Source organism: Acidicapsa ligni (assembly GCF_025685655.1).
GTDB lineage: Bacteria > Acidobacteriota > Terriglobia > Terriglobales > Acidobacteriaceae > Acidicapsa > Acidicapsa ligni.
Map to the genome: position 1 here is coordinate 807,402 of NZ_JAGSYG010000001.1, position 57,671 is coordinate 865,072.

At 52.9% G+C, this 57,671-nt stretch carries 50 protein-coding genes, 1 tRNA gene and 1 pseudogene (3 of these 52 running past the window's edge); 24 read left to right on the forward strand and 28 right to left on the reverse strand.

The genetic code is table 11. The annotated features are described in order from the left end of the window. Positions 1-9, reverse strand: the 5' portion of a protein-coding gene (locus OHL19_RS03150) for a hypothetical protein (RefSeq protein ID WP_263356130.1). Its footprint begins 1,050 nt before the window's first position; only the first 9 of its 1,059 coding nucleotides appear in the window; it begins with the start codon at positions 7-9; its stop codon lies beyond the left edge, outside the window. Here OHL19_RS03150 and OHL19_RS03155 point away from each other — a divergent pair. Both OHL19_RS03155 and OHL19_RS03160 read left to right on the forward strand, forming a co-directional pair. Continuing rightward, a protein-coding gene (locus OHL19_RS03155) for a hypothetical protein (RefSeq protein ID WP_263356131.1) crosses the window boundary here: on the forward strand, positions 1-896 show its 3' portion. Its footprint begins 25 nt before the window's first position; 896 of the gene's 921 nt are visible here — the last part of the coding sequence; its start codon lies off the left edge, out of view; the stop codon is at positions 894-896. The two genes, OHL19_RS03150 and OHL19_RS03155, sit on opposite strands and share 34 nt — an antisense overlap. After that, complete coding sequence (locus OHL19_RS03160; protein WP_263356132.1) at positions 893-1,192, forward strand: hypothetical protein; 300 nt, start codon at positions 893-895, stop codon at positions 1,190-1,192. Before OHL19_RS03155 ends, OHL19_RS03160 begins: the two co-directional genes overlap by 4 nt. Positions 1,193-1,369: 177 nt before the next feature. On the opposite strand, the gene OHL19_RS22985 is transcribed toward OHL19_RS03160, so the two are convergent. Further along, complete coding sequence (locus OHL19_RS22985) at positions 1,370-1,588, reverse strand: helix-turn-helix domain-containing protein (protein WP_396126619.1); 219 nt, start codon at positions 1,586-1,588, stop codon at positions 1,370-1,372. A gap of 398 nt (positions 1,589-1,986) precedes the next feature. Here OHL19_RS22985 and OHL19_RS03165 point away from each other — a divergent pair. Beyond that, positions 1,987-2,061, forward strand: a tRNA-Phe gene (locus OHL19_RS03165). A 71-nt stretch (positions 2,062-2,132) separates the two neighbouring features. Here OHL19_RS03165 and OHL19_RS03170 read toward each other — a convergent pair. The 10 genes from OHL19_RS03170 to OHL19_RS03215 all read right to left on the reverse strand — a co-directional run bounded on the left by OHL19_RS03170 (position 2,133) and on the right by OHL19_RS03215 (position 8,905). After that, positions 2,133-3,254 (reverse strand): tyrosine-type recombinase/integrase, encoded by a 1,122-nt coding sequence (locus OHL19_RS03170; protein WP_263356133.1) that lies wholly within the window; start codon positions 3,252-3,254, stop codon positions 2,133-2,135. Between the two features lie 14 nt (positions 3,255-3,268). Beyond that, the gene (locus tag OHL19_RS03175) at positions 3,269-3,469 is read right to left on the reverse strand and encodes a helix-turn-helix domain-containing protein (RefSeq protein ID WP_263356134.1); all 201 of its coding nucleotides are present in this window, start codon (positions 3,467-3,469) and stop codon (positions 3,269-3,271) included. Positions 3,470-3,519: 50 nt separating this feature from the next. Continuing rightward, positions 3,520-4,479, reverse strand: a complete 960-nt coding sequence (locus OHL19_RS03180) for a DUF3991 and TOPRIM domain-containing protein (protein WP_263356135.1) — start codon at positions 4,477-4,479, stop codon at positions 3,520-3,522. Between the two features lie 67 nt (positions 4,480-4,546). After that, positions 4,547-5,335: a hypothetical protein gene (locus OHL19_RS03185; RefSeq protein WP_263356136.1), complete on the reverse strand. Its 789-nt coding sequence runs from the start codon at positions 5,333-5,335 to the stop codon at positions 4,547-4,549. 29 nt (positions 5,336-5,364) lie between these two features. Next, complete coding sequence (locus OHL19_RS03190; RefSeq protein ID WP_263356137.1) at positions 5,365-6,204, reverse strand: hypothetical protein; 840 nt, start codon at positions 6,202-6,204, stop codon at positions 5,365-5,367. 3 nt (positions 6,205-6,207) lie between these two features. Next, positions 6,208-6,408, reverse strand: coding sequence for a hypothetical protein (locus tag OHL19_RS03195; RefSeq protein ID WP_263356138.1), 201 nt, complete (start codon positions 6,406-6,408; stop codon positions 6,208-6,210). 11 nt (positions 6,409-6,419) lie between these two features. Then, positions 6,420-7,961 (reverse strand): type IV secretory system conjugative DNA transfer family protein, encoded by a 1,542-nt coding sequence (locus OHL19_RS03200; RefSeq protein WP_263356139.1) that lies wholly within the window; start codon positions 7,959-7,961, stop codon positions 6,420-6,422. Positions 7,962-7,971: 10 nt separating this feature from the next. Continuing rightward, on the reverse strand, positions 7,972-8,232 hold the full coding sequence (locus OHL19_RS03205; protein ID WP_263356140.1) for a hypothetical protein: 261 nt from the start codon (positions 8,230-8,232) through the stop codon (positions 7,972-7,974). Further along, positions 8,222-8,398 carry a hypothetical protein gene (locus tag OHL19_RS03210; RefSeq protein WP_263356141.1) on the reverse strand — a complete coding sequence of 59 codons (177 nt, stop codon included), beginning with the start codon at positions 8,396-8,398 and terminating at the stop codon, positions 8,222-8,224. The genes OHL19_RS03205 and OHL19_RS03210 overlap by 11 nt, the downstream gene beginning before the upstream one ends. A 3-nt stretch (positions 8,399-8,401) precedes the next feature. Next, on the reverse strand, positions 8,402-8,905 hold the full coding sequence (locus OHL19_RS03215) for a hypothetical protein (protein ID WP_263356142.1): 504 nt from the start codon (positions 8,903-8,905) through the stop codon (positions 8,402-8,404). A 158-nt stretch (positions 8,906-9,063) separates the two neighbouring features. Here OHL19_RS03215 and OHL19_RS03220 point away from each other — a divergent pair, with 158 nt between their 5' ends. The 11 genes and pseudogenes from OHL19_RS03220 (at position 9,064) to OHL19_RS03265 (ending at position 23,924) form a co-directional block, all read left to right on the forward strand. Further along, positions 9,064-10,116, forward strand: coding sequence for a sugar-binding domain-containing protein (locus OHL19_RS03220; RefSeq protein ID WP_263356143.1), 1,053 nt, complete (start codon positions 9,064-9,066; stop codon positions 10,114-10,116). A gap of 416 nt (positions 10,117-10,532) precedes the next feature. Continuing rightward, positions 10,533-10,937 carry a plasmid mobilization protein gene (locus tag OHL19_RS03225; RefSeq protein ID WP_263356144.1) on the forward strand — a complete coding sequence of 135 codons (405 nt, stop codon included), beginning with the start codon at positions 10,533-10,535 and terminating at the stop codon, positions 10,935-10,937. Further along, positions 10,934-12,742 carry a relaxase/mobilization nuclease domain-containing protein gene (locus tag OHL19_RS03230; protein WP_263356145.1) on the forward strand — a complete coding sequence of 603 codons (1,809 nt, stop codon included), beginning with the start codon at positions 10,934-10,936 and terminating at the stop codon, positions 12,740-12,742. The genes OHL19_RS03225 and OHL19_RS03230 overlap by 4 nt, the downstream gene beginning before the upstream one ends. 58 nt (positions 12,743-12,800) lie before the next feature. Beyond that, the gene (locus OHL19_RS03235; RefSeq protein ID WP_263356146.1) at positions 12,801-13,109 is read left to right on the forward strand and encodes a hypothetical protein; all 309 of its coding nucleotides are present in this window, start codon (positions 12,801-12,803) and stop codon (positions 13,107-13,109) included. Positions 13,110-13,193: 84 nt separating this feature from the next. Next, positions 13,194-13,364 (forward strand): hypothetical protein, encoded by a 171-nt coding sequence (locus tag OHL19_RS03240; RefSeq protein WP_263356147.1) that lies wholly within the window; start codon positions 13,194-13,196, stop codon positions 13,362-13,364. A gap of 166 nt (positions 13,365-13,530) precedes the next feature. Beyond that, positions 13,531-14,109, forward strand: a complete 579-nt coding sequence (locus OHL19_RS03245; RefSeq protein WP_263356148.1) for a hypothetical protein — start codon at positions 13,531-13,533, stop codon at positions 14,107-14,109. 36 nt (positions 14,110-14,145) lie between these two features. Then, positions 14,146-18,822: a beta strand repeat-containing protein gene (locus tag OHL19_RS03250; RefSeq protein WP_263356149.1), complete on the forward strand. Its 4,677-nt coding sequence runs from the start codon at positions 14,146-14,148 to the stop codon at positions 18,820-18,822. A 42-nt stretch (positions 18,823-18,864) separates the two neighbouring features. Next, positions 18,865-20,268 (forward strand): TolC family outer membrane protein, encoded by a 1,404-nt coding sequence (locus OHL19_RS03255; protein ID WP_263356150.1) that lies wholly within the window; start codon positions 18,865-18,867, stop codon positions 20,266-20,268. Between the two features lie 5 nt (positions 20,269-20,273). Beyond that, positions 20,274-20,660 (forward strand): annotated as a pseudogene (locus OHL19_RS22990) (cysteine peptidase family C39 domain-containing protein); the annotation flags it as partial. Between the two features lie 50 nt (positions 20,661-20,710). Next, positions 20,711-22,441 (forward strand): type I secretion system permease/ATPase, encoded by a 1,731-nt coding sequence (locus tag OHL19_RS03260; RefSeq protein WP_317890536.1) that lies wholly within the window; start codon positions 20,711-20,713, stop codon positions 22,439-22,441. After that, a complete protein-coding gene (locus OHL19_RS03265; protein WP_263356151.1) occupies positions 22,416-23,924 on the forward strand; it encodes an HlyD family type I secretion periplasmic adaptor subunit in 1,509 nt (502 codons plus the stop codon). Before OHL19_RS03260 ends, OHL19_RS03265 begins: the two co-directional genes overlap by 26 nt. 8 nt (positions 23,925-23,932) lie before the next feature. Here OHL19_RS03265 and OHL19_RS03270 read toward each other — a convergent pair whose 3' ends face one another. From OHL19_RS03270 to OHL19_RS22995, 4 genes are all read right to left on the reverse strand, one after another. Continuing rightward, positions 23,933-24,295 carry a hypothetical protein gene (locus OHL19_RS03270; RefSeq protein ID WP_263356152.1) on the reverse strand — a complete coding sequence of 121 codons (363 nt, stop codon included), beginning with the start codon at positions 24,293-24,295 and terminating at the stop codon, positions 23,933-23,935. Positions 24,296-24,577: 282 nt separating this feature from the next. After that, positions 24,578-26,659 (reverse strand): hypothetical protein, encoded by a 2,082-nt coding sequence (locus OHL19_RS03275; protein WP_263356153.1) that lies wholly within the window; start codon positions 26,657-26,659, stop codon positions 24,578-24,580. Positions 26,660-26,661: 2 nt separating this feature from the next. Next, positions 26,662-28,053 carry a ThiF family adenylyltransferase gene (locus tag OHL19_RS03280; RefSeq protein ID WP_263356154.1) on the reverse strand — a complete coding sequence of 464 codons (1,392 nt, stop codon included), beginning with the start codon at positions 28,051-28,053 and terminating at the stop codon, positions 26,662-26,664. A gap of 8 nt (positions 28,054-28,061) precedes the next feature. Beyond that, on the reverse strand, positions 28,062-28,352 hold the full coding sequence (locus tag OHL19_RS22995) for an E2/UBC family protein (protein ID WP_396126656.1): 291 nt from the start codon (positions 28,350-28,352) through the stop codon (positions 28,062-28,064). On the opposite strand from OHL19_RS22995, the gene OHL19_RS03285 reads away from it, so the two are divergent. Beyond that, positions 28,239-28,604 carry a hypothetical protein gene (locus tag OHL19_RS03285; protein ID WP_263356155.1) on the forward strand — a complete coding sequence of 122 codons (366 nt, stop codon included), beginning with the start codon at positions 28,239-28,241 and terminating at the stop codon, positions 28,602-28,604. The genes OHL19_RS22995 and OHL19_RS03285 overlap by 114 nt on opposite strands. 222 nt (positions 28,605-28,826) lie before the next feature. On the opposite strand, the gene OHL19_RS03290 is transcribed toward OHL19_RS03285, so the two are convergent. Genes OHL19_RS03290 through OHL19_RS03315 form a run of 6 tightly spaced genes read right to left on the reverse strand, consistent with a single transcriptional unit; the run spans position 28,827 to position 40,924 of the window. Further along, positions 28,827-32,426, reverse strand: a complete 3,600-nt coding sequence (locus tag OHL19_RS03290) for an AAA family ATPase (RefSeq protein WP_263356156.1) — start codon at positions 32,424-32,426, stop codon at positions 28,827-28,829. Between the two features lie 54 nt (positions 32,427-32,480). After that, positions 32,481-35,888, reverse strand: coding sequence for a type I restriction endonuclease subunit R (locus OHL19_RS03295; protein ID WP_263356157.1), 3,408 nt, complete (start codon positions 35,886-35,888; stop codon positions 32,481-32,483). Between the two features lie 16 nt (positions 35,889-35,904). After that, positions 35,905-37,140 (reverse strand): restriction endonuclease subunit S, encoded by a 1,236-nt coding sequence (locus OHL19_RS03300; protein WP_263356158.1) that lies wholly within the window; start codon positions 37,138-37,140, stop codon positions 35,905-35,907. Further along, complete coding sequence (locus OHL19_RS03305) at positions 37,137-39,293, reverse strand: type I restriction-modification system subunit M (RefSeq protein ID WP_263356159.1); 2,157 nt, start codon at positions 39,291-39,293, stop codon at positions 37,137-37,139. Before OHL19_RS03305 ends, OHL19_RS03300 begins: the two co-directional genes overlap by 4 nt. Continuing rightward, positions 39,294-40,319, reverse strand: a complete 1,026-nt coding sequence (locus OHL19_RS03310) for a nucleotidyl transferase AbiEii/AbiGii toxin family protein (protein ID WP_263356160.1) — start codon at positions 40,317-40,319, stop codon at positions 39,294-39,296. Further along, positions 40,316-40,924: a DUF6088 family protein gene (locus tag OHL19_RS03315; RefSeq protein WP_263356161.1), complete on the reverse strand. Its 609-nt coding sequence runs from the start codon at positions 40,922-40,924 to the stop codon at positions 40,316-40,318. The genes OHL19_RS03310 and OHL19_RS03315 overlap by 4 nt, the downstream gene beginning before the upstream one ends. 197 nt (positions 40,925-41,121) lie before the next feature. On the opposite strand from OHL19_RS03315, the gene OHL19_RS03320 reads away from it, so the two are divergent. Next, on the forward strand, positions 41,122-41,442 hold the full coding sequence (locus OHL19_RS03320) for a helix-turn-helix domain-containing protein (RefSeq protein WP_263356162.1): 321 nt from the start codon (positions 41,122-41,124) through the stop codon (positions 41,440-41,442). A 237-nt stretch (positions 41,443-41,679) separates the two neighbouring features. Beyond that, the gene (locus OHL19_RS03325; protein ID WP_263356163.1) at positions 41,680-42,048 is read left to right on the forward strand and encodes a DUF6876 family protein; all 369 of its coding nucleotides are present in this window, start codon (positions 41,680-41,682) and stop codon (positions 42,046-42,048) included. Between the two features lie 60 nt (positions 42,049-42,108). On the opposite strand, the gene OHL19_RS03330 is transcribed toward OHL19_RS03325, so the two are convergent. The 5 genes from OHL19_RS03330 to OHL19_RS03350 all read right to left on the reverse strand — a co-directional run bounded on the left by OHL19_RS03330 (position 42,109) and on the right by OHL19_RS03350 (position 45,704). Further along, a complete protein-coding gene (locus OHL19_RS03330) occupies positions 42,109-43,188 on the reverse strand; it encodes a hypothetical protein (RefSeq protein WP_263356164.1) in 1,080 nt (359 codons plus the stop codon). Positions 43,189-43,222: 34 nt separating this feature from the next. Beyond that, positions 43,223-43,555 carry a hypothetical protein gene (locus OHL19_RS03335; RefSeq protein ID WP_263356165.1) on the reverse strand — a complete coding sequence of 111 codons (333 nt, stop codon included), beginning with the start codon at positions 43,553-43,555 and terminating at the stop codon, positions 43,223-43,225. Next, entirely contained in the window at positions 43,552-43,995 is a 444-nt protein-coding gene (locus OHL19_RS03340) for a P-loop NTPase family protein (RefSeq protein WP_263356166.1), read from the reverse strand. Before OHL19_RS03340 ends, OHL19_RS03335 begins: the two co-directional genes overlap by 4 nt. Next, the gene (locus tag OHL19_RS03345; protein ID WP_263356167.1) at positions 43,992-44,264 is read right to left on the reverse strand and encodes a nucleotide-binding protein; all 273 of its coding nucleotides are present in this window, start codon (positions 44,262-44,264) and stop codon (positions 43,992-43,994) included. Before OHL19_RS03345 ends, OHL19_RS03340 begins: the two co-directional genes overlap by 4 nt. 318 nt (positions 44,265-44,582) lie before the next feature. Next, positions 44,583-45,704 carry a replication initiator protein A gene (locus OHL19_RS03350; RefSeq protein WP_263356168.1) on the reverse strand — a complete coding sequence of 374 codons (1,122 nt, stop codon included), beginning with the start codon at positions 45,702-45,704 and terminating at the stop codon, positions 44,583-44,585. 550 nt (positions 45,705-46,254) lie between these two features. On the opposite strand from OHL19_RS03350, the gene OHL19_RS03355 reads away from it, so the two are divergent. Further along, entirely contained in the window at positions 46,255-47,943 is a 1,689-nt protein-coding gene (locus OHL19_RS03355; RefSeq protein ID WP_263356169.1) for an LVIVD repeat-containing protein, read from the forward strand. A gap of 2,064 nt (positions 47,944-50,007) precedes the next feature. Then, positions 50,008-50,307, forward strand: coding sequence for a hypothetical protein (locus OHL19_RS03360; RefSeq protein WP_263356170.1), 300 nt, complete (start codon positions 50,008-50,010; stop codon positions 50,305-50,307). 441 nt (positions 50,308-50,748) lie between these two features. Here the strand turns inward: OHL19_RS03360 and OHL19_RS03365 are convergent, their stop codons facing one another. Further along, a complete protein-coding gene (locus tag OHL19_RS03365) occupies positions 50,749-51,792 on the reverse strand; it encodes an aldo/keto reductase (RefSeq protein ID WP_263356171.1) in 1,044 nt (347 codons plus the stop codon). A 168-nt stretch (positions 51,793-51,960) separates the two neighbouring features. Here OHL19_RS03365 and OHL19_RS03370 point away from each other — a divergent pair, with 168 nt between their 5' ends. The 5 genes from OHL19_RS03370 to OHL19_RS03390 all read left to right on the forward strand — a co-directional run. Then, on the forward strand, positions 51,961-52,584 hold the full coding sequence (locus OHL19_RS03370) for a TetR/AcrR family transcriptional regulator (protein ID WP_263356172.1): 624 nt from the start codon (positions 51,961-51,963) through the stop codon (positions 52,582-52,584). A gap of 10 nt (positions 52,585-52,594) precedes the next feature. Then, a complete protein-coding gene (locus OHL19_RS03375) occupies positions 52,595-52,924 on the forward strand; it encodes a metallophosphoesterase family protein (protein WP_263356173.1) in 330 nt (109 codons plus the stop codon). 5 nt (positions 52,925-52,929) lie between these two features. Then, on the forward strand, positions 52,930-53,340 hold the full coding sequence (locus OHL19_RS03380; RefSeq protein WP_263356174.1) for a metallophosphoesterase family protein: 411 nt from the start codon (positions 52,930-52,932) through the stop codon (positions 53,338-53,340). A 252-nt stretch (positions 53,341-53,592) separates the two neighbouring features. Further along, positions 53,593-54,777, forward strand: a complete 1,185-nt coding sequence (locus OHL19_RS03385; RefSeq protein ID WP_263356175.1) for a dipeptidase — start codon at positions 53,593-53,595, stop codon at positions 54,775-54,777. Between the two features lie 425 nt (positions 54,778-55,202). Continuing rightward, on the forward strand, positions 55,203-57,671 hold the 5' end (the start) of the coding sequence (locus OHL19_RS03390; RefSeq protein ID WP_263356176.1) for a beta strand repeat-containing protein. The gene runs 2,517 nt beyond the window's last position; the window shows 2,469 of its 4,986 coding nt (coding positions 1-2,469); its start codon is at positions 55,203-55,205; its stop codon lies off the right edge, out of view.

Below are 57,671 nucleotides of genomic sequence, written 5' to 3' on the forward strand. Positions count from 1 at the left end.
GTTATTCACGGAGAAATTGTACTCCAAAAAATATTGACAACTCCCAGTTAATGTATTACATTAAATACATGGCAAACGTACTCAACATGGATAAGCAAATCATGATTATCTCGGCGCTGGCCGAGGGTTCCAGCATCCGTTCGATTGAGCGGATGACAGGAGTCCACCGCGATACGATCATGCGTTTGGGCGTGAAAGTGGGTAAAGGATGTACGGCCATGATGGATGAGCAGATGCGCAATCTGTCTTGCAACCGTCTTGAGATGGATGAAATCTGGGGCTTTGTTGGTAAGAAAGAGCGTCACGTTCGTCCAGAAGATCCAGAGGATGTTGGCAGTGTCTGGACATTTTGTGCCATTGATGCCGAAACCAAATTGGTTCCTGCATTCAAAGTTGGCAATCGGGATTCTGCTACCGCCGATGCCTTTGTGCAGGATGTGGCCAAGCGGATGCGCAATCGACTTCAAATCTCTACCGATGGCCTCAATGCATATGTTGAAGCGATAGAGCGGGCCTTTGGCGGGGACGTAGAATACGGCCAGATCATCAAGGTCTACGGTATAGAAGAGTCCATTACCCCGCAACGCCGGTATAGCGCCCCAGCGATTCAATCTGTCGAAAAGAAAGCCATCATTGGCAGACCTGATTTTCGGCTCATTTCCACCAGTTACGTTGAACGACTGAATGCTACTACGCGGCTTCATATGAAACGGTTAGCTCGGCTTACTCATGCATTCAGCAAGAAGCGAGAGAACTTTGAGGCAGCGGTAGGACTGCACTTCGCCTATTACAACTTTGTGCGCCGCCACAACACATTGCGATGTACCCCCGCAATGGCTGCTGGCGTCTCTCGGGAATTCTGGAGTGTGGGAGACTTGGTAGAGGCGAGTGCATGAGCCATATTGACGATCTACGAGAAGTGATACACAAACTACATGGAGTGAAAGCTACTCACGTCGAAAGCGTCCCCGTAAAAGAAACATTTCAAGGGAAGACGATCTGGGATGGAATTGTAGAGGTCTTTGATCTGCATAACCATCCCGACACTCATAGGGTGTATGCGTGGTCCCATAGTACCGATAGCGACGACACACGACACGTCACCGTCCTACACATCCCCCCAGCCATATCGCCCGAAACAGCGGTAAGAGCGGCCATCATCCAGGAGTTTAGAAATGCCCAATCAGCCTAAGCCGCAACCGAAGAAACTCGGACGCCCAGTTCTACCCAAGCACGAGGCTAAAGGGAAGATCGTTCCTGTTCGGTTTAGGGCTGAGGATCTGGAGAAGATGACTGAGGCAGCAAAGAAAAATGGCCAGACTGTTTCAGAATGGATTCGCACCACTTTAGATGCATCACTCCAGAATTCCTAATTTATTCCAGCTACCAGTTTTTCGAGGCTGACTTCCAGACTTTGCGCAAGCAAATATAGGTTTCTTAGCCCTATTTCTTTCTTTCCTAATTCAACATCCGAAATGTAGTTCCGGCCCACTCCCGCATGGACTGACAGGTAGGTCTGCGTCCAGCCCCTCATCTGCCTTAATTTTCGTATTCTCTGGCCCACTAAGACACAAATATCGGTTGCCATCCATCAAGTCTGTATGTACTCTATGGAAGACATTCCCCCTATAGAGGACAATTGCTGATTGAGCAGGAAAGAAAGTATGGGATTTTTAGAGTTGCTGCTGAGCGTTTTCGGTATCACTATCTCGCCAATAAAAAACTGCTCCCTGTGTCAGAAACGCAGGAAAGTAGCCGATATGGTCTTTATCCCAGGCTACGGCTGGTTCTGCAATCAAGATGAGGCTGAGGAGTACTGGACCCACGGACAATGGTGAGGCAATTCAAATTAGGACACTACCGAGAACAGGGTCAGTTTGGCGGCAAGGGGCGCTCTTGCTATACTTGAAAAGTTGTTGCAGAAGCGCAGTCTTACCACCTACCGGTTGATTCCCGCGCAAGCCTATTTCCCTGCAATTACACTGAGGCCAGATAGCTCAGTGGTAGAGCGCGGCCCTGAAAAGGCCGGCGTCGGCGGTTCGATCCCGTCTCTGGCCACCACATTACAAAGCACTTAGCGGCAACCAAAGAGCTAACAGTTTATGTCAACGTACAAATAACGTACATGGCCGCTAGGCCGTGAGCGCTTGTTGTACTTCCGTCTGCGAGTAGTCACTTCCGAGCAACCCCAGAATGGCTTTTGCTGTGACACCCGTCTTTGCAATATGCGCACGCCCGAGCTTCGCGTAACGCTCCGTCATCTTGATGTTCGCGTGCCCGAGGATCTTCGCCAGCTCATAGAGATCGCCGCCGATCATCATGTACCAGGACGCAAAAGTGTGGCGCAGATCGTGAAAGCGGAAATGCCTGATCCGTGCCCTTGAAAGCAGGTCATCGAAACTTCCTTCGAGCCTCTGCCTTCCACTTTTGCTCTGACCCCGTGTCGGCGGAAAGATACGATCTTCATCCTCAACAAGAGGAAGACTGCGAAGCTCTTCGGCGAGTTGCGGAGCCATCGGTACGTAACGCACCTTGCCCTTTTTGAGCCTGGCACGCACGGCGATTAGCCCCTCACCGAACATCACATCCGACCAACAGAGACGATGAATTTCCGTCGAGCGCATACCCGTTGCGAGCGCGGTTAGGACGATGAGACGCATCCGGAGATTAGTCCGGTTGAAATCCTTCGTGCCTTTCCTGAGCAGCCTTTCATCAAGAGCCCCTTTGAGCCGTTCAAGCTCTTCCTTTGAGAGGAAGCGCTCACGCGTATCATCGGGCCGGAGAACCTCGACCATATCTGCTGGATTTTTATCGATGCCGGTATCCTTCGACCAGATCGTCGCAGCCTTCTCCATCATGTGGTGCATGACGTTGTAGTGCCGGACAGCCGTGTTAGCTGCGAGTCCACGCTTGCCGGTGAGATTTTCATACCAGCGTTGCATGACCGCACCATCGGCTTCGCGGACGAACAGGCGACCGAGTTCCGCCCGGATGCCTTCCACGATTGAAATCTCACGATCCGCCGAGGCTTTTTTCTTGCCGAAGATGTCCCAGTAACGATCAATCAAATCCGACATGCGGAAGTTGACCTCTTTCTTGATGTCGAGATGACGGTTTTCATCGCGAGCGGACATTTTCTTCCGCTCGACCTCTTTTGCGAGTTCGAGCCCACCCGTAATTTGCAGGCTCCGGTTTCTTCCTCCCTCACGCCAGCGGACCTCATAGAGCCCGTCAGCTTTCTTCCTGATGGACATACATGCTTCTCCCTTCAGTCAATGGTTTCGATTGTGTGTTGCTCGATGTAGCGCTCAAGCGCCTTCACATCGAACCGCAACGCACGACCGACCTTGACGCAGGGGACTTCCCGCAACCGCGATTTCTTGTAGACCGTGTCCACTTCGAGACCGAGGTAAAGGGCAGCCTCCCTGACATTCAGGAGCCGCCTACCGATATGACCATTAGAATCCATTTCGACCGCGTTTTTGCGAAACATCTGTGTTTCACCTCGAACGGCAGAATTCAGGCGACGGAAGGGATCTCCGGGCGGAAGAGGAGGGAGGGTTGAGGTTTCTGGCGCAGCTGATCGTTCCAGTCCTTCACGCCAAACGGTTCCTGCACAGAGAACTTCAGATCGAGGCGGCCTGTCAGAGCAACAGCCTTTTTCACCACTCCTGATAATTCGGCACCGGCAGCATCGTTATCCATGCCAGCAACGATTTCACTGTCCACCGGCATTCGCACAATAGCTGCTCGAATAAGTTCCGGCTGTTGAAGACCGGGCTTGCCGCCGATTGATGCATACCTCGCATGGCTGTCAGGAAACAGGACCGCATGGCTTAGAGCGTCGATTGCAGATTCGCAAAAGATCAGCCGCTGATCGCCCGGTAATTCGTGCGAAAGCCAGAGGGCTTTATTTCCACCGGATGCAAAGCCGGTAAACTCGACATTCTTGAGTTCATAGCCGCTCAGACCTTCGGCATCGAAATGCGGAAATACCGCATTGCCTTTGCTATCGATGCGGACACGGTCAGCGAACCGATCAAGAGCGAGGAGCGAAGCGGGCAGGGCACGTTCTCGTTCGAGATAAGGATGACCGCCGCCTGCATCTTTCATGCGGGACCAGGCCTCAACCACCTTCATCCTGTCCTTGCTTGTTTTGTGCAGGGCAGGAAAAGTAGGCACGGGAATAGGTGGTTGCCCGATCCAGGGTCGAAGCTCTTTGCGAATAGCCCCCAGGCTCAGATCCATTCGGTTTTTCACAAAATCAATAATTGAGCCTTTATCACTTTCGTCGCGGTACGACTTATAAACGTAATGGTCGTCGCTATCGAGCGTGATGTATACCTTATCTCCGTTCGGATGCCGCATGACGCTCGTTCCCTTCCAGGACTGCTTGCGGTCAAGTTGATAACCTTGCGCGGCAGCATAGTCCTGAATGTCGATTTTCGTCTTGAAGCTTTCCAACTCGGGATCAAACATTTTTTCTCCTACCGCCCACCTTCGATTTTTTTTAGAACGTCGATAGTAGTGCGCCTGAATCAACGCATCAACCTTTTCGAGAGCCGCTATTCCCAAGCATTAGCCGCAATTGGCCCTGTAAATTGCGGGCTTCCCTCGTCCAGGCTACCGGCAACTCTTTGATACTTTCGAGGCCTCCTGCGGAGAAGACCGCAACATTGGACAGAAGCTCACGAAGAACCCTGCCGCTGTTCGGCTTGAATTCGACATAAACTCCGCCGCTCAGTTCCGCCAGTGTTTTGAACATAGGCTTGCTTTTACGCGCTTCTTTGTCGCCATCCCTGCATTCGTGGAAGATGAATATCGGTACTGACTTATTGCCAAGTTCCTTCGCTAACCCAGGAAGAGCATCGAGTTCGTCGTGGCAGTGATCGCCGACAAAGACCAGAGCTGAGAGCTTCTCGGTTTCGGTAAGTGCGAGGCGCAATATCCTTCCAATCTGCGTGCAGCCGCTCTCGCAGCCGAGGTTGCGTATCGACTGGCATAGAAACTCGGAGCCATCGTGCCACCGACCTACCTTGCATTCATCTTCTCCGCGATACCAGGCGAGTTTCACTTTGATGTTTCCGATAGCGGCGACCGCCTTAAACATCGAAGCTGTGGCGATCCGGGCCTGTTCAAGACTTTCTTCCCGGCTTGCCGTCAGATCGAGGCCGAATAGAAGGCGACCGCGAGGGCGTGCATATACCGAATGACTTTCGGCAATACCGAAACGTGCCAGAGCGTCATTCATTTGCTGGCGCTGCATCCCGAGATCGACGGTTGAAACAGCCCCGATTTCATTGGGTTTCTTCGCGATGTTCAGTGTTGAGTTCATGTCTCATGCCTCCCTTGAACGTTTCAGCGTTATTCATCCACCAGTCGCTTCCGCAACTCGCCGAACAGAAAGACGGAGAATTCCCACAATATTGCTGTCCACTGAATGAGCCTGTCCTTCAGCCACAAAAGCACCTTCGCTCCGCAGATGATGTCGATGACGGAAGCAAGCACGATAAGCGCGGAAGTCACCCTGTCCCCCGCTGCTCCGAAGCCGACAGCGCTCCACCAGTGAAGCGGTGCCGCTATCACCCCGATGCGGAACCCATCCCAGTGAAAGCCGCCGTCCTGAAACGCATGGATAGCGATGAGAGCAAACCAGGAACCGCCCCACGCAGGCCAGCCGAACGCAAGACGCTTAGACCCTTCGCATTTGAAGACGGCGAGACTCCATAGCAGGAACAGCGCGGCGCAGATCGTGTGCGCCCATTGAATGAGGAGGAAAGTGTCCCGCTCCGGCAGCTCCCAGAAGGGCAGCAACAAAAGCCATTCCATAGCCACTGCGATCCCAAGCGCGAAGAGCAGGGGCTTCGGTTGCACGAACCAGGCAGGCGGCCATTCTGATGCAGACCTCATCAGTCGCAGGCGATCTATTTCCTGAAGCAACCGGCTGTTCTCTCCATTTAGCCGGGAAGCGACAGATTTAAGCTCCGAGAAATCCGCCTTTAACCGGTCCTGATCCGCATCGTTGTCTTCGCCGAATGCCCCGGACATAGCCTCATAGAACAGCAGCGGCGGATCATGTTCGGCGCATTGCCTGAGCGCCTGACTGATGGCGACGTTGCGTTCACCATCACGGTCCGAATCGAACATTTTTACCCGCTTCTTGAAAAGGTCGTAGTTAAATCCCGTTTGCGTTGCCGTTGCCATAACTCACCTCGATCTCCCGGCCCATGTACCGCCGCCCATGCTTGCGCCGCTCCATTCACTGCGGCCTTCTTTTTCCTGCGAACGTTGAAACGAACTTGGCGCACGTTCCTTATCCGCCTGTGGCCGCAATTGTTCCTGCGGGGCCTGCTCTTGCTTCGCATCGTTCCCTTGACCGCTTCCCGTGAATTTCGAAAAGTCCGCCATAACAACCTCTTTTACTCAAACAATTTGCTTAGGATTCCCGTCTCTTTGAAGTAAGGATTCTTGCCATATCGCCCGCGAAACTCACTCAAATAGGGCTTCCGTTTGGCCTTGATGACACCACGCACACCCTCACAGAACACGAGCATTTCGTCACTTGCGAGGGCACCGACTTCACTCGGGCGGATGACCGGGCGCACGACTGATGACGCGCTATCCGATACATGCGGCTCGCCTGTCAGGTGGTCGATTGACACGCTGCGATTGCGGCTCAGGACTTCCGTTTCTCCGGCAAGTTTTGAGACAACGTCCCGCGTTGCCTGATCCCGAGCGCCGAACCAGATGGTCAGGCCGCAATTCTGGACAATCGTCGGCCACGCCTTGCCGAACTGGTTCATGATTTGCGAAACGTCCTGGTATATCGCAACGATTTTGAGACCTGCTGCACCCGCCGCAAGAGCGAATGCATCCTGCCAAGCCTTGCTGTAACCGATCAAACTCATCTCATCGATCACCACGATGCAATCCGATCTGCGACCCTTTTGTCCCTCTTCAAGAGTTATGTGCAGCACCCACCCCGAGAAGAGTGAAAAGGCCTTGCTGGTATGCAGCCGATTGACCGGCAGGCATATCGCCAACGTCGTTCCCGCCTCTCGCACGAGGTCGCGAACGCTCACATCAGACCGCATCAGCTTTCCAGCAATGGCTGGGTCATTCAGGAATTCTGTCTGGGTCGTTGCTGTCGAGATGAAGCTCTGAATTTCCTTACTCTCTTCGGCTCCCTTCGCGGCATAACGTGCGAAGATTTGCTGCAACGATGGATCATTAAGAGCCATCACTTCTCGCGCAAATTCGTGGATAGAGTGGCCGTTTGCACCGGTAAGGATGGCCCTCGCAGTGGGCAGATTTCTTTCTTCAGGCTTGCCGTATTTGACAAGCACCTGGACGATTCCCCCAAACAAGGACTTGCCGGACGGACCCCAATGCGGATCGCTCTTCTCTTCTGATTCGTCCCAATGTGTGCTGACAAGTTTCCAGCAGTCGGACCAAAAGTTGATGGAATGCGGGTCAATGTCATCCATAGGGTTCAGGCTCACCTGACGCAGGCCCTTCATATAGTCGAGACAGATTTCGTAGGGGTTCCACACCGCGACTTTGCCGCAGGCCCTTCGAGCCTTTCCCACTATTGAAATAATTTCGGCCTTTGGATCTATAAGGCAAAGGCTTACTTTCCTTGACAGAGAAAGGATCATGGTCGCGACGACGGTCAAAAGTTTTCCACTGCGAGCCGCGGCTACGACAAGGACATGGCCGGACCCCGGATAGCGCAGCACACGTTTGCCGTCTGGCGAGAATCCGAAGCGAATTCCTTTTCCTTTGAACAGACCGCCGCGTTCAATCTCTGCCTCAGCTGCAAACCCGGCGGATGCCTGCGTCTTTTCAGGGTTAAAAACATATGCGGCCTTGATCCGTTTCTGTCTGCTTTTGTTCGCGCTATCCCTTGCAATCATCGATCCGGCAACGATCATGACGAAGATGAAGAGTATGGATGTCATACGTCCCCTTTCAGATACGCCATCCTCTCGACTTGAGAAATTCCGCGTCGCGAGGGGTTGCGTTGCGTTTCAGGCTTTCCTCCAGCAAAAGCCCAAGCTTTGAGTCCACTTCCAGATCAGCCAAAAGACACTCGCCGACGATGCTTGCAAGCCGGGCATGGTCTTTCTCCGCCCGTTTCTGCTGCCGGACTTTCTCTTCGGCGATTGCGGTCCGTAACGTAGCTTCCCTGCGGCGGAGTTGTTCAAGGCGGGAGACGCTGTCACTCGCCATCGGCCTCGCTCCTTCCTAACGCACCGCCTTCGTCTTCCCACCGGCAGATATCCAGCCAGTCCGAAGGCGCAGTTTGTTCACGGGACAATGCGAATTCGGGCAAAGTGTCCTTTTTCACATCGAGAGCATCGACTGCAATTGCATTAACCATCTCTGCGCTTGTCATTGCTTAGCTGACCTCGCTTTCGTCATAAAAGCCGTCCGCCTGATCGCGAGGGTGCAGGCAGAAGCCACGATCTGGCTCTGCGACAAATTGATTGATTTCACGTTGGAATTCGGCTTGTGTTTCGGGATGAAAAAAGCCAAGCCGCATATCGACGAAGAGGGCCGTTACTTGAACGTTCATCAGGCGGCACAGATCGTCGTGGGCGTTAGCGAGAAGACTCTTTGGAACTGGGCCAACGACGGAGAGACTAAATTCGGCTTCAGGCTGCGTACCAAGCGTGTACCCGTGGTGCATCACCGGTATCACGGCCTTGATGAGGCTCCGCCGAAGAATCCCAGGAAAGACAGAATTCTCATCCTTGAAGCGGATGTTCTTGCATTGAGCAAGATACTGGATGCTGTCGGTAGAACCGAGCCTGGCCCATGGTCCCCAGATGAGATGGCCAGACTTGAAGCAACAGCAATCAAACTGAATCGGGCCAGAACCAAGAAACTGAAAATCCCTCATTTGTAACGACCTCCCACACCTTCTATGGATAACCTCAAAGGGAGCCGTTTAATGTGCTCAAGTTGTGCAACTACTGCGCAAGTTGAGCACAACGTTTGCATAGGTAATCCCTAGAATGAAATTCAGGGAGAATGCCTATGCCTCGACCAAGAAGATCAATGTCAAACGCGCTCATGGTTGCTGCGGCGCGTATGTATCATCTGGAAGACCTGAGCAAAGTAGAGATCGCGAAAAAGCTGAGCACAAACAGGCGGCATGTCGCAGAACTGCTGACTAGCGCCAGGCAGGAAGGCCTGATCCGGTTCGATATCTTTCAGACCGCCGCGCAGGAGCTTGAAAAGCAACTCGGGGAAAGATACCCCCACATGAAGAAAGTCATTGTGCGACCGGGATCAAGAATCACATCGCCCGAACAATACCCCGGCCTAGTCAAGCAGCTGGCAATCGGCGCGTCAGAGTTTTTCGAGACGTTGCCGGGTTCTTTTCCGCGCAAGAACACCCTCAACATTTCGGTCAGTGGTGGAAGGCATGTGCTGGCTTTTGCCAACTGCATCGCAAACCAGGATCGTCACAATATCCGCATCCAGATTCCAGCGTTGATCGGACGTGGCTCTAACCAAAGTTCGACACATATAAACCCCGTCGTGAATGCCTCAATTCTTTGGGCTCGATGCGGTTATCTACCGGGACATTGCAACTACGCAACCGTGCCTCCGTATCCACCCGCTGCACCTGGCCCAAAAACTCGCCGAGCAGTGAGGGAACAGCTCGAAGCGCTTGGACGAAACCAAGCGATTAGTCAGGTAGTACGCGCAATGGATGATATCGATGTCGTCTTTACCGGCATTGGTTCGGTGCACCCTAAAGTTACGGGAAGCCTACGGAAATTCTTCAGTTTCAGCCTGCTGGAGTTTGTCGCAACACCGCAACAACTTGAGTCAGAGGGCGCAGCAGGTTCCATAGGCTACTGCTATTACGACAAGTTCGGCCAAGGCAATGAGGACTGGCGCTTTTGGCTAACAGCGGGTCACTTTTCAGAGCACTACTGGGGAGTTCAGTTTTATAAGCATATGGTCGAATCCGGCAAGTTCGTGGTGGCTTTCAGTAATCCATTCGACGTGCAGCCAGTCATTACGGCGCTCAGAGAGAAGATGTTCAACGTCCTCATCATCGACGAATACAGCGCGAAAAAAATTCTGGAGGAGGCCTGAGCGGTACCTATGTTCATGCCTGCCTCAATCCCGGTTCGGCTGAGCATACATCGGTATTGTGTCCGAGCGACCCGCATACCCTCTTTCCTACTGCCCAGCCTCGTTTCCCCGTGTTGCGCATCTGAATTGTTTCGTGCACGGAACACAAAAGGATTTGCCCAGCGGTTGATTCTTCGATTCATTCGCCGGATGATTCTTGCGATTAACAGCGACAGCGAGTTGTGCGCGGAAGTTCCGCGCCACGCCATTCTGTTTCGGCCTTCAGCCGATCCAGTGGCTCAACTCGGCAAGGGGCAGGGCGTAGCCCCTCCCCGTTGCATCCCCTCCTGTGTGTCGCAAGCGACAGCGGAAACTCTGCCCGTTTCCACACCTTCCGGCTTCTGCGATGCCGCGTTTCGCTCATGGACGGTATGCCCATGAACGCGAACGCGAGCCCGCACACGCAGCCGCATTCTTCGCGAAGCGGCAGCGAGAAAAGAAAGCGCGGCGTTCCTGTATCCGTCCGGTTCCTGCCGGAGGAACGCATCGCCGTGGAAGAGAAAGCCCGTTTGACCGGCCTCAGTGTCGCAAGCTTTCTGAGAGCTTGCGGACTGGGCACTCCCGGCCCACGCGCCAGGCGTAGCGCTCCCGTGGACGCCGAGGCCCTTGGCCACGCGACAGCGGCTTTGAACCGTGTCGGCAACAACGTCAATCAGATTGCCCACCGATTGAATATCGCAGGATCTTCGATCACTGCCGACGAATGCTTTGCAGCACTCGCAGAGATACGCGCAGCGGCAGCCACCATTCGGGAGATCGTCGGACGCAAGGACCGGACATGATTTCTAAAGGGACCACGCACAATAACGGGGTCCGGCTTGCCGCGTATATGATCACCGGCAAAGAGGGCGAACGCGCCGAGTTGTGGCAGCTTCGCGGCTTTGCGGCGACGAATATCAAAGACGCCTTTCGGGACGTGCAGATCATGTCCGGGGCATCAAGATGCGAGCAGCCTTTCTTTCATGTCCAGGTACGAAACCGCGAAGGCGAAACTCTCACACGCCAGCAATGGGAGCTTACCGCCGACCGGATTGAGCGGATGCTCGGGCTTTCGGATCAGCCCCGCGCCATCTCGTTTCATACATACGAGCACAACAACGACGAGCACATGCATGTTGCATGGAGCCGCATCGATGAACAGACGCTATCGGCCAAGGCGTTGCCGTATTTCAAACTCAGGTTGAAGTCGATCAGCCGTGAACTGGAAGCGCATTTCGCGTTGGAGCCGGTAGTGAACCACCGGGAAGGCAAGATCAAATTCGCACCGACACGCGCTGAAGAGGAGCAGGCCCGGCGTCTCGGCCAGGACTCCAACGAGCTGAGGAACACGATACGCGATTGTTGGGACCGCGCCGATTGCGGCAGAAGCTTTCAGGCAGCGCTTGAGCATGAAGGCATGACGCTCGCGCAAGGCGAACGCAGGGACTTCGTTGTGATCGACCGGGCAGGGGGCTTGCACGTTCTAGGCAAACGCATCCTCGATATGACGGCGGCGAAGATACGTGACCGCCTCTCTGATTTGTCCCGCGATGATATGCCGACCGTCGGCATGGTTCGAGCCATGGTCGAGCCGGAACAGGAAAGAACGAAAGGTCGCCAGCCGGAAAGGCGCGAGCAGGAATGGGACCGCGACCGTGCCGATCGGGACTGGCAGAACGCCGTCATCAATGCAGCGATCGACAGGGAAAAGCTCGAACGGGAATATGTCGAACCGGAGGACAGAAAAAAACGCGAAGGGGTGGGCAGTAGGAAAAAAGATGGTTCAGAGCAAACGCCTTCCCAGACCTTCAATGAAGCAGCTCAGGATGTTCAGAAGCGAGAAAATGCACCGGACCATTTGCGCGGACCGAATGCCGCGATATACGCGGCTTACAAGCGAAGCAGTGATGCCCACAGTTTCGTGAGGTCACTGGAAGAGCGCGGCTTCACTATGGCTATCGCGACAAGCGAGGATGTCAGAAACAACAACATCGATCAGTTCTACAAAACTGATTTCGCCGCTTTAATTCCGCATAGGCTTCGCGAAGGTGACTACGTAGCCGTTGCGGATAACGGACAGGTTTACAACCTGAATCTCTATACGACCGGGGAGAAGACAGATCGTGTACAGAAATTCATGGCAGCGCTTGATCCGAAGGAATTCAAAGGTGTCTACGCCACACTCGAAATCGTCAAAGAGCGTGGTGCATTGCGAGAGATCGAGCGCCAGGCATTCCGCGATCTAAGCGCCGGAAAGCTCAAGGGTGAAAGGGACGCGCGCCCGACCGGACGCCTTGGCAAAAAGATGCGCTCAAAAGGCGCTGATCCGTTTGGACCAGTGATAAGCACGAGCAGGGCCGCGACACGTACAGTCGGCAAAACGCTTGACGCTTTCAGCGATGCATTTGCTTCCTTGTTTTCGCCGACGCTTACGCCGGAACAGATACGGCAGGGTGAAGTTGCCGGTGACCGACGTGAGGCCGAAGCAGACCACACGGCTGATTTCGCCAGGTACACGAGCGACATGGCTCAACAGCGCCAGCAACAGGAAATCGAAAGAGAGGCCGAACGACAACGGGTCAGGGAGAGAGGCGGGCGAGACCGATAGGAGCCGAGGGAATAGGGAACCCCAAGGCGAAAACCAAAGTCCCGCTCATCTGCGAAAAATGCCCGGCCTCACCGAATGGCTCAAACGGAAATTCCGCAGCGTTGCATTGGAGCTGACGCGGCACACACCGGAACCTGAAACGCCAGCACGCCGACGCACCGAGCGGGCACGCTCTGGCTTCATGCCGACAGCTAAGAAGATCATGCGCCGAGTGCCGAAACTTCCAGCCCCCGTCTACGCCGCGACATCGTTCCTTTCACACACACTGGACTGGATGAACCCGTGGCACGATTTCAATTCATTCCACGACGACATGGACGACGATTTGCAGCCGATTGACCAGGACCATATTTACCCGCACCTCTGACCCTGCTAGACCCGCTCCATGACGGAACCGCAAACGCCCACACACACCGCGTTCACTAAAAGGCGGATAAGCAAGAGACATTTTGTGTGGCTGGAAATTGGTAACGGACGCCTCGACAGCGATGGCATCTTTCACGGGTTTTTAGACCGGACGCCCATCGGCGGGTTCAGCGGCTACGTCTATTTCGCTCCCGTTGGGACGACGCCTGCAGAACCAGAGCCAGAGCGTCCTGGACAGGCACTCGTCGAAGAGTGAACGAAGCGCTATTCCAACACTTGAGGGGAAGTCCGTTGACTTTGCACTGGATTCTGAATACACGGATAAGTAGCAGCGCGTATAGATAAGCTGCGCGGGAAAGCCCCGCCCTTCCTTCAGTACCGTGCCGTCGCGACCAAGAAACCCCAACCAGGTCGAGGAACACATGGGCAGAACATTTTCAAATCTCATCATTTTGCTTTTTGTTTCGTTCGTTGTTTTCGATCCGCGCATCGCGAAGGCAGACATCGCCTATACGTTTATCAAAATGACATGCGATCCAATCTCGCAATCCGTGTCTCTTAGATCATTCTACGATTGGGATACATCTGGAAAAGAGAGGACTATCTCTCCTGGTGAAGGGGTTTATCCGCTTGGCGAAAGAACAGGCCAAAAAACTCAAACAAAGGGCACTTGCGCCCTTGGTGAAGATCAGGTGTTTTCATTCGTTGCCGATCAGGCAGCTCTCCCCAAAAATGATGGCATAAATCTGTTTATCAATGGGCAAAAATTAGAAAGAGGCTTCACACTCAATGATGAATGGGTAATGAAAGTTCATCAGGAAGCCGCCAATGCATATTCCATAAAATTCTGTCCGAATGCGATTTCGAGTTTATCGACGTTAAGCGTAAAGAAATATGAAGAGATTCAGCACGAGGGCAAAGCATTGTGCGATTTTCTGGAGGTAAATAATCGCGGCTTCATCGTCAAAGCAGAAACCATCGATCTCGATCCCGCACAGTGACGGTCTAATCCTCAAAATTTAACGGGCACACGAACAATGACTGACACCTATGATCTGTTGGAGCAACTGGAGAATGCAGCGTTTTTAGGCAGCAATGGATACAGTGGATATCCGGTCTCCACCGGCCCTGCGGCAAACCAAACGCCGTTTTATGTTGATAGCAGTGGAGATTTGAACTTCGGCTATGGAATTCTCGTATATGATGCCGTGCATAATGTCGTTAATACGGACGCGTTAGCCGCCATGTCTGCATCATTTGGTGGCAATATGAGCCCGGCAGACTTAAATTTAGTCAGTCAATGGTTAAGTGGAAGCATCACTTTATCGCAATTGAATAACTCTATCACCTCTCAAGACTGGAGGGGCATAGCAAGCGATGTAATGATTTACTATTCCACGAAGACGATCATACCTAGCTTATCTCGGACGTTGGCTCCAGGTGCTTACAATAGTTTGAACGAGAATGCTCGGCAGGCGCTTTTGTTAGTCGGGTATAACGCCGGTACCGGTTTCCTAGGGTCTAGCATCACGGGTGATTTAGACAATCAAAACTATGCTGCCGCTGCATATCAGCTGGCTTTTAACACTGCAACATCCTCCAATACCGCCTATGAGGATCGCTCATTGGTTGCCACGGCATTCATGCTTGGATTCAATCCGACCATTAACGGAAGCAATTCGATCAGCAGCTTGACGCCGACCGCTGATTTTAACAGTCATGCGCTCGTCAGCTTTTTGGAGCAGATGGCAGCAAATACATCAGCAGATGCCTCGTATCTGAGTACAACACCCGTGCAGAGCTTTTTTGCGGCTCTCAATCCGTATATAGAAGCATTGGGTTTCTACGTCGTACAGCCAAGCGATACATGGAGTACGATTGCATCGGCTGTTAATACAACCAACTCCCTCAGTATCACTGGCACCGAACTCTCCCGATTAAATGGCAAGCTTGGTGGGACCCTTAGCACCGGTGGAATAGTTTATGTCCCGACTGCGATCAGCACAACTTCTACCACAAACGGTCCAAACCAAACGGTTATCTTCGACTCTACGGTAGGGACTGATGGAACTTACTATACGTTTGGACCCAATCTCAGCACGGGCAAAGGTGAGGTACTCACGCTGACTGCAGGTTCACCTGTCACCTTTGATGCCAACACCGTTCTGGCGCTTGCGAATACGTCATCCTCTATTGAGAATGTCACGCTGTCCTATAACGATCCGGTGACACTCGGGACGCTGGCTCTGAATACTTCCACCGGTGCCGCCACGTTGACGTTGACTGACGGCACTCCAATTTCTTTGTCCAGCACAGACGGCGATACAGTTCTCACCCCAGCAAGCACAGATACACCGGAAGAAGCGCTGATTGCTTATCTTGGCAATCTTGGAGACAGCACGACCGCCTCGGCGCTTGATACGGCAAATTTCGACTACCTGAATCCGACCGGAACCGCATACACCGTGAATGGGACAGTATCGGGAAGCAATGATACGTTCAGCGTGTCTGGTACTCCAGGCGCTCATGTGACTGGCGTTTCAGGAAAGACAAACATCCTTGATGCATCGGGAGACATATCACAGGACACGATCAGCAATATCCAGCAAGCTAATCTGACCAACGTGACGCTGACCGGTACGCAGTTTGGCGCTTTCGGCAGTATCGCTGGAAGTGGTTCACTCACCATCACCTCATCGGGAAGCTATTCACTTGCAGGAGTGAGCGGCACGGTCAGCAACCTCATTGCGCAGGACTGGGGCGGCACAACTCTCACAGGAAACAGTACGGCAGGGCAAACACTGACTGCGAGCCTGTTCGGAAACGACACTCTCAATGCTGGAAATGGTGCAGGTGACACTCTCGTCGCCGGTGATGGCGTAGACACGATCAATGGCGGCACGGGGGGAGACACATTCGGGTTAAGCGACGGACTCGCAGCCGGTTCGACCCTCACAGGCCACGGCACCGGTAATACGCTTACCATCGATGCAGACATGGATATCAGCGGTTCGACGATAACAGGTATCCAGACAACCATTCTGACGGGGGGCATCGGCCTGACTGTATCTGGAGGTCAGCTTGCCGGACTCGGCACAATTACCGCAGGTGGAGAAGAGACAACCATCATTGCCAATGGTGGCGGGACCTATTCAATGGCGAATGCCACCGTTTCCGGCTATCTCACGATGTATGCGGATGCGACGGAGGACACAAACCTCGTTGGAAGCGCTTCGAGCTTTACTGACACACTGGATGCCGACGACACAAGCGGCGATAACAGTCTGACAGTGGCCGATGGGCAGCAGGCTAACCTGACAGCAACATCCAGCTCCGGCAACAATACGCTCCTGGCTGGGAATGGCTTCGGCGATGATCTTGATGTCAGTGACAGCACAGGCAATAACAGCCTGACGGTAGATGACACTACAGGTATCGAAGGCAATGGATATAACGATCTAGTTGCAGCGGGCAGTCTTGGCAACAATACACTCACCGCAAATAATGCCAGCTACGATGCCCTAAGTGCTGAAGACAGCTTCGGCGATAATACGCTCACATCCGGAAATGGAGACGACGACACCTTAAGTGTTCAGGGGAGCGACGGGAATAATACTCTCACGGCAGGCAGCGGTGCCGATGACACGCTTGATGCCAGTGACAGCACCGGCAACAACACGCTAACGGCGGGCAGCGGATCAGGCGACATACTGGATGCGACCGACAGTACCGGCAGCGACACGCTGAATGCTGGTTCAGGCGGAGATACTCTATATGCCGGATTAGGTCTGGATACACTTAATGGTGGTTCGGGCAACGATACCTTCGTGGTTGCTGTTATGCCAGCAGTCGGGACATCCATCACAGGCGGTAGCGGGACAGATACGCTCGATGTGAGTATCGCTGACCTTTCAGGAATGAATATCGCCGGAGTGGAGACACTGCAGGATGATGTCAGCGGTTCACTTGAACTCTCGGCAAGCCAATTTGCAGCGCTCACCACATTTGACAATGAGTCAGGGGGAGCAGAAACACTGGTCGTGATAGGCAACAGTACCTACAGCCTCAGCGGAAAGACCGTCGTCGGCACAGTTTCAGTAGCAACCACCACCAACATCGTTACAGGTAATAATACGAACGGGCAGTCCCTGTCGGCAGGCTCGACCGGCGATTACGTTGTCGCTGCAGGCAACGGCACGGGCGACACCCTGAATGCCGGGAATGGGAACGACACCCTGATAGCAGGCACTGGTGGCGATACTCTCGTTGCAGGGCCAGGTCTCGATACGCTTACGGGTGGAAGCGGCAACGACACATTCGACGTTGGCTATGCACTTCCAACAGGTGATGTGCTCAATGGTGGAGCGGGCACGAACGGGATCAAGATCACTGCTGCAAATGCGAGCATTGCGAACGCGACCCTAGGCAACGTCACATTACTCGAAATCGAGAATGGGGCATCCACGACCCTCACACTGGCGCAGCTCAATGCATTCTCAACCTTCACTGCCGACAGTGGAGCTGGAGCCGTTAATCTTTCGGGTGCAGGTGTCTACAGCCTCTCGGGTAAGACCGTTACCGGTAATCTCACACTCGATGCGAGTGGCAGCAGCGGCAATTTCACGATCACCGGAAATAATACGGCGAACCAGACCCTCACCGGCAGCATCGGTACGGATACCATCACCACCGGTACCGGCGCGGATGATGTGGTCAACTCAAACGGCACTAACGATACCGTAAATGTCTATAGTGCGGGCGCATGGACCAACGCGAATGGTGAGGGGACAGTCGTCAACCTGGATGCGAGTGACGATATTGTGGAGTGTAACGCCGATAATCAGTGGATCAATGCGAACGGCAATGATGCATCTGTAACCGTCAATGGTGCCAATGATGTCGTTCAGGTCAACGGGACAGGCGGGTGGGTCGATCTCGAAGGCGACGACGACGTCGTGACCACGACGAATTTAGACGACACCGTCAACATCAATAACGATGATGCATGGGTCAACATAACCAGCAGCAACGACACTGCAACGGCCTCCGCCAATAACGATGTCGTGAATGTCGATGCCGATACTGTCTGGGCAAACGTTAATGGCACGAATGATGTCGTCTCGCTCAACGACAGCACCGATACTGTCGATGTCTCCGGCACGAACGGGGGCGACTGGATCAACGTTTCCAGTACAAATGGTTATGTCTTTGGCAGCGGAACCGGCGACACGATCAATGTCACAACCAGCGGCAACACCGTGGACGGCTCCGATGACTCAATCGATATCGGCGCTGGTTTGAGTGACACGATCAACGGCGGAGCGGGCGATCAATATCAAGTTGGTTCGACGTTTGGTGCTATCGCTGTCAACAATGCCTCCTACGGTGACACAGCGGCCAACGGCAAGATCAATTTTGGTTCCAGCACGACAGATGAAAAACTCTGGTTCAAGGAGAGCGGCACTAATCTTGTCGTCGATCTTCTGGGCACAACCGATACCGTCACCATCAATGGCTGGTTTGGTAGCAATGCCGGGGCGCAAGTTTCGGAAATGGATGCCGATGGTCTGAAGCTGACAACAGCGGTATCGGCGCTTGTGTCCGCGATGGCGACGTATCAAACCGCGCATACCAGCTTTAACGCCCAGACCGCGACGAGCATGCCGACGGATACGACTTTACAGTCGGCAATTACCGCTGCGTGGCATACTTGATCCGGTTTTGATAAGGGCCGGACTTTCCGGAAAAGATTTGTGATGAAGCGCCATCTCTGGTCAGTGGGTTTTATAGCATCCATATGTATGTTTGGTGTGCCTGCATGTGCGGAGGTGCAGACCTTCGAAGAAGCGCTGACACAGGTTTATCAAACGAACCCTACACTTCAGGCCGAACGCGCCAAGCTGCGCGAAACCGATGAGCAGGTCTCTCAGGCGCTCAGTAACTGGCGTCCGGATATTGAAGCTACGGCTAATGCCGGTGTAAGCAATCAAGGCATCAGCGACAGTTCATCAGCTCCGATCCCTTCATCGTCGAGCGGCCTCACGCCGCGTAGTGCTGGTTTTCAGATTACCCAGCCTCTGTTCCGGGGTTTTCGAACGGTATCCGCTACCCATGCTGCCGAAAAGCAGGTCGCAGCCGAACGCGCCAATCTGCAGCTCACGGAACAGAAGCTATTTCTTGATTCCGGAACCGCATACCTCGATGTTGTGCATGATGAGGCGCTGGTCTCACTAGATCGTGACAATGAAGCGGCCCTTCGAAAAGAGCTGGATGCGACACGGGAGCGCAATAAGGCTGGTGCTTCCGGCACCACCGATGTCCATCAGGCGGAATCGAGGGTGAGGCGTGCCGAAGCTGATCGATTAAAGGCTGATGGAGACCTTGAGAAGCATAGGGCCACCTACGCTCATTTGGTCGGCGATATGCCGGGAACTTTGCAACAGCCGCATCTGGAACTGGAGAACCCTTCCACGCTCGAAGAAACACTCAATCTTGCCAAGAAGCAGAATCCCGGTATTGAGGCCGCAAGCGAGAGTTTCGACGAAGCAAAAGAAGAGACAACGCTTAATGAAGGCAGCCTGCTTCCGGAAGTTGATCTGGTGGGAACGAGCCAGCGGCAATGGGATCAAAGCACCTTCATCCCTGGGCGGCAGGATACTTTGCAGGTCATGGTGCAGGTCAGTATGCCTCTCTATAAATCGGGTGCGGATTATTCGCGCACACGTGCAGCACAGCAGCGCGAAACCGAACGGCGTATGCAGCTCGAAGAAGCGCGGCATCAGGCTTACGACGATGCAACCAGCTCATGGCAAAGCCTTCTGACTGCACGTAATACTCTCGTTGCCGATCGGGCCGAGAAGGATGCGGCGGAACTCGCATTAGAGAACGTCAGGGAAGAGGCAAACGTAGGTACGCGCACAACGCTCGACGTCCTCAATGCCGAGCAGGAATTGATCGATGCCAAAACCGGGATCGTCCAAGCAGATCACGATATCGCCGTCGCTATCCTTCATATCCGCTCAGCGACCGGCATCCTGACGGCCGCAGCGCTTAAATTACCGGTCAATCTCTATGATCCAGACGCTCATTATCAAACGGCTCGCAGCCAGTGGATCGGATTTTCTGACGAAGAAGACGATAAGGCTACGGTGAGTCATTAGTACCCATGACTAGCACCACCACACCAGAAACGAATTCTCCGGAACGTGCAGTTGATACCGGTCTTGCTTCGCTTGTCCTGATCTTCCGTTTTCATGGCATCGCGGTCGATCCTGCTCAGCTTACGCATAAATTCGGCAGCGTCACTTTTGGCGTCTCTGAAATGCTTCGCTCTGCAAAAGAACTCGAATTGAAAGCGCGTGTAATCCAAAGCAGTTGGGAGCGCCTTGCCGATACCCCGCTTCCCGCCATTGCCGAACGCAAAAACGGAACCTTTTTTATACTCGGCAAGGTTTCAGAAGGCACGGTTTTGATTCAGGACCCTTTGGTTGGCCGTCCGCAAATCCTGCCTCGTGCTGAATTTGAAGCCCAATGGAGCGGCAATCTGGTCCTTATGGCGCGGAGAGCGGGGCTCGGTGAGCTGGCAAGGTCGTTCAATATCACATGGTTTCTGCAGGCAATGCACAAGTACCGGCATCTGCTCTACGAAGTTCTCTTTGCTCATTCTTCCTGCAACTTTTTGCTCTGGTCACGCCGCTGTTCTTTCAGGTCGTGGTGGATAAAGTCCTTGTACATCAGGGTCTGACAACGCTCGATGTTCTTGTCATTGGCTTAATCACAGTCGGAATCTTCGAGAGCGTTCTGACGGCCTTACGTACCTATGTTTTCTCGCACACAACGAGCCGTATTGATGTGGAACTGGGTGCCCGTCTTTTTAGACATTTGATTGCTCTGCCAATTGGATATTTCGAAGCGCGGCGGACAGGCGACAGTGTTGCGCGTGTACGGGAACTTGAGAACATACGGAACTTCCTGACCAGCTCATCACTGACGCTTGTGATCGATCTGTTTTTTACGTTCGTCTTCCTTGCAGTTATGGCGTTCTATTCGTTGTTTCTGACCGTGATCGTGATCGCGTCATTTCCTCTGTATGTCACCATATCGGTTGCTGTGACGCCGGCATTTCGCCGTCGCCTTAATGAGAAATTCAATCGTGGTGCTGAAAACCAGTCATTTCTTGTCGAAAGCATCACCGGCATCGAGACCCTCAAGGCCATGGCCGTCGAGCCACAGATGCAGCGCCGTTGGGAAGAGCAACTTGCCGGTTATGTGAAGGCTAGTTTCCGTGTGCTCAATCTCGGCAACTGGGCCAGTCAGGGTGTTCAACTCATCAGCAAGCTGGTAACGGCAGCGATCCTGTTCTTTGGAGCCAAGGCCGTCATCAATGGCAACATGACGGTTGGAGAACTCGTAGCCTTCAATATGCTGGCGGGCAGGGTGTCTCAGCCGGTCCTGCGTCTCGCGCAGGTCTGGCAGGATTTCCATCAGGCGCGGCTCTCGGTCGCACGGCTTGGCGACATTCTCAACACGCATCCGGAACCGGGCTTTATGGCAGGGCGCACCGCTTTGCCTGCCATCAAAGGGGCCGTCAGTCTTGAGCATGTGACTTTCCGTTATACGCCGGATGGTCCTGTTGTTCTGCACGATCTGAATATTGCGCTTACGGCGGGGCAGGTTGTCGGTATCGTCGGCCCGTCAGGTTCCGGTAAATCGACACTTACAAAACTAATACAGCGCCTTTATGTGCCCGAAGGCGGGCGTGTGATGGTCGATGGTGTAGATCTTGCGGCTGTTGATGCTGCATGGCTCAGACGGCAGGTTGGCGTTGTGTTGCAGGAGAACGTGCTGTTCAATCGTTCGGTCCGCGACAATATAGCTCTTGCTGATCCCGGCATCCCGACCGAGCGCGTTGTGCAGGCGGCAAAACTCGCAGGCGCTCATGAATTTATCCTCGAATTACCACAAGGTTACGACACCCATGTCGGCGAACGCGGCACAAACCTTTCTGGCGGTCAGCGTCAACGTATCGCTATTGCCCGCGCCCTGATGACCGATCCACGCATTCTCATATTCGATGAAGCGACCAGTGCTCTCGACTACGAAAGCGAACGCATCATTCAGGAAAATATGCGCCAGATCGTGCAGGGGCGTACCGTGCTGATTATCGCTCACAGGCTCTCGGCGGTACGGAACTGCCATCGCATCATCACTATCGAAAAAGGCCGTATCGCCGAAGACGGTAGCCACGAAGAGTTGGTCAAATCTAATGGCCGCTATGCCCACTTGCTCCGCCTGCAGGGAGGGCTCCATGTCAGCACAGCAAATAGCGCTTAAAGCCATAGCCCTTAAGGCATGGGATCGGTTTCAGAAGACTTCCGACACTATTCAAAACAGGTCTGAGAAACTATGGGCTCATCTCGAACCTCATCTGAAGCCAAAATCCGAGACCGAGTTTCTGCCGGCTGCGCTTGAGATTATCGAAACGCCGGCATCGCCTGCTGGACGTATCATTGCCGGAACATTAATTGCCTTCTTCGTCATAGCGCTTCTGTGGGCAAGCATTGGCTCCGTCGATATTATCGCTACTGCGTCCGGCAAGATCGTACCTACAGGCCGAACCAAGATCATCCAGCCGTTCGAGACCGGCGTCGTGCGGGCCATTCATGTGCAGGATGGGCAGCAGGTGAAAGCCGGTGAGGTGTTGATCGAGATTGATTCCACGATCAGTGAGGCGGAACGCGACCGGCTGCAAAAGGAATATATGACCTCAGCGCTTGATGCAGCGCGTCTTCATGCGTCACTTGGCATGTCAGATAATCCCGAGGATGATTTTGTCGCGCCCGAGAACGCACCACCGGAACAGCTAATATTGCAGAAATCCCTTCTGGTCAGCCAGGTTGCGGAAATCCGCGCCAAACTGTCTGGGCTTGACCACCAAATCACGCAGCATGAAGGCAATCTTGCTGCGGTTCAGTCCAACATCGACAAAATCACGTATGCGCTGCCGCTTCTGAAGCTGCAGGCTGAGGGTAAAAAAACCATTGCAGATAAGGGTGTCGGCTCGAAACTCGATGCCTATGCGATCCAGCAAAATCTCGTCGAGCATCAACAGGAACTGAAGGTGCAGGAAGGGCGTCTTCAGGAGGCTACTGCTGAAGTTGCATCTCTGAAGGATCAGCGTGCCCAGACCGAGGCTGAATATAGGCGTAAGAATCTCAATGATCTGACGCAGGCCGAACAAAAAGCCTCAAGCCTCCACGAACAGCTTATTCAGGCTTCCGAGAAATACCGCCTCCAGACATTGACGGCCCCCGTGGACGGCACGGTCCAGCAGCTCGCGGTTCATACAGAGGGCGGCGTTGTAACGCCTGCTCAGGCGCTTCTATCCATTGTCCCGGCTGATAGCCATCTGGAGATCGAGGCGATGGTTTCCAATCGTGACATCGGATTTGTGCATGAGGGGCAGGATGTCATGGTGAAGATCGATACCTTCAATTACACCCGCTACGGCCTTCTGCACGGCAAGGTAATATCCGTATCGCAGGATGCCATCACTCGCGACAAGCCGGTCGATAAGGCAGACAACAAACAACAGGCTGGTTCCGAGAGCGACACCAGTGAACCAAAGGGGCAGGAGCTGGTCTATGCAGCCCGCGTATCGCTCGATAAAACCCAAATGGAGATTGACGACCGGATGGTCAACCTCACTCCCGGTATGGCCGTAACGGTCGAGGTCAAGACTGGCTCCCGACACATTATTGGGTACCTGTTGTCGCCCTTGTCCCGTGCTTCGCATGAGGCTTTAAGGGAGAGATAAACAAGCCTTCACGATTTAGTGTAATTCTCTAAATCTGTGGCCATGTTTGTAAACTTCTCAGAATATTCTTCTGTGTCCTTAGATATTTTGTGTGTGAGTTTTGAGAATTCTTTCATTGCTTCTTTTGATTTACGCATCGCGCTCGAAGCTTCACGGATATTTTTCAGGCTCTTCGATAGGCCGTTGTTGACGATGTGTGAATACAAAATAGCGAGAAGGGCAAGAAGCAGCGACACCACGGTTGCCATGTTTCTGAGATATTGTGTAAAACTACCGAACTCCGTCCATCGAGCGCTGGCCATGATAACAACGGCCAAGGCGAGGATGGTAACGCAATACAGAAAATGTATTCTTAGAGTTTTAAGACTCATTTTGTGATCACACATTGCTGGTCTGGCGTCCTGGCGTTTCTTAGTCTAGAAAACGGCACGAGAAGCTTGAGGCAGCAACGTAGACAAGTCAACTCGCAATCGTTATTGCGATAATTGTTCGTTAAGCAATTTGACATAATACGGATTTACGACCCAACACATAACGAGCGATTCATTGGGCAATAGGAAGATAATTAGACATAAGATACCTTATGCGACAAAGGCTCACCCTTCATTCCTATGGCGATGAGCATCCCTTCGTTCCGCAGCCGCAGGTTATGCCTAACGGATAAATGGCGGGAATGCACATCGATAAAATCCCGAACCCACAGATGGAAAGAGATCTTCGTGAAATGAGCGCCCGTGTGCCGCCATTGCATTGACGATGATCTTCTTGGCCTCACTCTTCGCCTGCCGAGCCGAAAGGTTCCCATCTTGTCGATACGGCGATAGAACGGTGCTGATTTCTTGGATGGAAACGGGAGCTGGACTACGACGCACCATCAACTCAATCAATTTGAACGGGTGAGAGTCGAGCGGTAGTCCGGCTATCTCAAGACCATCAATCCAGACCTTCTTAAGTTGAGAATCGACGACAAGCCGAGCTCCGTCAGGAGCAATATGAATGGCTGCCACACTATCCGTCACCCCACAGGCATTGATTGCACTCCGCATCACCTCTCCCCGGGTAGATAGAGCGGACTCTATGATGACTGTTGGCAGCTCGCATTCATATGCCTCAAATGCTGGTACCAACAGAACGGAATGTGCACCGCTAGCCTGCGCTCGAATCTGAGTTCCCACACCAACTGCCGGTTGGCGCAACGCATAGACCATATGGAGTCTATAATCGCCGATTTGAACCGTGCCTAAATCTAGGGTTTCGCGGCCATCCCAGATCCTGCCTCCTCCAGAGAGGCCAAACCTGGATTGCAAGTGCAGCCGAAATTTCTCTGGGACCAGTTCATAACCGTCAAGATCTGTCGGGCTGAGCGAGCGGGACGGAATCTCGCCCACTTGGCTCACCCCGTAATATTCACCCTCTGAGACAGCGTGAGCGGTGAGGACGCGGCCTGCAGCCGGACTATCAGAGGCTGACACGGACTCAAGGCGAATTGACTTGAGGATACCTTCTTGCACGAGTTGATCCGTGTCCTTGCCGAAGAGAGTGCGCCAGGTTGCGATCGGATGCCGCCAGGGATGGAGGGTCCAAAGACTTACCGCAGAAACTGGGCGCGCTGAGTTATAGATGCCTACAGCCTTCAACAGTTTCTCAACCGTGATTTCGTGCGCCTGTTGACTGACCTCAATTCGGCTAGGAACGCGAATATTTACCGTAACCGGACGTGTGCTCTTGCCAATGATCTCTATTTTCAATTTCGCCTGAAGAAGCGTTCCATCGGTCAACGGAAGGTTGAGTTCCTCCATACTTCTGAAACAGTCGCTCGAACGGAATTGAAGGAGATTTCGGTCGCCCCGTTCCCACAAACATTCGGTCATCCGGACGCGCCCTACTCCGAATACTCCATGGTTCTCTAGCGCGGAACGTCCTCCTTGTCGAAGTACGTCAAGGTTACATACTGAATTTCCATCAAAGAACGCTTCGTCATTGAACAACACTTTCCCCAGCAACGAACGATAGAAATCGACGATCGACGCAGCGCGTGCAGCGATACGTAAACGCCCGACAGACGCCTCATATCGAAGAATATCTCCGTGCACAGGGCGATATTGAATAGTCGCCCTCGCGGTCTGCCCAGGCACCACGGCCAACGGCTTTCTCGTATGGTGACTCCTCAAAACATTGAAGATAAACACTCCATCATCTTCGAATGCCTTCACATGGACGTGTTCTCCCAGATCTGATTTCTGGCAGTACATTAAGAGTTCTTCTTTTAGGGTCCTCACTTTTCCTGAAAGGCCCGTAATACCTCGCGCCTCTTTCCCAATAAAGTCGTTGTACCGCCTTTGATCGCCCGTTTCCTGCAACTGAATTTGCGCGCGAGCAAATACATCGACTAGCGTTGCGTCTTTAAGTTGGGCCAGGAAAAGATGTAACGCGAACTCTCGCTCTCCTGAGCTCTGCGGAAATAGGTCTAAAGGGATACGTTGATCTTTCATCGCCGTAACAATGGCTTCACGTCCGGCCTCGGTACCCAGTTCATGGAGGGTCTCAAGAGCGTAAAGCAGTTCCGTGGACAGATCGTCCTGTTGGAATGCGTGCGCTATGTCATCGTGCCCAAAGGAGCTCTTTTTTATTCCGAGAGACGCAGGCCATCCCGTGGCTTCAAAAACCTCCTTCCAAACATCAACCGCAACTTCCTGAATAGCGGCGGTATCGTGGTACGCGAGCGGAAGTGCCATAATTAGCTAATTCCTTGATCTGCCTGGAGACCTAAATCCCTTTGGTTATCTGAAAGATCTAACTTCAGTGTGTCTTGAGGAATAGCTTCAGGCAAGCAAATCCTACAACTAACACCCTGCGAGAGGCGATTTCTGCGCACAGTTCCTGTTTCAAAGTCAAAGCTGAGCCGCATTGGCGGATCATCTGTGCCGGAAAACCCTGTAACGAGTCGAAGCAGTTCCACCACTGCGGCCCCGGCTACGGTGGTATTGAACGCCACCACGCTTGGCTGAGGAACTTCGGCTCCTTGTATGTATCCGTCTGCTACCTCCCGCGCACGATCATGTTCAGATAGGGCCTCTATACGGATGCGGTTTGGGTCTATATGCCCCCAACACGCAAGGCATGGTCGAGTAGGTCCGACAATAACGACACGGCCTACCCCGTTGGTGATACGACCTTCTGCATCTACTCGAAATGCGGTCCCCATGTCGATCAGCGGAATGCATTTCTCATAAGAGAGTCGATTGAGCAAAGCTCGTGGCAAGTGTCGATCAACGCAGGACAGCACCATATCGCCCCCCTCAAGATCCTCAGAAAGCACATCCTTGCCCAAATGACCCCGGATACACGTCACTTCAGTTCCAAGGCCGAGCTGTTCGGCATAGCGGGCAGCAACGTCCACTTTCCATGTGTGTCCGATGTCGCGAGCGGTAGCGCCAAGAATTCGGCTCAGATTGGAAGCCTCGACGCGATCTCCGTCAACAACTGTAATGCGCCGGACACCCAGATGGGCGAGCTGACAAAAAACTACGGAACCGGTCCCCCCTAAACCTACGATGACGACGTGCAGGTCTCTAAGGACATCTTGCCCGGCCTTACCGAGAGCAAGTCTTTGTCTGGAAAAGCAGGGAGAGTCGGTCTGCTCTCTTATTACAGGCGCAGGCGTGCGGATCATGCTGCCAACGAGCCGCACCTCAAGTTCGGATGGACCTCCCGCGTCAGACCACACTCGTCCGATAGGAAGCCCCGTGCTGCCAGCGATAACCATTGAGCCGTGGGGCCCGGTCATCTGATTGAGCAGCGAGGGCATCAGCCGTGCATCACCGGCATCGTCAGCTTTTGAAAACCACGGGCGAGTTGTGCCAGGATGCGTGTGAACTGTGATTATCGATAGACCGGAGTCTCGGGCTGGTCTTATGATCCGGTTCAATGTCACAGGATCTAGTCGAATGTGATCCCCTCGTCTAATCAGATACCCTTCATCTGGTATCTCAATCATGTTACGCACGAAAAGCACCTGACCGCCCTTTAGCCGCTCGGCGAGGATGATGCCCGCCGTTTCAACGTCACTCCGCATGCGAAGGGCGTCGATGAAAGAATTCCAAGTCGATTCATTTACACGTAGTTTCATAGCAAACCTCAGTCCAATCGGAGAAAACGGGAATAGATGCAACGAAGGAAGTCGCGCAGTTCGCTCACCCCTGGTTTCCATGCACCGGGTACCAGATGCCAGGAGAAGCGCTGCCAGTTTTTACCAAGGAGAGGTTCTGGCGAAGTTGCCTTTGGAACCGCACCATTAGGAGCCCTCACTTCGGGGTGAACCCAAAACATGTCCGGCGCTGCATCAGGGAATCCTGGCGGGAGCTTTACAAGGAGGTTGACGCGGTTTGGGGTGAAGCCCGCCGGGAGCTCGTAGTCGGAAATGACCACGAAGACCCAACCACCAGCCTCATTGTGAAGCGTGGCACGACCAGGGGCGACGCCCGCTTCTTCAAGCAGAGCAGCCCCCAGACCGTAGTCGGCTGGAGGCTGGCTGTGAAAGTGCTCACCATCTTTGAGGGGGATTTTCTTATCGTTTGGAATGACCTCATCTTCTCCCGGACGCTGGAGAAAGAGGACATCGGTCAATGGGATGGAAGCAAGATGCTTGAGATGCTCCCCGGTCTGGTGGTGATGCTCTAGCTCGTACTTCTTCTTGTTGATGAAAATGTGAACTCGATGTTCTGGGTGCATAACAGCCTCCGTGGTTGATCTTGTGGAACGGCCTTCCGTTTCACAAATCCAACTTTATGGAAGCGTCGAGCAAATAGCAGTTAGGGCGTTGTTAGCCGTATTCGGGGATCAGGATTACAGGAAACTAACAAGCCAGAACCGGCACCTTTTGAGGTTCGTTTAGGCGGCCTATTAAGAGAAATATTTATCGATCAGGTCTTTCGCTTCGATGGACAGATTTCCTGACTCCTCTGTTGTCACGAGACGTCCCGGAAAGTGCTTGTCGTACCAGGTTTTCTTGATTGCCCACTTCTTCCGATATTCGTCGCGGACCAAAAGGCCGAGATGCTCCCAAAAATAACGCTCGCCACGCCAAAGGACCGTAAAGTCCGGCAGATAAAAAGAACCGTCAGCGGCGTACAGAGGTTTTTCGTACTCAAAAAAAATGTCTCTCTCAAAAAGTAGATTAGCGATGATGACTTCGGACTTCGAGCGAACCATGACATCTGCGAGAGCACGATGTATCTTCCCTTCCTGCATGTAACCCTCGCGCCGGAGCAGCTCGAATCCGTCTGGGGCGGGAGTAAAGTCGAAAAGCGAACAGTTTATGCCGACGAGATGAGAGGCTTCAGGTCGATGTATCCGCAGAAGAGGTGAAATATCCTGTTCGATCAAAAGCGTACAGTGCTTACTCGCACGCGTTATTCCGGTATAAAAGAGCTCTGGAGAGAGCAGCGCCGCTTTCTGCTTAGGCAAGATAAAGTAAATCCGATCAAATTCGCTCCCTTGAGACTTATGAACGCTAATGGCGTAAGCAAGGTCCAGATTGTCTTCTGGTTTTTCTTCCTTGATCCATTTCGTCTTTCCGTTCTTCACATAGTTCCCAAGTTGGCGGCCATACCCGACCGCGAGGAATTCCTTTCGGGAGAACTGTACACTAAACCGCTTGAGCCGGAAGCCATTCCACTGCCATTTCTTGTTTTGGGCATCAAATCCGTGCGGGGTCACATAGCCCAGTTCTCCGTTAAAAACTTCGCATGATTCATTCGTTTTGGTTTTGAAGTTCCAGGCCCTTAAAGGGTCCGAGCCGCCCCGGTTTCGAGTTTGGATTACCTTATCGAACAACGTGATACCCGCGAGAGCACCAATCCGATCGATCGACGATCCGCGCGCCTCTCGTTGAACCCTGAGATTGACGGCCTCTGTCCCGAAATCTTCATGTAGATAAGGGATGATGACCTGATGATAGTCAGGTCTATACGCTTGTCCGCCAGTTTTCGCGGCGTTGAGCCAGAGCTGATGGGGAGCGACTGGGTCGAGCTTCTCTCCCGAGTCTTGCTCCATATCACTGACCATGCGCGCGATGAGTGTATTCATCAGATCTGGCGCATCTTTCCAGAACAGCACGCGGAGGTCTTTATCAACGGCTCCATCCGAGGGGAGATCTTGCAGGCGTTGAAACATCTCTTCGGCGCGAATGGAGGCTTCTTGGTCCTTTGTTTCTCGATCGGCTACCCGAACATAGAGAGATGCGAGATCGAGAATCCCAGTGCCTTTGCCGCCAATTCGATTTTCCATCTGGCGTAGATTGACCATCAACTCACCGATACTGGAAGGGTGATGAGCGCGCAGCCAGTCGATTATGTCGGCGAATACCTTCCCTCTTCCAATCGGAGGGAGCTGATTGGGGTCACCAACGATAATGAGGCGCTGAACGGCACTCCAATTAACTGCCCGGAAAAGAGCTGCCATCAGCTCTAAATCGAGCATTGATGCTTCGTCGATGACAAACGTGGTCACACTCTCTTCTCGCTGACCACCGCTCGGTTTGATCGTCAAATTTGCATTAAGCCAGCCTCTTCTCGCGAGGAAAGAGTGGATAGTGCTAGCGGGCTTGCCAGTCTTCTCGCGAATCCGGTCTGCGGCTTTCCCGGTTGGGGCCAACAGCAAAAACGTGGCTTCTGCGCCATGAGCCTTTTCTATGGCCTGCAGAATCGCACGAATGATTGTCGTTTTGCCGGTTCCAGCTGCGCCACAAACGACGGAAAGCGGACGGGAAAATATCTTGGCGCAAACGGTTGCTTGCATTGCAATTGCTTCGTCGTATTCCGTACGGCTCTTGGCAGCGAGGGGGCTCTTCGCTTCAAAAAGAAGATCGCGCCAATGTCGTTCAGTGACAGGAGACCGAAATGTAACGTCGGAATACTGGGCAAGCTTTCGGACCCGATCTTCGATCTCTCGCTCTGCCTGATAGACACCAAGCAAGTAGGCATATTCTCGCACTCCCTCTTTGCGGAATGCGACCGCCTCCTCCAACGATTTCCGATCGATCTCCAAATAGCGTTCTGTAAACTTGGCTGTCTTCCAATCAGGAAGAACACTTAACCGATGATTGATGTCCTGCAACATCTGGCCGCAGCTCAGAAAGGTGTGCTTAGTTTCAAACCGCAAGCGATCCACACAGAGAGAGCGCAACCGTCGCCAGTCATCCGTGTCAAACAAAAAGTTACCGCCTAGATCCGGAGACGGAAATACTCCGTGATCGATTCGATTGAAAGAGACGACATCGTCAGGATCATCGCCGACAAATTGTTCTACCAGGAGATAAGGATTCTCCGCAATTTCGTCGAGGTCTGCTGTAACGCAACTCTCTTCACGTTGACTACTCAGTATTCGATCCATCTGGTCCGATGGAAGATCAAATCGAGGCAAAATATCACTCAGAAGGTGGCGCTCATCGTTCGTCTTCAACTTCCATTGTCTCCGAACCTTCGCAGCGTCTGAAGAACTGATCGGTAGCCCCGACAGAGCAGTTGTCTCTTCATCGAGCCACGCAAAAGCGGCATCTCTGAATTTCTTTTCCTCTCCTCGTGCGACGGCGGCGCGTAGTGGGCTGACCGCTACTGTCAGTCCTACCAAATCAAGCACACGGGCTAACCCCGGATACAATCCACGGCTTTGCCAAAGTTCGCCGAGAAGGCTGTTCAGCCAATCGATCCGCAAGGACCAATTTTCGCTATCGTCACCTATATCGCGAAGATAGGCTGCAATCTCGATAAACCTCTCGACCAGCGATAGTGCGTCATCATCACTGACATGACGGGAACCGTACTTAAAACAGCGTACGTTCTCTGGAATGAGCGTGATCTTTTCAAGCACGTCTGGGCGATCCAGATAACGATGATAGGGAATACGCATGCCTTGGTCGGGATAGAGCGTTTCAATGTTGCACTGCCAAACGAACCCCCCGGCGTATTTCTCCTTCGTAGCGCCATCAGTATCGTCATAGAACTCTATACGGCCTACTCGCTTGACCCTCGCCAATCCCACTACTGCGTACCGCTTGTTGTCCTCAGTGCTAAGCGGATTACTGTAGTTGGCATAGTGAAAGACAATGCTCTTTTCTGCTTCTATGGCGGAAAAGAAGGTCTTCGCCAACTCTAGGCGTTTGGCATTATCCACTCGACCGTCGGACTTTGCATCTTCGTCATACATGGCCTCATAGGGCCACACGCAGACTGTCGCGGGAGGTAAGTGCCACTTCGTACGTTTACCGCTTCCGAAGAAATCAGGTGGATCATCAAATGCGGTCAACGCCTCGCGGCCAAACGCATTGATGCTGTATATGCAGGGCGGAATTCCATCAATTTTAGAGCAGGACTTCCCTGCGACCTGCTCTTCCCAAGCCAGGTCTCTGCTCTCATTGATTTTCTCTCCGGGGTAAGAATGGGGACCGATGCAGAACCTATTCGAACTTGGCTTCGTACAGATGTGACCGTTCCAGCCATCCATATGCCACGATAGCCGCGCTGAAAGATGAGTAGTCATTGTTTTGCCTGCCCTCCTCTAAGCCCATGCAGTCGTATTACTCGCACTCTTCTGCCAAACGAAATTGTAGATTTCATTTGAGGCGCTCTCGATTTCCTCGTCCGTGAAGGGAGGGCGTGGCAGTGAACGGTAGAGGTCGTTCAGGATCAAGACTTTGACTTCAGCCTGCGTGGTCGTCTTCTGGGTCCAATCCTGTATCGGCTTGAGCAACTCTTCCAGGGAGACCAACAGCGTCTTGCTCGCCTGCTTCAAGCGTTCACGGTCAGCTTTGCCAATTTTGTCTTTGAACAGGAGATCGAAAAGCGCCAATTCATCGTCACTTAAGCCCTCCTCCGCAGCCCTCCGCTGCTCCGCGTCCAGGCTTGCTGCCAGAGCAATCAGCTCCGCGAAAGTCGCCTCCACGGTCACGCGATCCTTCTCACGGTTATAGTCCGCGATAATCTCCTGATACTTCTTGTAGTAATCCATGCGAAGCGGATTGGCGGCCAGCATCTGCCTTAATTTCGCCTCGACGATATCCCGGATATCTTGAATGGCGGCGTGCTTCCTTGGCACGTTCTGCGCGAATTCATCTTTGAGCTTCGCAAAATCAATTTGGCTCAAGTCGATCGTGAGCCCATCCGCATGATCGTCTCCGAGATCAGCTGCTCGGATCGCTTCATTAACGATCCGATGAAGTTCCTTGAGGAGTTCGGTTACGTCAGCGGTATCGCGTTTATCCTGCAGCTTTTTATAGATAGCTTCAATATTGTCGTGACGCACGGCATATTTGAGGGCGCTTGGCTCCATGAGGAGCGCCTTGAATCGCGAGAAAACCTCGCGCGCCATAATTTCGAACCGGCGTTTTGTCTCGTCCGACGTGTAGACCGCATCAACTGCATCACGGAGCGCCTGGATGCGGGTAAAGCCTGTTGCAGAGTTCAGGCGGGTCGAGTCAAAGCCAAGTCCCAAAAGATGATTTTCTGTTGCTTCTATTGACTCAATTAAAGCTGCAACGAGCTCTTCGATGGGAGCCACGATCGAACCGTCATTATTGCCGTCTTCTCCGTCGCCAACGGCATACTTGGCAAGCGCCTGCCGAAGGCTTTTAAGCATCCCGTTGTAATCCACAATGACTCCGCAGTCTTTGCCTGGATAAACCCGGTTAGCGCGGGCAATGGCCTGCATCAGATTATGCGCTCGCATGGGTTTGTCGATATAGAGGGTCGCGAGGCATTCCACATCAAAGCCCGTCAGCCACATTGCGCACACGATCGCAATTCGGAAGGGATGGCCGGGGTCCTTGAAGGCATCTTCGACAAGAACCCTCTTGCCATCTGGGGTTTGGAATCCCGTCTTCATCACCACGCGGTGGGGGATGATATCGAAGTCCCATTTGTTAAAGTCACGAACCTCGTTCTGTGCCTCACTTATGATGATCTCAATCAGGGTGCTCGCCATCCATGCGGCTTTACCCCGAAGATGCTCTACTTCGTTCTTCAGGTTCTCGCGCGTATCCACGTCGATAGTCGCGCATAGCTCCGTCTCTTTCGAGACAACTAGCGCCTGCACTTCCGCGACCTTAGCGTTCCAACGGGGCTCCATGCGCTTGAACATTCGCGCGCAGGTGATCTTGTCGATGCAAACAAACATCGATTTTCCGGTTTGCCAGCGAGTCGAGCAATGTTCGACAAAATCATCGGCTAACTTGTCGAGGCGATCATCAGCCGTAATGACCTCGTAATCTTTTCCAAGCAGTTTCTCAAGAAGCGCGGTTTGATCGGGATCGAGATCCGCCTTTTCGACCGCGTCCGCGATGCGATCGTTCAAGTCAAGGCGCGCAAGACCCAGCTTTTCGCCCCTGTTCTCGTAAACAAGCTTGACCGTCGAGTGATCTTCTTCGGAGCGCTTGAAATCATATTTCGATATATAACCGCCAAAGATTCGCCGGGTCAGCTCGTCATACTTGAAGAGAGGTGTACCGGTGAAACCAATGAAGGAGGCATTCGGCAAAGCGAGGCGCATGTTACGGGCGAATTTTCCGGCTTGTGTCCGATGAGCCTCGTCTGAAACGACGATGATGTCATCGCGCTCACTGTAAGGTTCCGTCACCGGCTGATTGAACTTGTGTATCAAGGTAAAAACAAAACGGTGGTTACCGAGCAGGATCTCTTTCAATTCCTTGCCCGATGCGGCGCGTGGCGTTTTTTCGTCGCTCACTCCGCAACCGATGAATGTTCTCCAGATCTGATCGTCCAAATCATCCCGGTCAGTCATGACTACGAAAGTGAAGTTGCCAGGAACCACTCGCCGTACCTTCTCCGTGAAGAAGGCCATTGAATACGACTTCCCGCTTCCCTGTGTGTGCCAGAACACCCCGAGTCTGCCGAGATCCTCGTGTGCACGTTTGACGAGTGGCAGTTGTTCCCCTTCTTTTCGTTCAGGTGAAGGGAGCCGCAGGCGTTCGTCGTCTCGCGTCTCTGGTTCACGCAACATCAGGCGTTCCGGCATCGGTGCCAGATATTCGATTAACCGTTCTCCCATGGGGAAGCGCAGCTTTAACTTCTCTTGATGCATAACAGATTCGATCGCGTTGTTGACGCCAAGGACTTGATGATTGCGAGCTACAATCTTTCGTGCGCCCCCTGCCCGGCTGTCATCGAACAGGATGAAGTTCTCGACAATATCAAGGAGACGCTCCTTCGAAAGCATCCCGTCTAGGAGTGCTTCGGCATCCAAACGTGCCTTGTCTTTCTCATCGTTTCGCTTCCATTCGGCGAAGTGATCCCATTTACTCGTGATCGAGCCGTAGCGCGCTTGATCTCCGTTGCTCACGACGAGAAAGACGTTGTGGTGAAACGCGTGAGCGATACTGTGTTCGGTTAGATAGTCAGTGAGATTGTCGTCGAACCCGGCACGGATGTTGCGATAGACAGCCTTCAATTCAATGAAGACCAGAGGCAGGCCGTTGACGAAACAAACGAGGTCCGCGCGGCGGTTATAGTGAGGTACACGAACGCCCTGAATTTTTAGTTCTCGCACGGCAAGAAAACGGTTGTTATTTATATTCTGAAAATCAATGACACGGGCGTGCGCGTGCCGTGTCTCGCCCTTCGCATCTCGCCATTCGACCGGCACCCCGTTGCGAATGCAGCTGTAGAAATCGCGATTGTGTTGAACCAATGACCGCGCCAAGTCCACACGGGTGAGCTTTTCGATCGCCTGCTCCCTTGCGGCTTCGGGGATTTCGGAATTCAACCGTTGGAGCGCCACGCGCAAATCTCGAACAAGGACAACATCCTTTTCGGAAGTGCGCCCAAGTAAGCTCTCGGGGCCAAATGTCTCAGTGTTGTATGCATAAATGCTGTCCCAGCCGAGCACCTTCTCAAGGTGAGTGGCAAAGGTTGTTTGCACCAGACGGTCTTCGCTGTTGATCCCCGTAATCATCGAGCGTTACCCTTTATCACGCAACAATTTCCCCGGTCATCAGCTTTGGAGTCAAGATATCTCGTGAGAATCTCAACCTTTGGTTAATGATCCTGAGGGCTCGGATCTGATTGAACATAGGGCGGACAGAATCTGTGAACAACCTCAACAGGACATCCGTCGGTACAAATACAAAAAACTTGTCAAAACAAGTCTCTTGCACGCGCTGACGACCGGATGCACCAATCATGCTCTTGATAGCATTTTCTCGAAAATCATAACTCCGAGCCATACAATAGACAAACTCCGGAGTCAGGCGTCTTGAGCGTAAAACGATAAACTCAGTCGATCCCCGTCCGACCTCTCCCTCTTCTAAAAAGTCGACAAAGCCGGTTTTTCCATTTTCGAGACAGGGAGTTATTCTCGCGAAGAGTGTGTCTCCGTTTTGGAATTTGCTGCCTGAACGCCCCTCCCGCTTTGTTGTCTGTTGGATTACCATACTATTCACTGGCAGATCCGACATTTCCACGAACGCATGTTCCTCTTTTTCGGGTAAAGACGTTCTCGGATTAACATACACTGCACTTGGCGCGGGCACACGCTCCCATCCATTGGGCACTCCATTGCGACGATCAGTATGCTCATAACCCGGGAACCGAAGACGTACGAACCACTCTTGATAAATCTGCTTTGCCGTCTTTTCTAATAGCAACATGCGTCGCCGATTGTTATCGATAAGCTCGTCATAGGGCGACAATACGTTAGCTATCCGCTCTTGAATGTCACGCGGTGGATTGACTATTTCAAGCTTACGTTGCGCTGTAACGCCAATGTACGGCCTCGTCCCCTGCCCTCCTACTGCATGCAATCGAGCCTGAAAGCGTGGGTCCCGGAATGCGTACACGAGGAACCGATTTAGTAGCTTGGATTCATCAGTGCGGTAATACGTTACCTGCGGGGTCAGCATGATGTATGGAGATGCTTCAGTAACGAGGGCTACACTTCCGAGAGTCCCTTTATGTGTTAAGAGCACGTCGCCCGCCATAGAGAATCCGATCCTAAGCCTACTTGCCTGATCTTCTGAAATGCGAGAACAACCGTCGTAGTCGATCACACCAGTGCTAAGGTTGTTTGCCATCACAAATGCAATGCCATCTTCAACATAGTCGGCGACCTTCGGATGTCGTTCACCGTGATTACCATCCTGGATTCCAAGAATGGCCCCAACACTCTCGAGGGTACCAATTGAGGTTAATGGATATCTTTCCTTCACGCCCCTAGCTCCTCAAAATTTCTTCGTATCGTCTCCGCCAGACTGATTGCCTCTTTGTCTAAGTCATCTAGCTCAATGTGGATGTCACGAAGGGTTTGTTCAAAATCGAAGTCATCATCCACTTCTGCTGGAGCCACATCAACATAACTGCCCGGTGTTAAGCTCCAATGAGCTGCTTCAATCGCCTTTAAATCCACAAGTTTCACAAGGCCTGGGACTGCGACCAGCTTCGCTGCGGGAAATCGATCTTGCAGCCACGCGACCTGGCGATAGAAGTAAACAGTCCGCTTAAGTTGTTCCACGGAGACTCTACGCTCCTCATCAAGTTGCTTTACAAGTCGTCCTGTCGCTCTGCGATCATAAATAGCCGCGATTGCTTCTACAGATGCCAAAGGCGCTCCCAGATCAGCAACACGCGCGCTGTACTTGTAGAGCAGATCTATCTGCTTGATGAGCCCGCGAATGGCTTCGACGTTCGCCTCAAAAGCCTTTCTTGTCGTGTGCTGCTCCTCATTGTCGCTAGGGGATGCATCGTTGTATTTTTTGCAAAAGCTCGTCAGGTTCGAGACAAGGGCTTTTCTATCGTCTCGATAAGGTCCAGCTGCTTCGTTCAATTCGGCAATTGCGTATTCGAGAGACTGCCTCTGTCGGCTTTCAATTTCCTTCTGCTTTGCGATCGTCGTCTCGAGCACAGCCGCGCGATCCTGGATATCTGCAAGCGTTACCTCAAATCGCCTTAGTACAGGCTCAATAGCTTTACTCTCTTGAACAATTCGCGAAAGATAATGTTTCACCAAATCGAGAAAACGGCTTTGCTGTTCCCTGTAGAGCCAGACGATGGCGGAAAGGTTCTGCATCTGCTCGGGTGAAAAATCATTGATTTTGCGTGTGACGGTTCGGTACACGTTACGTGCATCGAGCATCAGTACCTTGTCTTTGCGTTCGGCAGGCTTTGCGCGGTCGAAGTGCCAGAGCTCGCAGGGAACGGAGCGTGTATAAAAGAAGTTCTGACGGATGGAAATCATCACATCCACATCACCTGTCTCAATAATCTTCTTCCGAACGTCTCGCTCTCCATGACCTGCGCTCGATGACTGTGAAGACATGACAAATCCGGCACGTCCTTTTTTGCTTAGATAGCTCCAGAAGTACGAAATCCAGAGATAGTTGCCGTTGCTCACTTTTTTATTCTTGTTCACGCCCGGCAATCCGAAAGGAAGGCGCGGATCACCTTTGATACGTTCTGCGTCGACCAGATCGACGTTGAATGGAGGATTTGCCATAACAAAATCGCACTTGCCGACCAAAGTGTGTTCGTCCTGATAGTAAGTAATCGCGTCGGCGATCTTGCCTTCGAGCCCGTGAACGGCGAGATTCATTTGGGCAATGCGGATAGTATCTGGATTCTTCTCCTGTCCATAGAACACTGCCTTTTTAGCGGTGTCGCCACCCTCGTGTTCGATGAAATGGCTCGATTGTACGAACATTCCGCCTGAGCCGCAGGCTGGATCGAAAACGGTCCCATGGTCCGGCTCAATGACATTGACGATCATTTGTACGATCGAGGAAGGCGTAAAAAACTCGCCGTTGTCGTGAGCTTTCTGAATTGAGAATTTTGCGAGGAAGTATTCGTAGATGCGACCGAAGACATCACCATTGGCCTGCTTGATCCGCTCGCTATTGAACAGGCGCATCAGGTCTTCGAGAACCTTGGTCTCAAAGATCCCGTAGTCTTTCGGCAACACTCCAAGCAATGGCTCGAATTCTTTCTCAATAGCGGTCATTGCATCGGTGACGAGCTTTGACAGATCAACGCCGCTTACCGCAGCCTGTTCCATGATCCAATCGAAGCGTGCGCTTGCCGGTAGGTACAAAGAGCGCCGCGCGATGAAGTCGGCGGGAAGAACCTTGCGCTTTGGCATCTTGCCGCTCGTCTGGTCTGCCTCGATCTGTTGTTTAGCAGTTTCGAACCGATTTGCCGCGTGGCGGAGGAAAATCACGCCGAGAACAGGCATGAAATAGTCACTGGATGTCAGCTTTGAATTGGCGCGCAGATTATCCGCCGCCTCCCAGAGATCCTTTTCAAGCTTCTCAATATCTTTGAATGCGTCCGTCGGCGCTACATGCGACGTGCTCTGCTTACTGTTTGCCATCTACACTCCGTCTGATCTGTTCATTTCCTGTTCAAGCTGCTCCAGCGTCGCCATGATGTCATCGAAGCCGGGCGGCTCCCCAAAGATCATGACGCCCATGTTTCGGTAATCTCTCTCCAAAACTGTAAGGCGCTGTTCTGTCGGTAAGAGACGAAGACTGCCCGGATGTGCCAGATCGTATCGTGCCCAGCCGGAAGGATAGAAGGTCTCCTTATGCCTCACAACCTGTGCGAGAAGCGCCATGTCTGACAAGGCTTCAGCGCGTATCGGCGTTTGGGCCAGCATCGCGAGATCGTAGTAGTGCCGCGAGTAACGGTCAGGGAGAACCCTCTCTTCCGGGCGGTAGTATTCCGCATGAAGAATGGTCGCCTTTTCCCAGAAAGTCCGCTTTGCCAGCAGCGCCTCCACTGCAACATCGCCATCAGCTACGACTTGCGGGAATTCCTCAGCTGCGAATGAACGGATCGTGAAGCGACCATGTGGCACGAATTCCGCATGGGTGCCGAGTTCGAGGATGACCTGCGGGGCGACGTAAGCAAGGCCTTTCGCGACGGCGGTAGGATAACGAAATCGGACCACGTTCCGATCATGCTCGCTGACATCGAGGCTCCAGGTGTCAGTTGTTCCGAGCAACTCTTCACAACGAGCCTTCAGCGCATCGAGGAATTCGCCGCCTATATATTGCTGGCAGACGGTCATCATCTCGGCGAGGATGGTGGCACGCTTTGTCTTTGAGAGCGTTTCCTGCCGAGGATCTCGCGAGCCAATAAAACCGAGAGCCGCGTAATCCACTGCCAGGTCGATATCTTCCGAGAAGCGGTTTATTGCATGGAAGACCTTCGACAGAGATGTGCCACCCTTAAAGAGCAGACGGCCCGACAGGGCATCGATTGAAAAAAGCTGCTTCAGTATCCAGCAGACCCAGAAGTCCTTTTCGACAATAGCGTCCGAAATGGCCTTGCGGTCTGCCGTCTCGGCAAACAATTGCGCTCGCTCGTCGGCTTGCATCTGTGCAATTGAATTCAAGCCGCCTTCTCCGCGATCTGTTTGGCCACTTCATAAATCCAGTCCACGCCAAACCGCGTGTCCTTCACCAACTGCCGTTTTTCACTCGGCGTGAGCCCTGCTCGCAATGTGTCGATCTCTGTCACTCCTACTCCATCTTTTCCAAGATAACGGAGGGCCTGGACGACGAGCGCGATCTTGCCCTCGGGACCAGCCATTGCTTTTGGCCGTGCATGTTTGAAATGGATAACGCGCCTGCCGATAGGCACCTCATTATTCGGGCCATCGGTCAGGTAGATGATCTTGGAGGGTACCTGTGTTGAAAGACCCAGTAGGTTCGCGGCCCAGGCACCATCCGGTACGATTTTCCACCGCTGCCGCCGCGCCACGGCGCGCGCCGCTTCATCAATGTCCGGACTTAGTTTTCCGCCGAGGGCAGGATTGATCTTCGGCATGTCATAAAGGCCGCGCCGGATACGTCGGATCGTTCCGTTGCGAGTAAGCCCTGATAGTGCCATGTCGATGGTGCCCCGGCTGGCAATGTCGAGGAAATCCTTCGCCGAGAAGGCTTTTCCCTCACCCAGCCGTTCAATCCTCGCAACTATCTGATCTCGCATGGTTTGCATCGTTATTACCCATCAGGCCATTTAGAAAAAATGTACTACTTTTTCTAAATCCGTGGCAAGCACCATTCGCTTTTAAAGAGCTTCGAGAACCTTCAGATGTATCGATACACAATGCATATTGATTCTTGTAGACCTGATGATATATACCTTGGAAGGTATATATCGCGAGACGCACCAAGAAAGAAGGGGAATAGATTATGTCCAGAAACGTCAACGACATCATCAAGTCTCTTCCGGCAACGCGTCGACGCAAGATCGAAAAACGCACAGCCATCCTCATCGCCGAACAAATGACCCTCAAAGAGTTACGTCGCGCTCGTGCGCTAACCCAGACCCGAATGGCGAAAAGTCTCGGCATTGCTCAAAAGCAGATTTCAGAGATCGAGAGGCGGACCGACATGTACATCTCCACCCTCCGGCGCTCAATTGAAGCTATGGGCGGAACCCTATCCCTTGTCGCAGAGTTTCCGGACCGAGAGTCCGTTGTGCTCTCAGGGATTTCGACTCTCGACGCTTAGCCATCGCCTCGGCTCGGGCGCTCAACATCACTGCCTCTCCTTCCTACTGCCCCCGATCTCTGCGGGGCAAAGGCACTGTAGCCGTCGCCGCTTGCAGTCAATGACGCTTCTTGGCTCCCCCTGCCCTATCGGTTCCGGTCCCCCCAACAAGCTATGACAGCCGCGCTCAATTGCGACGGCGTGACGTGCCCTTTCTCGCCCCCGCTGTGGGGGTCACTCAAACGAGAGAGGCACAAGATGAAGAACACATCTAAACTCACCGACTCCAATCTTCGTCAATTCACCGGCTCTGAGAACTGCTATCGGCACCCGATCAACCGCCAGATGCTTTTCACCGACGGTGCAAAGTTCGTCGCCGACGAAGCCGGGGCTTACTGGCTGATCGATGCAATCGCCCTCGCGCAGCGCTTCGAAAAGAGCGTATCTGCCGAAGAGTTCCAGGTCTGGGATCTTAAAGTCAGAGAAGACCGGACGGCTTCCCTTATTTGCGGTGATGGCAACGACAACATCGTTTACACGCAACACATCGAATACACAGACTTCCCACTCGATACCATCAGGCTTTTCTTCGAAAACAACGTGCTTTACCTGCCAAGTGAACGCTAGCTGCTGCCATACCCGCGCCGGTAGACCCGGCGCGGGCTTCATATGGCTTCCATTTATCTCTTACAGTCCACCGTTACGAAGGTGATTGATGATGAGGTCATGAATTTTCAGAATTCCCTCAATTTCGCGTGAGCGATACTCACGGTCGGCGTCAGAAAAATGCGAATAATCGGGCTGATTTCGATACAAATCACGCTGCAGCTCTGCGCTCCACAAGCCGATATCTGACGCAAGTGCATACCGCTCATATTTCATCTTCGGTATCCAAAGATCTGACTTTTCGGTCGGGTATAAGGTCGGGGCATCATTGCCAATGAGTAAACGACCAATCCCGCTCTCATCGTCAATCGAGGAGGCCTTTACATAGTCATTGAGAAACACCTTGCGAAATTCGTCTGGATTGGACCGCCTTAGATATTGGTGGGCAATGGGCTGCAGGAGGACCGTTCCGACCGAGGAAGGCAGGGACGGCAATACCGGAGTTTCAATTCGTTGTGTACCCGCATCCATCTCCGCGCTGAATCCGTCAGTGTCGATATCAACGAACCGGCGCGACGATACAAAAGGCCATCCCATCCGTCGCGCTAGAAGAAAATCAGATGACAGCGACATGAAGTAAAACCGGTTGATTCCGAGGAAAAATACGCTCGGTGATGAGTGAAAGATCGGGCTGTCGATCCCTCCTAGCGCTATTCCCTCTAGTGAATCGTCTGTCTCGAAAATCAATAAGCCACGATCTTTTTGAGCGACCCTATCGTCAATGTGAAATTGCGGAATGACTCCCCGGTAGTTCTTGTTGAGATAAATCATGCCGAGCCACAGCCCGGTGCGGACCTTATCAATCCAGTCAAGGAACACGTAAAAATCTTGCGCTGACAACGGCTCGGAAGCGAGCATTCCCTCGACGATGATTTTGACTCTCGCCTCCAATGCTGACCATTTCCCGTTGCACGCATCGCAAGCCGGAAAGGTGAAGGCGCTCCAGGCGTAGATCCGTTGCTTGAAATCTGGCGACATCCAATCGCGGCCTAAATTTGCATTCCGCTTGGGATCACCGGTCAGTTTCAAAAGCCATTGTGGGATGACGTGCTCGCGGGTTTTGGCCGAAGGTGGAGCACCGCAAAAGATACAAAAGCTCATTCGATCAATTTAACCCACCGAGATGTGACCGCGATTAGCTCTCCGCCCCTTCTCTCTCCAGAGCATCAATAGCCATTTCGAACAACTCGCCAAGCGTGACTTTCTTCTCATCGGCAAGCTTGTAGAATCTTGCGACCGTTTCAGGCGTTGCCTTTGTATTGAACTGCACATTGCGGCCTGTGCGATGAATGCGAGGCTTGCGGCGCTCAGCTTTCTTGGCGGGCTTCGGCGCTTGGCGGCTTGTGAAGTTGTTGTCTTCGGCGACTTGCGCGAGCGCTTCTGTCTCGACAGGTTTCTCGGGCTTCGGCTTTGTCGTGAAAGCGGGAGCCTCTTTCAAAATCGCAAACGGATTGACGCGCTCATTCATGCGGCACCTGCTACGTTCGATGTTTGCTGATTATCTTTCCTACCGCCCTCCTCCGCTGAAAGGCGCTGGAATACCTCCTCCACAAATCTGAGGACGTTGAGCTTTGCCTTGTCGAGATTGGGAACTTCTTTTGGATTGAGACCGTCGAGGGTTTGGCGGAACGCGAATACAGCTTTGAACGCATCGCGTTCGTTGAGTTCCGTTTCGAGCACAGGAATACCAGCATCGATAAGGCCGTTCTGGATATGCGCGAGGCCACGGGTGCGGATGGAAGAATTTGTGCGCGTAAGAAGAACAGCATAGGGGATCGCCCTGCCCGTCATCTTCTGACCCTGCATGACAACGCGGATCGCCCTGCTCGCTTCATTCGCATCGAGCTGCGAGCCTTGCGTCGGGATAACAACGAAGTCAGCTTGTGAAAGCGCTTTCATTACCGTCATTGATGCTGTGCCTTCGAGATCAACAACGACAAACGGTGTTGTCGATGCCGCGTCTTCGATACGTTCGATGATCTGTCTTCGTCGGCGTCCGAGACGATGGTCATGCGCTTTGGGGTATTGCCGCCTTCGGCCCAGGTCTTTATGGGATGATTGGGGTCAGCATCGATGAGGGTAATGTCATAGATTTCGGCAATGGCCGTCGAGAACAGGAAGGCCGAGGTGGTTTTGCCCACGCCTCCCTTCGGCGATACGAATGCAATTGTCGGCATGGTCCCCTCCTCCGAATCAACCCGCGAAAGATACCAGATAGCTTTCAGAATTCAAGTTAGTATCCCTTTGAATTCCGTTAGCCATCCGAAAGATGTTGGATATCCGATAGCTATCTGCATCCCGATGGAATTCAAAAGGAATTCCGAAAGCTTTCCGAAAGACGATATTTGGCCGCGAAATGGCTTTGGGGCGGATATATTGGGCAGAGATCGAGGGTTGTAATCCCCAGAGGAATGCGCAGGAAGGGCAGGGGAGAGCGAATTAACCATGAGTGCAGCCTCATCTGGCTGATCGATGATTAGCGCCTCCACGGCCATTTATCGCGCTCGCCGTTTTGAGGAACGGGCAGGGGGCTCAACGGTGTCTTCGCCGTGGTCGCGCCGGATGGGTGCCAGCTTATGGCGTCTCCGGCAAAACCCTACAAAGGCAGCAGGAGGATCTACAAGAGTCTGTTTCCCACCTGCAGCCCACCATTCGCGCCACTCACGTTCGAGAGAGTGGATGTCATAACCGGGTGCGGCCTCTCGTGCATCTTCATAGGCTTCCGTGGATAGAGGAGGAAGCGTCTCATCATCGGGTGAAGAGGGCAGGGGCCGCTCGACCCATTTGTTATCGCGATTGAAGAAAATGACCATGTCTTTCTCTTCATCGAAGACCAGCCGGTAATCCGGCAGATGGTCATGGAGAGCGATTTCTTTCAAATGCTGCCGAAAGCGATTGAGGGAGCTTTGTGAGCCGGATTTCTTGAGCAGCGTCTCAAGCGAGATCTGCCATGTACTCTGCCGACCGCAATGCTTTCGCGCCAGCTCATACACGCGGCGCTCTAAAGGCTTGCCGAGCCGGAAATAATCCCGGTGCAAGGTCAGGACTTCCTGCCCGCGAATGGCGTTGAATACCCAGTCCGATAGCTTGATCTCGACCCATAGGAGGCGACCATCGAGACCATGCTTGCGGCGTATGGCAGCAGCATCGATGAGCCCAAAGCTGTCGCGTTGTTCCTCGTCGCCAGTCCGGATATTGGTTGTAATGCGGGTGCCTGCAAGTCGGTCAATAGCTTCGACCAGACGCTCATAATCGCGACCCGAGGTGCCCCGATTTGTGAAGATCAGCAAATCGTAACTCGTGATTTTGACCCGCTGACTGACCTTTTCCTGTCGCTTCAGTTTTTCCATGATCTGCGAAATGCAGTAGATCAGGATGTCCTTGTCGTAGATCGTCGCAAGCCCTTTAACGCTCGGCACGATCTCAAGCCAGTTTCCGTTATGCTCATACTTCCGAATCTCGGTATCCTTCTGCTTCGAAAGTGAGAAGAAAGGATGCTCCATCTGGGGGATGAGGTCTTTGAGGGCAGCATCAGCCACGTCGCAGATGAAGAGATCTCCATTCGCGTGTTTCGCGGGTAGAAGGTGGTCATCTGGTTTCGTGGAATCAGCAGCCATCCACCTACATTCGTGCTTTTAGGTGTCGCGTCAAGAGATTCGTGCTTTCAGGTGACGGGGCAGAGATTCGTGCTTTTAGGTGACAGGGCGGAGATTCGTGCTTTTAGGTACGTAAATTCGTGCTTTCAGGTTTCAAAGCTCAGGATTCCATAAAGCAGGCCAGCCGCTTAGAGGTAATTTTCACAGGCGTAACACTACTTAACACAGACTCTAACTTCTCTAACACCAACCAGTCTGCACTACTTGTTGTAACTGTGCTGACTGACACTCGGACTTGTACAGCCCTCATCGAAGACAACGCAGAAGGGCAGTAGGAAAGAGGGCAGGGGTCTGAATCAATACTGCCCGGTAATTTTTGCCTTCTGTTTCTTGGTGCTTACATTTAAGAAGGACAGAGGCGGGTATTATTGCCGAGCTGAAGTCGATGAAAAAGCTTTTGATAGAACGCTAGTTGAACCCCATGCCACCGTTCCGTTACCTATCTCTCCACAGGTTCGTGCAATCTGTGGCATCGCGACTACTGCTTATATCGTTCTTGATAGCGCTGCCATTGCTAGCCCACGCTGAAATCCATGATGATCGTTTACTCTCACTTATTGATCATGCGATCCCAGAAGGAGCAGGGGGTGATCACGGATCGCAAGCGGCGATTTCTGAAGATCGGCAATTTGTCTTTTTCGTATGGGACAACCATGAAACCGCTTATCATGACGGGCTCTCGCTCTTGGACTCCGGCTTGGCGGTTTATGACTTCTCGAACGTCAAAGCTCCGCGCCTCATACTTGAGAAGAGGCTCGGTCCCCACGTTATTCTCGGTGCACTCGTCGTCGGCCAACATTTGTTTATTTCGTGGCTCAATCCGACGGATGCGCCGCACACTGACTGGACCCGTGACGTCGCTGTATTTGATATAAAAACGCCGGGACTTTTATCGGAGATCGACCGGATCCAAAAGATAACTGTGCTCATGGGAGATAGCATCTCGCCTGACGGCAATGTGATCAAGACGGATGACGACATCTACCATGATGTTACGCGGCATACTGATGTCCCTGCCCCAGTTTCAATGCAACATATACCGCCACATGAATTTGAGCACATCGAGGATCAGCTCATCACCGATTCTTTCGGGCCCTATGCGCTAACCGTCAACTCGCTCATGAACGAGTGCTCGATATGGACCCGATCAACATCTGCCACCCCTGTATTGATCCAGAAGTTCAAGCCGGGCGACAGGAGTGTCTGTTTTGGCAGAATGACACCCGATGTTCGTTCAATACTTGTACATAAAGACTTCCAACTGCTGATTTACTCGACAAAGCCGATTCCGGTGACCGAGCGACGATTGCGAAGAACTTTTAGGGAAGCGAGTGCCGCTGTCGCGAGTGATTCTCGCTCTTGGGTTGAGCAGGCTCATATCCAAGAAGCCGTATCGTATTTGGACGGTGCCGGTATCGATGTTTTGATCTCAGGTGGTCTTAGAGGCATAGGCGACAAAGAACGCACTAAGATCCTCACGGAATATTCCCGGTGGTACATGCAGGCCTATGGGTTTCACTCACCCGAACGAGCTGCCATGATTATGACGAAAGCGGTTCAATCAGATCCGGCTTCTGCAGAAGCTGCAGCTTTGCTCGGGGCTTTTGCTTTGGACGCGGTCTTTCCGGCTTCCACGGACTTCGCAAAAGCCGTCTTTTGGGATAAATCGCGAAGAAGCTTTGCCAATTACCGGCGTCTCATCGGTCACGATCCTGAACCTCTGAAGCCCGTTACGCTTTCGAATCCGGATACCGGTACTCTGTTCACGAGTACGGCGTGTGAGGACGAAGCTTACCGTTCTGGCTGCGGATACCAGGAGGCGATGTCGTTCGATTTCTCGGCGGTTCGTGCGAACGCCAAAGATGTTTGTGATTACGTGACCGAGAATTTCAGGCTTCGGGGAACTCTCGGGCTCATTGATTTGGAAACCTCGACTGGCTCCGTTTCGGTTGATGGTCAAACCGTCCTGTTTTCGATAGCACCCCAACTCGGTCCCCAGCATCGGGCGTACGTTAAAACGATCTCAGCGGAAATTGATCTCAACAGCCTTCCGGGAATAGCTAATTTGCCGAAAGAAAATATTTCGTACCCACCGACGATTGTTCCTTTTCGCGGCAAATCTTATTTACTTGTCATGAGCTCAACGAGATCGCCTCTGGCCGTTTATGAACCCGTTCAGGGACAGGTCTGCAGCTTCTGAGGTGTCCTTTTGCGGAACCAACGTACCCACAACGTACATCGTAGGCCCTAAATCAGCCCAAACTGTCCCACGCGATCCTAAAGCGAATTTTCGTAAGGCGCTTCTTTGCAACAACTTCCGCTGATTCCGAACGACTTAGAGATACCGGTAGGTGGCCCTGAAAAGGCCGGCGTCGGCGGTTCGATCCCGTCTCTGGCCACCACTCTTTCAACAACTTACTAACTCACCAGTCCGCGTTTTCATTCCAATTCATTCTAATTGGCACGAAGGGTTGCGTCTCGCTTGAAGACGCGGACTGTGTTTCTGTAGCGCAAGCTGTCAATCAGTAATAGGAAACCAAAGGCACCCGATCCCAGAAGAGCAATTACCGGGGTCTCGCCCAGAAAGCAGGTTCGTAACTGGATTGTGCTATAGTCCAACATACTTCAACTTTTTGTTAACTTAGCGAGCGGTTTGCTCATGTGCGTGAAGCACGTTCCATCACTTGAATGTCAACTTTTGAGAATGAGCCCAGGAGGAATGATCGATGACGATAACTATCAAGAACACAAAGTCTTATGCAATGTCTCTCTAAGTGATCATCGGTGATCAAGAGCCAGCTGAGGCAAATGGTGGTTTCGCTTTCAACAGCAGGATAGGTGCAGGAGCTACTGCCGGACCATTCAATTTCGACTTATTCCTGTACCACCGTGTTGCAAGCAACCCCGCATCACCCGGAACCTACTCGGCATGGACTCAAGAGTTCAACGATATAGCGCCAGTTGTGGCCGTCCCCTAATTTTTTGGCTCCATAAATTGAACAACCACATATCTGCAGCTAACCCAAATCGGCGGTGCTTAAGATTGAGATTGATTCGCGTTGTGCCCTTAGTCAGTGCTTTAGGAATTGTGTTGCTCTTGTCCGCCTCTCTACATGGTGAGGCCCAGACATTAAATTGTTCTGGAAATGGATGTAGTGTGATGAGCACCGGCACACACACGGATGGCGCGTTCGTCTTCTTCGACTTTAGGAACTCAGGCAGTCAATCCGTCACCGTTAATTTTCAGATGTCTCCCCTTGGTATAGGTGGAAGCTGTGCGCCTCATAATCTCACAGTGAATCCGCATTCCACGAATTCGACGACAGGCTCCATTTGTGGAGGTGCTTACAGCGCATCTCTCGTCCTGCCACCTGTCCAACCGGTTCACCCTATTAGATCCGTTCCTCCAGGTATGGTTCCTTGGTTTGCCCAGCCTATCAAGAACTTTTCCTATATGAATAAACCTCCCCAGATCATGGGAGAATTTTTCTCCGGAGTGGGTATTCAGGATTGTTTCCCTGGGTATGGTATAACCGGCGTCAATCTGGCACACACAAGCTTGTATTGCCAGCGAGTTGTAGCTTTTGGTGCGGAAGGGGCTGTCAACACGATAGTTCAAAAAGCGACAGATGGAGTGTCGAAGGACGCAGCGGGAAACACTCAACACATGTGTCCGGCAAATTATTACCTCAAAGGATACGATTCCAAGGACGATTGGTTGGTTTGCGATGGCCCCCTCGCTTTTCAAACGCAAATCGGCACTTGGGTGGCAACATCTAACTTTTCGACAACTGCTTGGGTCACGATTAGCGACCAAAGTGGTTATGGCGGGACTACCGTGTTCAATGGGGTTAAAAGAGTGGGTCAGGGGCTACAGTTTGATGCCGTTCCATATCCGCTATACCCAACCACAAATATTTATTTCATCGGGCCGATACCACCCGGATTCCCTCAAACTAGGCTCACTTCCCGCTAATCCTTGTCTCGTCTAGATGCGGGCAGTCACCGAGATTCATTCACTTACACGTTTACTAACTTGATATCCGTGTTGGGAAAACTACCTTGCAAATGTGCCACGAAATATGTGCAAGTATGAACCTCTGCAATCTTGAAGAACTGCAACATTAAAGGATTGAACTTGTGGAGACCATCGCGCTAGTGGCTCAAAAAGGCGGTGTCGGCAAGACCACACTTGCCGTCAATCAAGCTATAGCGTTGGGAACGCGATGCGCTCTTCGATTTAGACCACCAGGAGAGCGCAGTGATGTGGGCCGACCGCCGCATTGCGGCTTATGGTGAACTCGGCGGAATTCCTACGAAAATCGCGGAGACGATCGCCGATTCCTTCAAGGGAGAGAGTGCGCCGAATCCGCATGATGTTGCGGTGGCCATCGCGAAACTCGTCGCACAGCCAGCAGGGACGAGGCCTGCACGCGTAGTTGTTGGCCAATCGATGGGTGCAGATGTCATCAATGCTTCCTCTGATGCGGTACAGGCACAGTTGCTTCAGGCTTTGGGACTTTCCTTTCTTGCGAAGCTTCCGTCGGCTTCTGCGAAGGCCTGATTCGATTTTTGCGGGCCGGTTACGATTCCGGTTATGGGCTGGCCCGCAACTCCTATCTGTGTTCTGCTCCGTCGTGAATACTGAGGTGGAAATTATCGAGGAGCTCCTTGAGGCGGTTGTGCGTCTAGTGACATCGTGGGCCGGTATTGGGTTAGTTTGGGGAATTGTTCTTCTGTGAAGAAGGGAGAATCAGATTCCCTTCGGGAATGACAGCTAGAAAAGCAAGGGCAACAGCAACAGCAACGGCAAAGGCAACAGCAAAGGCTAACAGCAGATTCCCTTCGGGAGTGACAGACAGAACTGCAAGGGCAACGTCAACGCCAACGCCAACGTCAAGGGCCAAGGGCTAGAGCAAAAGCTCAGAGCCGGAATGTTGTTTGTGAAATGCTGTTTGCAAACCGACTTACTACTTGTGATCCGCAAACGGATAGGTTCCTGCACTTATTTGGACGATGACTGAGTCGGCATTACTGAGGCATTGGATTGCGGTTGTTCGGTCTCTATGTCGCCTCTGCGGTGCTCGATGCTGATCTCGTCGAGTTGTGCTTTCAAGGTGCTGTCGAGTTTGTAGTCTGCTGCGGCCAGCGAGTCGGCCAGGTGCTCAAACCGGCTGGGGCCTACAATCACTGAGGTGACGACAGGATTTGCCATCAGCCACGCTGTGCATAGAGTCGTGATGGGAACTTTTTGTTGGTCGGCGATCTCCTGAATCTTTCCAACGGTTTCGAATTTTCGTTCGTCCCAATACCAGCCAGAATACTTTTTCCCAACTCCACCGAGCTCGTTTGAGAAGCGGCCTTTTTCTGGGGCTATGCCGTGTTTATATTTTCCGGTCAGAAGTCCTCCGGCGAGTGGATTGTACGGAGTGACGGCGATTGTTTCTTCCTGCGTCAATCGGAAAAGTTCACGCTCAACTTCGCGAAACAGCAGATTGTAGCGTGGCTGGATGCAGACGAATCGCGCGAGCTTCCGTGCATCCTGAAGGCCGAGTGCTCGTGCGAGGCGGTAAGCCAGCAGATTCGATACGCCGATATAGCGCGCCTTGCCTGAGCGAACGATTGCATCCATGGCCTCGACGGTTTCTTCGAGCGGGGTCGCAAAGTCATCGAGGTGCAGGGAGTAGAGGTCAACATAATCTGTATTGAGGCGGCGCAACGACCCTTCAATCGCAGACAGGAGATGCTTCCGCGAGTTGCCCTTGTCCCACGACGCAAAACCCATTGGGCCGCCGCCTTTTGTTCCGAGAAAGAATTGATCGCGCTTGTTGCTGAGCCAGCGACCCGTGATGACCTCTGAGGCACCGCTGCCGAGCACTCCGCCTGGTGGATAAAGGTCTGCAGTGTCGATAAAGTTCACGCCTGCCTCAGTTGCTTTATCGAGAATTCTGTATGACTCTGCTTCCTCTGTTTGTTTGCCGAATGATCCTGTTCCAATGCAGATGCGAGAGACTGTCAGACCGGTGGTACCGAACTTTGCAAATTCCATGTTGACTCCATCTTTGCTGCTCATTGATGCCACGTCCCTTATAGGGCGCAGGATAAGAACAATGCCGGTTGCAGTTAATCCGTCAACCTTGATTGCATCTACAATCTACTTGACATTGATTGCGATTACAACCAAGAATATAGACAGGTTTTTCAAGGAGTTCATAAAGTGTTTGTTTCTAAAGAACAGACAGCACTCAACCGGGACTCACTTCTACAGGCGGCCAGCCGCTTGTTTCGTGAGAAAGGGATCGATGGTGTGGGTGTCGCCGATATCGCGAAGGAAGCAGGACTCACTCACGGAGCACTCTATAAACATTTCCCTTCGAAAGAGGCGCTCGCCGCGGAGGCATTCAAATATGCGGCGGCGAACAAGCTGGATTCGCGAGGGAATCGGAAGCAGACGTTTGAGAAACGTCTCAATGCGATGTTCTCGACAGAGCGCATCGATACGCTGGCAGAGGGATGCCCGATGACTGCATCCGCAAGTGAGATTGCGCGGCAAGGGACTGCAGTGGCTGAGAGTTTTACGCGTGTATTCAAAGAGACGATAGCCGAAATCGAAATGCTGATAGAAGGCCCGATGCCCGCTGCTCAAAAGAGACATCTGGCTATCTCTGCTCTGGCGGCTCAAATCGGCGCTGTCGCAGTGGCCCGAGCCATCGCTCGGATTGAGCCTTCGCTCTCGGAAGAGGTGCTTAAGTCTGTGCACAAGACGGTGAAGCCAACGCACGCGATCAAGCGCGCAAAGAATGCCAAAGTGCGCTCTTTTCAGCACGGATCCAGAAGTTAAGAGGGGCGCGATGCAACAAGCTTATCGAATAGCTGTCTTCAGCGACGTGCATGGCAACCTACCTGCGCTGGAAGCAGTATTGAAAGCCATTGATTCAAGCCACCCTGATGTCATTCTGTGCCTGGGTGATCTTGTCGATTTTGCGCCATGGCCAAATGAGGTCATCGAAGTTATTCGCTCAAGAAACATCGGTACGCTGATGGGGAATCACGATGAAAGAATTGCTCATGGCATCGAAGTAATGCCGCTCGCAAAGATGGGCTCGAAGAGCAGAGTGCCAGGGTACAGGCGATCGAGTGGAGCCGAAGCGCGGTTACGGCGGCTAACAAATCTTTTCTAGCGAGCTTGCCTGCGAGCATAAGGTTATCGTTCGGTCCTGTCGAGCATCCACTGAGTCTTCAGTTCGTTCACGCAAGCACTCGAAGCCTGGATGAATACATCTACGAAGACCATCCCGAGGAAGATGCACGAAGCATGTTTCAGGCAACGGGCGCTGATGTACTCGTGATGGGGCATACGCATATCCCGTATACACGAACTCTTGCAGGAGGCGCGGGATTGCTGGTGAATGTTGGGTCTGTTGGCCGGTCCAAAGAGTTATCGAGGGAAGCGGCGTTTGCAATCCTGACTGTTCGCAATGCTGGAGTAGAGGCAGAAATCTTTCGTGTTTCTTATGACCGGGAACGCACAATCAAGGCGATCCGCGAAAGCTCTATTCCTGACTTCTATGCCGATTTTTTAACAGGCGCTACATGACCAGGCCAGTCGCGCTAAAGCACTGTGACGAACTTGTGATCTCGAAGCTCGACAGTATTCGTATCGAACAAGCATGGGTTGGAACGAGTGAGTTCGCGTTGCCTAAATGCGATGGCGAGGAGATGTCCGGCCTGGCGCCGATTCAGTGTGGAACGGGGCGCGCATGTCGCGGCTTACACGGTGAATGCCTTGAAGACTCTCAATGATCTTACGGCTGAGCCAAAGTGGTAGTGATTTGCTACTATCAGCGTGATGAAGAACATTTGTTCCAGTCTCTCTTCCGGTCTTTCCCGGCGAGAGTTTCTGACGACCGCGGCAGGTGCTGGTGGAGCGATGCTGCTTGGGCCGGCATGGTTGAGTGCGGCTGCTGATGAGGCGGACCTGCGAGCTGCGCAGATCCTGTCTATCCTGTCCAGGACCATCGGCATCGACATGCATAACCACGTCTATCCCGCGGGAACGGAACCGCATCGGGAGCAGGATCAGCCGCGACCGCAGGAGGAGCAACAGCAGGGGCTCAATCTTTCTCTGGCAGAAGAGTTGAAGCGGTCAGGATTTACCGCCGTCTGCGCCAGCTATGTGATGGATTTTGTGCCAAAGGGCAAGCCTGGCGATGCGCGAGAGAAGTTCCTCCAGTGGCTTGCGGCGATCGATGCGCAGTTGGAAAAGGGACACATTCACCGCGCATTGAATCTGAAGGACCTGCAATACGCCCACGACCATCAGCGACCAACGATCATTCAAACAGTTGAAGGAGCGCAGTTTCTCGAGGGGCACCTGGAGCGAGTGGAGGAAGTGTATAAACGTGGTCTGCGGCACCTTCAACTGCTGCATGAGCGAGACGACCTGGTGTCGCCATTGGGCGATGTAAACACGGTCCCCGCGCACCTTGGTGGCTTGACAGCGTTTGGTGCGCAGGTCATAAAAGAGTGCAACCGATTGGGGATCGTGGTGGACCTTGCTCACGCGAGTTACGAGACGATACTTGGCGCCTTGAAGGTATCTACGCAGCCGGTTATTGTCTCCCACACGAGTCTCGTCAGTAGAAAAACCTCGGATCCAAATATGGCGGATAGGATGAAGCCGCTGTTGATAAGTAAAGAGCATGCGAAGGCTGTGACTGAAGCCGGAGGTGTAATCGGCGTGTGGACGCACTTGGCCGACTCGCTGGCCGATTTCGTGGAAAGCATCAAGGCGATGGTGGACGCGGTGGGCATCGACCACGTCGGTATTGGCACCGACACAGATCTGCTCTCCTCCCGCGTCGGCCAGGGCAGCAACAGGGCCTATCCGAACCTGACGGGAGGTTTTTTCAGCGCTGTTGTCGGGGAGATGCTGCGCCAGGGTTTCACGCCTGATGATATAGGTAAAGTTGGGGGCGGAAACTTCTGCCGCGTCTTTGACAAGGTTACGGCTGGCCACGCCTTGAGCGCGTAGACTGCTGCGCAAAGCAAGCCTTCGTTCATACTACGGATGCCTGGCGAACCGACGGTGTGCTGAAAGCTTCGGGGGTTCGATTTGGGACGATTCGGAGTTCGCTTTCTCGTGTGTGAAAAGCTCAGAAGTTACGGCGATATATTGTCGATCTTTTAATCCATGCAGGTAATCGATACAGGCGCGTTTTTTTGGTTTATTCGATGGCTTGTGAGTAACCTGGAGTTATCGGGAATCTTTAGAGCCGCGCCTTTTCTCCAGGGTAACCACTGTTACCTCATGCTAAAGTTCTAGCGTTACCCTTGAAAAACTTGGATTCGGACGCCTCTAAGGTGTGGTGCTCCAGATTCTGCCATGGGCCGCAGTTTGCCTTATCAGGAGCAAACAGATCGGTTCGATGATTTAAAGCTCGCTGGAGTTCTGCTGCCGTGACATACCTATTCAGGTTCTCGTTTTGTCTTCCTTCGTTCTCGATTACTCGTTCAACTGTAGCTAACAGGATTGGCCAAGCACGAAAAACACTGGCCACCCTCGGCATTGTGGCTCTGCTCTGCGGCTTTTGCGCGTCTGCCCAGGCGAAGACCGCAACCTCCACTACCCTTGCGATAACCACGGCAAACGGAGCGGCGACGACTGTCTCAAGTGGAACCGTCTTTACGCTGACTGCGACCGTTAACGCGGCGGGAGCTGCACTGACGCAGGGACAGGTGAATTTTTGTAATGGATCGGCGGCCTCCTGCACAGACATCAATCTGCTCGGGACGGCCCAGGTTACGAAGGCAGGAACGGCAATCCTGAAATTGCGAGCGGGCATCGGGGCCTACAGTTATAAGGCAGAGTTTCTCGGGACGAACTCGTATTCCAGCAGCGCATCAGCCGCATCGGCGCTCAAGGTGACAGGTACGCCCGGACCGACCGCGACTACGACTATGGTTGCCGAGACTGGGTCATGGGGCAATTACTCGCTCACGGCAACTGTTACGGAAGCAGGACGAACAATCGCGCCCACTGGGACTGTTTCGTTTCTGGATACAAGCAATGGGAACTCGGTTTTGGCAACTCAGACATTGGGAGCAGCAGTCACCGGAATCGGCTGGCCGAACCCAAATTCAATCAATGGAATCTATGACAGCACCTTTGAACTCGCGGCCGATCTCAATGGAGATGGCCTTCCGGACCTGGTAATGAACGCAAACCCAGCTCAGGTCTATCTGGCCAATGCGAATGGGGGATACACGGAAGCTCCAGTGCCTCCGATAGCGGGGCTAGAGACAGGCCCGATAGTCATCGCCGATTTTAATGGGGACGGTATTCCAGACCTGGGCGTGGCCATGTATACCTCAGATTCAATTTCGATTTTGCTCGGGAAGGGAGATGGAACCTTTCTCGCGCCCGTGGTGGTGAACGTGTCACCCTCCGTCGGCGTGGAGGTCTCGCAAATTGTGGCTGCGGACTTCAACGGAGATGGCATCGCGGATTTGCTGGTAACCGACAATGACGATTCTACAATCGCCATCCTTTTGAGTAATGGGGACGGCACGTTTACGCCTGCTGCTGCTGCTTCGATCTCCGGGCTTCCTTCGGGCGTTGTAGCAGGAGATTTTAATGCGGATGGCAAAACGGATCTGGCAATCGCTGATTACTATAGCAACACAATCACCATTCAGCTTGGTAATGGAGACGGCACATTTACGACTGCCGGCACGATAAATTCAGGAACGTACGGTACTCAGATTGCTGGGGCCGACTTCAATTTGGATGGCAAACTTGATCTGGTCATGGCGACGGGTGGTGCGAATGGCATCCCTGAGTCGGTCACCGTGTTCACCGGCAACGGGGACGGGTCTTTCAATTCATCAGCTTCTGGCACGAGTACGGATTCAACCAACGTCACGTGGATTCAGGTTGCGGATTTCAACCGGGATGGAATTCCCGATGTAGTCCTGGCTGATGGAAATGGCAACGCGACTGTTCTCTTAAACACAGGCAAGGGATCATTCGGCGGAAGCTATCCAGTCGTCACAGGTATGGGCTCTCCCTATACTGTGACGGTTGGCGTCGGAGACCTCAACGGAGATGGATATTCCGACATCATGGTTGGTGGAAATTACGGCGGCCCGTTCATGCTGTATTTGACAGAACCGACGGAGACAGCGACCGTGTCGGCTGACGTAACACTGCCCGCCGGCCTACACCAGACGGATGCTTCTTATGCTGGGGACAGCAACTTTACTACAAGCACCTCTGGGACTCTCCCTTTGTGGGGTATGCCGCCTGCGACGACGACCAGCCTGACCCTGACGTCAGGTGGCGCAGTTACTTCTTCTGTCGCACCTGGAACAGTAGTGACGCTTACAGCGAGCGTAAATGCCGGTGTCACCCCAGTTGCTGCAGGCCAGGTAAATTTCTGCCAGGCGTCTGGATCATGCACGGATATCCGTCTGCTTGGTACAGCATCCCTGTCCGCCAACGGGACAGCGACGCTGAAGTTTGTTCCGGTGCCGGGCGTGAACAACTACAAGGCCGTCTTCGTTCAGAACGGTTATGGAGCTGTCAGCTCGTCCGCAGCCGTGACTCTGACTGTCGGACCTGCTCCCAGCCCGGTTTACTCGGACTCGACGAGCACTACATTGAATGGGTTTTCCGGGGACTATTCTTTGCTGGCCACAGTGATCGGTTATGGCGGTCCCGCGCTGCCTACTGGAAAAGTTTCGTTCATCGATACCAACTTTGGAAATACCACGCTGGCGACGGCTACTCTTGGGCCGGCAACCAGTAGTGTGGGTTTCAAGGTTGTGCAGACGCCTGCCGCAAGCAAATACCTGGTTTCTGAGGTAGCAGGGGACTTCAACGGAGACGGCATACTGGATCTGGCATTCCTTGGTAACAGCAGCATC

Excerpts from the sequence above, each read along its gene's own strand:
- OHL19_RS03350 (WP_263356168.1), bottom strand. The coding sequence starts at position 45,704 with ATGGCTGCTGATTCCACGAAACCAGATGACCACCTTCTACCCGCGAAA.
- OHL19_RS03340 (WP_263356166.1), bottom strand. The coding sequence starts at position 43,995 with ATGACGGTAATGAAAGCGCTTTCACAAGCTGACTTCGTTGTTATCCCG.
- OHL19_RS03305 (WP_263356159.1), bottom strand. The coding sequence starts at position 39,293 with ATGGCAAACAGTAAGCAGAGCACGTCGCATGTAGCGCCGACGGACGCA.
- OHL19_RS03325 (WP_263356163.1), top strand. The coding sequence starts at position 41,680 with ATGAAGAACACATCTAAACTCACCGACTCCAATCTTCGTCAATTCACC.
- OHL19_RS03245 (WP_263356148.1), top strand. The coding sequence starts at position 13,531 with ATGGGCAGAACATTTTCAAATCTCATCATTTTGCTTTTTGTTTCGTTC.
- OHL19_RS03320 (WP_263356162.1), top strand. The coding sequence starts at position 41,122 with ATGTCCAGAAACGTCAACGACATCATCAAGTCTCTTCCGGCAACGCGT.
- OHL19_RS03235 (WP_263356146.1), top strand. The coding sequence starts at position 12,801 with ATGCCCGGCCTCACCGAATGGCTCAAACGGAAATTCCGCAGCGTTGCA.
- OHL19_RS03270 (WP_263356152.1), bottom strand. The coding sequence starts at position 24,295 with ATGAGTCTTAAAACTCTAAGAATACATTTTCTGTATTGCGTTACCATC.
- OHL19_RS03295 (WP_263356157.1), bottom strand. The coding sequence starts at position 35,888 with ATGATTACGGGGATCAACAGCGAAGACCGTCTGGTGCAAACAACCTTT.
- OHL19_RS03205 (WP_263356140.1), bottom strand. The coding sequence starts at position 8,232 with ATGGCGAGTGACAGCGTCTCCCGCCTTGAACAACTCCGCCGCAGGGAA.
- OHL19_RS03215 (WP_263356142.1), bottom strand. The coding sequence starts at position 8,905 with ATGAGGGATTTTCAGTTTCTTGGTTCTGGCCCGATTCAGTTTGATTGC.
- OHL19_RS03360 (WP_263356170.1), top strand. The coding sequence starts at position 50,008 with ATGTGGGCCGACCGCCGCATTGCGGCTTATGGTGAACTCGGCGGAATT.
- OHL19_RS03160 (WP_263356132.1), top strand. The coding sequence starts at position 893 with ATGAGCCATATTGACGATCTACGAGAAGTGATACACAAACTACATGGA.
- OHL19_RS03375 (WP_263356173.1), top strand. The coding sequence starts at position 52,595 with ATGCAACAAGCTTATCGAATAGCTGTCTTCAGCGACGTGCATGGCAAC.
- OHL19_RS03280 (WP_263356154.1), bottom strand. The coding sequence starts at position 28,053 with ATGAAACTACGTGTAAATGAATCGACTTGGAATTCTTTCATCGACGCC.
- OHL19_RS03230 (WP_263356145.1), top strand. The coding sequence starts at position 10,934 with ATGATTTCTAAAGGGACCACGCACAATAACGGGGTCCGGCTTGCCGCG.
- OHL19_RS03170 (WP_263356133.1), bottom strand. The coding sequence starts at position 3,254 with ATGTCCATCAGGAAGAAAGCTGACGGGCTCTATGAGGTCCGCTGGCGT.
- OHL19_RS03250 (WP_263356149.1), top strand. The coding sequence starts at position 14,146 with ATGACTGACACCTATGATCTGTTGGAGCAACTGGAGAATGCAGCGTTT.
- OHL19_RS03265 (WP_263356151.1), top strand. The coding sequence starts at position 22,416 with ATGTCAGCACAGCAAATAGCGCTTAAAGCCATAGCCCTTAAGGCATGG.
- OHL19_RS03190 (WP_263356137.1), bottom strand. The coding sequence starts at position 6,204 with ATGGCAACGGCAACGCAAACGGGATTTAACTACGACCTTTTCAAGAAG.
- OHL19_RS03210 (WP_263356141.1), bottom strand. The coding sequence starts at position 8,398 with ATGACAAGCGCAGAGATGGTTAATGCAATTGCAGTCGATGCTCTCGAT.
- OHL19_RS03200 (WP_263356139.1), bottom strand. The coding sequence starts at position 7,961 with ATGACATCCATACTCTTCATCTTCGTCATGATCGTTGCCGGATCGATG.
- OHL19_RS03175 (WP_263356134.1), bottom strand. The coding sequence starts at position 3,469 with ATGGATTCTAATGGTCATATCGGTAGGCGGCTCCTGAATGTCAGGGAG.
- OHL19_RS03225 (WP_263356144.1), top strand. The coding sequence starts at position 10,533 with ATGAACGCGAACGCGAGCCCGCACACGCAGCCGCATTCTTCGCGAAGC.
- OHL19_RS03255 (WP_263356150.1), top strand. The coding sequence starts at position 18,865 with ATGAAGCGCCATCTCTGGTCAGTGGGTTTTATAGCATCCATATGTATG.
- OHL19_RS03195 (WP_263356138.1), bottom strand. The coding sequence starts at position 6,408 with ATGGCGGACTTTTCGAAATTCACGGGAAGCGGTCAAGGGAACGATGCG.
- OHL19_RS03275 (WP_263356153.1), bottom strand. The coding sequence starts at position 26,659 with ATGGCACTTCCGCTCGCGTACCACGATACCGCCGCTATTCAGGAAGTT.
- OHL19_RS03365 (WP_263356171.1), bottom strand. The coding sequence starts at position 51,792 with ATGGAATTTGCAAAGTTCGGTACCACCGGTCTGACAGTCTCTCGCATC.
- OHL19_RS03260 (WP_317890536.1), top strand. The coding sequence starts at position 20,711 with ATGGTTTCTGCAGGCAATGCACAAGTACCGGCATCTGCTCTACGAAGT.
- OHL19_RS03185 (WP_263356136.1), bottom strand. The coding sequence starts at position 5,335 with ATGAACTCAACACTGAACATCGCGAAGAAACCCAATGAAATCGGGGCT.
- OHL19_RS03220 (WP_263356143.1), top strand. The coding sequence starts at position 9,064 with ATGTCAAACGCGCTCATGGTTGCTGCGGCGCGTATGTATCATCTGGAA.
- OHL19_RS03385 (WP_263356175.1), top strand. The coding sequence starts at position 53,593 with ATGAAGAACATTTGTTCCAGTCTCTCTTCCGGTCTTTCCCGGCGAGAG.
- OHL19_RS03315 (WP_263356161.1), bottom strand. The coding sequence starts at position 40,924 with ATGCAAACCATGCGAGATCAGATAGTTGCGAGGATTGAACGGCTGGGT.
- OHL19_RS03330 (WP_263356164.1), bottom strand. The coding sequence starts at position 43,188 with ATGAGCTTTTGTATCTTTTGCGGTGCTCCACCTTCGGCCAAAACCCGC.
- OHL19_RS03335 (WP_263356165.1), bottom strand. The coding sequence starts at position 43,555 with ATGAATGAGCGCGTCAATCCGTTTGCGATTTTGAAAGAGGCTCCCGCT.
- OHL19_RS03290 (WP_263356156.1), bottom strand. The coding sequence starts at position 32,426 with ATGGATGGCTGGAACGGTCACATCTGTACGAAGCCAAGTTCGAATAGG.
- OHL19_RS03180 (WP_263356135.1), bottom strand. The coding sequence starts at position 4,479 with ATGTTTGATCCCGAGTTGGAAAGCTTCAAGACGAAAATCGACATTCAG.
- OHL19_RS22985 (WP_396126619.1), bottom strand. The coding sequence starts at position 1,588 with ATGGCAACCGATATTTGTGTCTTAGTGGGCCAGAGAATACGAAAATTA.
- OHL19_RS03345 (WP_263356167.1), bottom strand. The coding sequence starts at position 44,264 with ATGCCGACAATTGCATTCGTATCGCCGAAGGGAGGCGTGGGCAAAACC.